Genomic DNA, 57212 nt, shown 5'->3' on the forward strand with positions numbered 1-57212 from the left:
GGAGCCGGGGTCTCGGCGGCCGGTGCGGCCGGAGCCTCGGCGGCGGCCGGAGCCGCGGCCGGGGCCGCGTCACCGGATCCGTCGTCGATGACGGCCAGCTCGGCGCCGACCTCGACGGTCTCGTCCTCGGCGACCTTGATGGAGGCCAGGATGCCGGAGACGGGCGACGGGATCTCGGTGTCGACCTTGTCGGTCGAGACCTCGAGCAGCGGCTCGTCGGCCTCGACGCGCTCGCCCTCGGCCTTCAGCCAGCGGGTGACAGTGCCCTCGGTGACGCTCTCACCGAGCGCCGGAAGGGTTACGGAAACCGACATGGTTTCAGTTGCTCCTAACGAAAGTGCGGAAGTGGTCGTCGCGCCCGCGAACGATCAGTCGTGTGCGTGAAGCGGCTTGCCGGCCAGGGCCAGGTGGGCCTCGCCGAGCGCTTCGTTCTGGGTCGGGTGGGCGTGGATGAGCTGCGCGACCTCGGCCGGCAGGGCTTCCCAGTTGTAGATCAGCTGGGCTTCGCCGACCTGCTCGCCCATCCGGTCACCGACCATGTGGACGCCGACCACGGCACCGTCCTTGACCTGGACGAGCTTGATCTCGCCCGCGGTCTTCAGGATCTTGCTCTTGCCGTTGCCCGCCAGGTTGTACTTCAGGGCCACGACCTTGTCCGCACCGTAGATCTCCTTGGCCTTGGCCTCGGTGATGCCGACGGACGCGACCTCGGGGTGGCAGTACGTCACGCGCGGGACGCCGTCGTAGTCGATCGGGACGGCCTTCAGGCCGGCCAGACGCTCCGCGACGAGGATGCCCTCCGCGAAGCCGACGTGCGCGAGCTGGAGGGTCGGGACGAGGTCACCGACGGCCGAGATGGTCGGCACGTTGGTCTGCATGTACTCGTCGACCAGGACGTAGCCGCGGTCCATCGCGACGCCCTGCTCCTCGTAGCCCAGGCCCTGCGAGACCGGACCGCGACCGATGGCGACCAGCAGCACCTCGGCCTCGAAGGTCTTGCCGTCGGCGAGCGTGACGCGCACGCCCGACTCCGTGTACTCGGCCTTCTCGAAGAAGGTGCCGAGGTTGAACTTGATGCCGCGCTTGCGGAACGCGCGCTCCAGGATCTTCGAGCTGTTCTCGTCCTCGACCGGGACGAGGTGCTTGAGGCCCTCGATGACGGTGACGTCGGTGCCGAAGGACTTCCACGCCGAGGCGAACTCGACGCCGATGACGCCGCCGCCCAGGATGATCGCGGACTCGGGCACGCGGTCCAGGACCAGCGCGTGGTCCGAGGAGATGATGCGGTTGCCGTCGATGTCGAGACCCGGCAGGGACTTCGGCACGGAGCCGGTCGCCAGGAGCACGTGGCGGCCCTGGATCCGCTGCCCGTTGACGTCGACGGAAGTCGGGGAGGAGAGGCGGCCCTCACCCTCGATGTAGGTCACCTTGCGGGAGGCGACCAGCCCCTGCAGGCCCTTGTACAGGCCGGAGATGACATCGTCCTTGTACTTGTGCACTCCGGCGATGTCGATGCCCTCGAAAGAGGCCTTGACACCGAACTGTCCGGCTTCGCGCGCCTGGTCCGCGATCTCACCGGCGTGCAGCAGAGCCTTCGTGGGGATGCAGCCGTTGTGCAGGCAGGTGCCACCGAGCTTGTTCTTCTCGATCAGCGCAACGTCGAGACCCAGCTGGGATGCGCGGAGAGCCGCGGCGTAACCGCCACTGCCACCGCCGAGGATCACTAGGTCGAAAACGGTGCTGGCGTCGTTCGCCACGTCACGTCCTCCATGCATGTGCGCCGGGCACCGGTCCTCTGTGACCGGGCGGCGGCTGGTAATCGGCCGCTTGTTTCTTCGGCCCTGTGGTGGGGGCCCTGTCCTGCCGAGAACCCATCTTCGCATTTGTCGGGGGAACGCGGGACGCCGGGCCCCCGGGGTGGACCGTCGTTCCGCCCGAAGTAACGGTTACCCATGCGTAGAAAGCTACTGATCCTCGACGTTTCTTCCAGAGCGAACGCGCCTCGGGACCCCGATCGGGGCCCCGAGGCGCGTTCGCTCGTGAAACGCGTTCCGGGGAGCGGACGTCAGCCCAGGTCGCCGGTGGCGGTGCGCTCGGCCAGCCGCACCAGGGTGCGCACGGCGGAGCCGGTGCCGCCCTTGGGGGTGTAGCCGTACGGGGCACCCTCGTGGAAGGCCGGGCCCGCGATGTCGAGGTGGGCCCAGGTGATGCCCTCGCCGACGAACTCCTGGAGGAAGAGACCGGCGACCAGGCCGCCGCCCATCCGGACACCCATGTTCGCGATGTCGGCGGTGGGGGAGTCCATGGTCTTGCGCAGGTCCTCGGGGAGCGGCATCGGCCAGGAGGCCTCGCCGACCTCTTCGGCGATCTCGTGGATCGAGGTGCGGAAGGCGTCGTCGTTCGCCATGATCCCGAAGGTCCGGTCGCCCAGGGCCAGCACCATGGCGCCGGTCAGGGTGGCGACGTCGACGATCGCGTCCGGGTTCTCCTCGGAGGCCTTGGTCAGCGCGTCGCCCAGGACCAGACGGCCCTCGGCGTCCGTGTTGAGGACCTCGACGGTCTTGCCGCTGTACATGCGCAGGACGTCACCGGGCTTGGTGGCGGAGCCGGACGGCATGTTCTCGGCGAGGGCGAGCCAGCCGGTCACGTTGACCTGGAGGCCCAGCTTCGCGGCCGCGACGACGGCGGCGAACACGGCGGCGGCCCCGGCCATGTCGCACTTCATCGTCTCGTTGTGGCCGGCCGGCTTCAGGGAGATGCCGCCCGAGTCGTAGGTGATGCCCTTGCCGACGTAGGCGAGGGTCTTCTCCGCCTTGGGGTGCGTGTAGGTCAGCTTGACCAGGCGCGGCGGGTTCTCGGAGCCCTTGCCGACGCCCATGATGCCGCCGTAGCCACCCTTGACGAGGGCCTTCTCGTCCAGGACCTGGACCTTGATGCCGTTCTCCTTCGCGGTCGCGGAGGCGACCGCGGCGAAGGCCTCGGGGGTGAGGTCGTTCGGCGGGGTGTTGATCAGGTCACGGGCGATGTTGACCTCGGCCGCCACGACGGAGGCGCGCTCGGCCGCGGCCTTGTGCTCCTTGTCGCGCGGCTTGGCGCCCAGCAGGGCCACCTCGGCGAGGGGCTGCTTGGGGCCGCCGTTCTTGGCGCCCTTCTTCTCGCCGCCCTGGTAGGCGGTGAAGGCGTACGCGCCCAGCAGCGCGCCCTCGGCGACGGCGGTGACGGCGGAGGCGTCGTCCAGGGGCAGGGCGAAGGCTGCCTTCTTGGTGCCGTGCAGCGCGCGGGCGGCGGCGCCGGCGGCGCGGCGCAGGGCCTCCTCGTCGAAGGACTCGTCCTGCTCGGGCACGGGGCCCAGGCCGACCGCCAGCACGACCGGGACCTTCAGGCCGGCCGGGGCGGGCAGCTTGGTGGTCTCGCCTTCGGCGCCCGAGGCACCGAGCGCGTCGAGCACGGCGGCGAGCTTTCCGTCGAACGCCTTGTCCACGGCCTCGGCGCCGGCGGCCACGACGGGGCCCTTGGGGCCCTTCGCCACGCCGACCACGAGGGCGTCGGCGCGCAGCGTCGCCGCGCCGGCAGTGCTGAGAGTCAGAGCAGTCACGGTGGTGAAGTCTCGCTTCCGTTTTATGTATGTGGTCGCTGCGGTCACGTCGGGGTCGCCGGCCGCTCCGCAGCGATCGTATTCCGGGCCCGACGGCCGCCGGAAATGAGCCTACGCGTAGGCACTCGTCCGTACGTCACTCGAAGGTTTGGCAAGTTGTTCGATCAAGACGGCATCAGGTTCACCCATCTGTGGCCTCTGTTCCAGGTTTGCCTTTTAGACCTGACGAGGTCCGAGAGACTCGACCCACTCTCGCAAGGGGACGCGGGGTTCCTTTGCATGATTTCCACAGAGCCTCCCCGGCCCGGCCGACCGCCACAAGGCCGTGTCGAGGGACGCCTGCGGGGGGAAGGCCGAAATGGTCAACAAGAACCGGATGAACAGGGTCGCCGCAGCGATGGCGGCAGCGGCCCTGATGTCCGTGGCAGTACCCGTCGCGACCGCCGAGGCGGCCGTGACACCGCGCGTCGACCTGAAGGTGCTGGTCGTCGACGACGGCGGCAGCTCGGTCGAGGCGATCACCGCGGAGCTCCGGGACACCGGAGTGCCGTACACCCGGGTCGACCTGGGCAGCGCGGGCCGCCCGGTCATCAACGCCGCGTTCCTCAGCGACACGGTGGACGGCCGGCCGCGGGCCAAGTACCAGGGGGTCGTGCTCCCGAACGAGAACCCGTTCGGAACCGGCTCGGCCGAGGCGGCCGCGCTCGCCTCGTACGAGACGACGTACGGGATCCGCCAGGTCGACGCCTACACCTGGGCCCACCCGGGCGTGGGCCTGGAGTACACCGACAACGGCGGCTACGGCGGCCGGCTCGACGGCACGCAGGCCGCCGTCACCGCGGCCGGCAAGGCGGGGCCCTTCGGCTACCTCGGCGGTCAGGTCGCCTTCGAGGACAACTCGCCGCTCATCCTGGAGAGCTACGGGTTCATGGGCAAGCCGATGGCCGGCTACACGAGCCTGCTCGACGCCCCCGTCCCCGGCGGCACCGGCCGGGCCTCGCTCGTCGGCGAGTACACCCACGACGGGCGCAGCGAGCTGGTCGTCACCTTCGGCTACAACCAGCACCAGCAGCAGTACCGGTTGCTGGCCCGGGGCATCGTCGAATGGCTGACGCAGGGGGTCCACCTCGGACAGAGCCGCAACTACTTCGCCGTCCACGTCGACGACGTGTTCGCGCCCGACGCCCGCTGGAACAAGGAGCTCAACTGCACGCCCGGCGACTACGCCTGCGCGGGCGGCGAGGGCCAGGAGAGCACGATCCGGATGACCGCCGCCGACGCGCAGTACGCGGCGCAGTGGCAGACGGCCAAGAGCTTCAAGCTGGACATGCTCTTCAACGCGGGCGCCGGCGAGGAGTGGAAGGCGGAGAACGGCGGCGTCGACGCGATGACCGCGCAGCTGGTCGCGGACCGGGCCAAGTACCGCTGGATGAACCACACCTACTCGCACCCGTTCCTCGGCTGCGTGCAGGACGTCACCACCGTGCCGTGGACCTGCACCAAGAACGCCCAGGGCGCCATCAACTGGATGAGCCGGGCCGAGATCTCCGCGCAGATCCGCGACAACAACAACTGGGCGGCGGCCAAGGGCATCACGACCGACCGCACCGAACTCGTCACCGGCGAGCACTCCGGCCTCAAGACCGCCCCGCAGCAGCCCCAGGACAATCCCAACCTGGCCGGCGCGCTCGCGGACAACGGCGTGAAGTGGGCCGGCAGCGACAACTCCCGCGAGCCGGCGCAGCGGGCGGTCGGCGCCGCCCTGACCGTCCCGCGGCACCCGATGAACGTGTACTACAACACGGGCACCAACGCGGAGATGGCCGACGAGTACAACTGGATCTACACCAGCCGGGCCCACGGCGGCAGCGGCGCCTGCGAGGACAACCCGGGCACCTCGACCTGTCTGCCCGCCCCGCTGAACGTCAACACCGGCTACCTGGACTACGTCGTCCCGCAGGAGGCCCGTACCGCGCTGCGGCACGTGCTGGCCAACGACCCGCGGCCGCACTACGTCCACCAGTCCAACCTGGCCGAGGACCGGACCCTCTACCCGGTGGTCAACCGGGTCCTGGACACCTACCGGGCGCTGTACGCGCCGAGCGCCCCGATCGTGAACCAGAGCATGAAGGACACCGGCGTCGAGCTCAGCCGCCGCGCGGCCTGGGACAAGGCCCTGGCCGAGAACAAGGTCACCGCGTACCGCATCGGCAAGGACGTCACCGTCAAGGCGCCCTCCGGCGTCGTCGCCCCGGTGACCGCTCCCAACGGAACGAAGAAGCAGCTCCTGCTCGGCACCGCGGACTTCGGCACCGCGTACGCCGGCACCCGTTCGACCTGGACGGCTCCCGAGCTGCTCCAGTCCGCGGTCACGCTCAAGCTCCTCTGACCGACGGGCCGTCCGTCCGGCCCGAGCAAGCCGCCAACCCGCAACACCCAGCGCCGGCGCACCGCGAACCTCGGGGCGCCGGCCCCTTTTCCGTCCTGGGGGGACACACCGCATGAGCCATGGGCGTCATGTCACCATGCTCACCGAAGGCACCTATCCACACGTTCACGGGGGCGTCAGCACCTGGTGCGACCAACTGGTCCGCGGCATGCCGGAGGTGGACTTCAACGTCATAGCCCTGACGGGCTCCGGACGCGAGCCGGTCACCTGGGAACTGCCGCGCAACGTCTACCGGCACACGGCCGTACCGCTGTGGGGCCCGGTCCCGCCCAGGACCCGACGCTCCACCCTGCGGGGCAGGGCCCACCGCCGTTTCACCGAGACGTACGAGAGCTTCCTGCTCTCCCTGATCGACCCCGCCCACGGCGGGTTCTCCGAGGCCCTGGGCGAGATGGCCGAACTGGCCCGGGCCGGACGGCTCGCGCCGGCCCTGCGCTCCGAATCGGTCCTGCGCCTGCTGATGAACGCGTGGACCCGGCCCGGACTCGTCACCGCCCAGGCCGAGCCCACCATCCACGACGCCCTCACCGCCACCGACCTGCTGGAACACGCGCTGCGCCCGCTGTCCGTGCGGATCCCGCCCGACAGCGTGGCGCACGCCGTCAGCAGCGGCCTCGCGACCCTCCCGGCCCTCGCCGCGAAACGCCTCGACAAGGTGCCGTTCCTGCTCACCGAGCACGGCATCTACCTGCGCGAGCGCTACCTCGGCTACCGCACCGCGGCGCAGCGTTGGCCCGTCAAGGCCCTCATGCTCGGCTTCTACCGAGAGCTGAACACCGAGGGCTACCGGCAGGCCGACCTCATCACCCCGTGCAACCAGTACAACCGCCGCTGGGAGGAACGCGGAGGCGCCGACTCGGAGCGGATCCGCACCGTCTACAACGGGGTCGACCCGCACGCCTTCCCCGAGGCCGGCCCCGAACCCGAGGTGCCCACCCTCAGCTGGTGCGGACGCATCGACCCGATCAAGGACCTCGAAACCCTCATCCGCGCCTACGCGTTCATGCGCGAGGAGATGCCCGCCCTGCGGCTGCGCCTCTTCGGCCCGGTGCCGGCCGGCTGCGAGGAGTACCGGATCCGCCTGGAGAAGCTGGGCGCGGAACTCGGCGTCGGCGACGGCATCACCTACGAGGGCCGCATCGAGCAGGTCGCCAAGGCCTACGCGGCGGGCAGCATCGTGATGCTGTCCAGCATCAGCGAGGGCTTCCCCTTCAGCATCATCGAGGCCATGTCCTGCGGCCGCACCACCGTCTCCACCGACGTCGGGGGAGTGCGCGAGGCCGTCGGCGACACCGGGCTGGTCGTCCCGCCCCGGGAACCGGAGACCATGGCCCGCGCCACCCTCGCGCTGCTGCGCGACGACGAACGGCGCCTCGAACTGGGTCGGATGTCGCGCAAGCGGGTCGTCGAGAAGTTCACCCTCCACCAGTCCGTGGACGGCTTCCGGCACATCTACCGGGAACTCGCCGGCCAGCCCGTCCTGCCCGTCCACGAGGGCGACACCTGGACGCAGCGGCTCGCCGACCCCTGGTACAAGGAACTCGCGGCCGACGGGAGCCTGTGGTGAGCGGATCCCTCTGGCTGAAGCCCCCCGGCCCCGAGGGGGCCCGGGAACCGGCGGGCCACGGCTCCACGGGCGGCCGCCGCGCGCAGCGGCCGCCCGGCTCCGCCGACGGCGGCCTGCCGGCGATCCCCCGGCCCCGACGGGAAGCGCCCGCCGCCGACCCGATGGACGAACTGGCCGAACGCCTCGACCCGTTCATCTCGGCGGCCGTCCACCCCGACGAGATCGCCGCCATCCTCGAATCCGACGGCATGACCGACGAGTACATCCGGCTCACCTACGGCCGGCACGACTCCTTCGGTCTCGCCGAGGAGCTGTACGCCCGCGTGCCGCGCTCCTTCCCGGAACCCGACCGCGTCACCGACCCCTGGAAGGTGTCCCTCACCGCCTGCCTGCTGCGCGGGGTGATCTTCGCGCTGCCCGGCCTGGCCTACCTGCTCGGGGCGCCCCTCCTCGACGGCCCCCAGGACCGGCTCGGCCTGCCCGCCGGCACCCTGACCCTGCTCGCCGGAGCCCTCATCGGCTGGGTCTGGGACCAGACCCTGTCCCACCGGGCCTACTCCTGGCTCGGCCTCGGCGACCGGGCCGCCGCCGGGCGCACCCTCCTCGTCGGAGCGCCCGCCGGGGCCCTGCTCGGCACCGCCGCCGCGCTCGCCGTGCCCGGCGGGCCGCCGTTCTCGTACGCCTTCGCCGCGGGCCAGGCCCTGTACGTCGGGGCCGCGACCGTCCTGCTGGTCCTCGGCCGGGAGCGGGTCCTGCTCGCCGCGCTCGGCCCGATGGCGGCCGGGGCGCTCCTCGCCCTCGTCGTCGACCTGCCGGTCCCGGTGCGGGTCACCCTGCTGGTGGTGTCCCTGCTGGCCGCCTGCACCCTCGCCGTACGGGAACTCCCGCTGGCCGACGGCCTGCGGGCCGCCGGCCGCCGCATCCGGGGCTGGACCGAACACCGACCGGGCGAACGCGGGCCCGTGCGCTGGCAGATGCTGCGCGGCGCCGAGGAGGAGTACACGCGGCGCGGGCCCCGCATCGGGGACTCCGTCCCGTACGGGGTCTTCGGCCTCGGCACCGGCCTGTTGGTGCTGTACGCGGCGCTCGGCGAGGTCCTCGCCGGGGGCCCCGCCGAGGCGGTCGCCGCGCCGTCCGCCGTCGCCCTCACCCTCAGCATGGGCCCCGCCGAATGGCTCCTGCACCGGTTCCGCAGCGGCAGCCTCGCGGGACTGCGCGCGGCCCGCTCGCCCCGCGCCTTCCGGCGCCGGATGCTGACCACGCTGGCCCGGTGCCTCGCCACCTACCTGGCGGTGCTGCTCGTCCTCGGCGTCACCGGGACCCTGCTGTGGCCCGACGCCCCCGGCCTCACCGGGCTCCGCGTCGCGACCCTGCTCCTCCTGGGCGCCGTGATGTGGACCGGGCTGCTCCTGCAGTCCTTCGGGGCGGTCCGCCCCGCCGCCGTGGTCTGCGCCTCGGCGGCCGTCGCCCAGAGCCTGGCCCTGCTGGCGGGCGCCGGACAGCCGAGGTTGGTCCAGGTCGTGGTCGCAGGGACCGCCGCCGCGGCCCTGGCCGTCCTCGTCTGCCTGCTCCTCGGCCGGGCGACGGCCCACCGGTGAGCGCCTCCCGCGATCCCTTCGACTTCGACGCGAAGGGCCGACCGTACGAGAAGAAGGACCCCATGCTCCTGGTGCCCCTGTACGAGCACCCCGCCGACCGTCCCGAGGCCTGGGAGCGGCTGATCCGCTCCGCGGGCCGGCTCCACTCGGTGGTGCTCAACCCCGACAGCGGTCCCGGCGCGGCCAGGGACGAGCGGTTCGCCGCCGTCGCCGAACGCCTCCGCGACGCCGGCGTGGCCGTCCTCGGGTACGCCGACACCGACTACGGTCGGCGCCCGCACGGGGCCGTCGTCCAGGACCTGCTCCGGCACCGGGACTGGTACGCCACCGACGGGGCCTTCCTCGACCAGGCCGCCGCCGGCCCGGAACTCCTGCCCCATTACACGCGGCTGGCCGTCGCCGCCCGGGCGGCCGGCGCCCGTACGCTCGTCCTGAACCACGGAGTCCACCCGCATCCCGGGTACGCCGGGCTCGCCGACCTGCTCGTCACCTTCGAGGGCCCCTGGGACGCCTACCGGGACGCGGCCACCGCCCCGCCCTGGACGGCGGACCACCCGGCGCAGCGCTTCTGCCACCTCGTGTACGCCGTCCCGCGGGACGCGCCCGCCGCCGAACTCGCGGAGCAGCGCCGTGCCGGGGTCCACTGCGCGGTCCCCGGCACGGGCGCGCACCCGTGGGGAACCCTCCCGTACGCCTTGGAGGCGGCCGGATGAAGCGTTTCGCCGCCCTCCTGGTCACGGCGCTGCTCCTGCTCACCGCCTGTACCTCCGGCCGCGACGACGAGGGCCCGGTTCCGGGTCCGGACCAGGCGCCGGGGGAGCGCTGGAAGCCGGTGCCGGGCATCGCCTGGCAGTGGCAGCTCAGCGGCGGGCTCGACACCTCCGTCGACGTGCCGGTCTACGACGTCGACGGGTTCACCACCACCAAGGAGCAGGTCGCCGGGCTCAAGAAGGACGGCCGCCGCACCATCTGCTACCTCTCCACCGGGGCCTGGGAGGACTTCCGGCCCGACGCGGGCGACTTCCCGAAGGCGCTGCTCGGCAAGGGCAACGGCTGGCAGGGCGAACGCTGGCTCGACATCCGCCGGCTCGACGCGCTCGAACCGCTCATGGCCGCCCGCTTCGACATGTGTCGGGACAAGGGCTTCGACGCCGTGGAGCCCGACAACATGGACGGCTACGACAACCCCTCCGGGTTCCCGCTCACGGCCGACGACCAGCTCGCCTACAACCGGCTGATCGCCCGCCTCGCGCACGACCGGGGACTGGCGGTCGGTCTGAAGAACGACCTCGACCAGATCCCGCAGCTGGTCGGCGAGTTCGACTTCGCGGTGAACGAGCAGTGCGCCGAATACCGCGAGTGCGAGCGGTTGACCCCCTTCATCGAGGCGGGCAAGGCCGTGTTCCACGTCGAGTACGAACTCCCCGCGGACCGCTTCTGCGAGCGCTCGCGGCAGCTGAAGCTCAGCTCCCTGGAGAAGAAGTACGAACTGGGAGCCTGGCGCAAGGCCTGCTAGGGCCTGCGGGGCCGGGGGTCGGGGGCCGAGCGGGACCGCTCAGGTCGGGAGGATCGCGTGGACGCGGTAGCCGCCGCTGAAGCGGGGGCCCGCGAAGCAGGAGCCGCCCAGGGCGACCGCCCGTTCGCGCATGCCGAGCAGGCCGTGCCCGCCGTGCGGATCGGAGGGTTCCGGCGACGGGTCCGCCCCGTCGCCCCCGTCGTCCAGCACGGTCACCTCCACCGAGGCGCCGACCCGCACCACGCTGACCTCGGCCCGGGTCCCCGGGCCGGCGTGCTTGCGGACGTTGGTCAGCGCCTCCTGGATCACCCGGTACGCCGCCAGGTCCACGGCAGAGGGCAGCGCGGCCCGCTCCCGCCCCAGTTCCACGAAGACCTCCACCGGCAGGCCGGCGTTGCGGAAGGTGTCCAACAGCTCGTCCAGCACGGCCAGTCCGGGCGCGGGCTCGGTCGGGGCCTCCGGGTCACCGGACTGCCGCAGCAGCCCGACCGTGGCCCGCAGCTCGTTCAGCGCGGAACGGCTGGCCTCCCGTACGTGGGCGAGGGCCTCCTTGGCCTGGTCGGGGCGCCGGTCCATGACGTGCGCCGCGACGCCCGCCTGCACGTTGACCAGGGCGATGTGGTGGGCCACCACGTCGTGGAGGTCCCGGGCGATGCGCAGCCGTTCCTCCGCGACCCGCCGCCGGGCTTCCTCCTCCCGGGTGCGTTCGGCCCGTTCGGCGCGCTCCCGTATCGCGTCGACGAAGGCCCGACGGCTGCGGACCGCGTCGCCGGCCGCAGCCGCCATCCCGGTCCAGGCGAAGACGCCGAGGTTCTCCTGCGCGTACCAGGGCAGCGGGCCTGCCAGCATGGCCAGGCCCGTCAGTCCGGCCATGGTGAGCAGGCCCACCCGCCAGGTCGTGGGCCGGTCGGTGAGCGCCGCCACCGTGTACAGGGCGATCACCGCGCACATCACGACGGGCGCCCGCGGCTCGCCGGTCGTCAGCTCCAGCAGCGACAGCCCGCAGGTGACGGCGAGCACGAGGCGGGGCCGCCTGCGCCGCTCCACCAGGGCCGCCGCGCCGAGCAGCATCAGCAGCAGCGAGAACGGTTCCGGGGCCCGGGTCCCGAAGGTGGGTCCGTGCGGTCCGTGGGGATCGGCGAACGACCCGACGACCATCGCCACGAACGCCCCGACCGCGAGACCGGCGTCGGTGGCCAGCGGATGGGCCCGCAGCCACTGCCGGGTGCGGGCGAACGGCTGCCCGGGGTCTGTGCTCACCCGCATAAGGTACGGGCTGTCGCCCGGCCCGCGTCGGTCAGGCGGTCCGCGGGGGAGGCGGCGGCGGGGGCCGCTGCCCGAGCGGGACGCGGGAGCGGGCGGGCCCCCACTTCGCCCGGACCGCGCACAGCGCCATGACGGCGGCGATGGCCGCCAGGTGCTCCTTGCCCGCCAGGTTGTTCTTGATGATCACCTCGGCGATCATCACGACGACCACCAGGGCGCCGGTGAGGTACGCCCGGTAGCGCCAGCACACGTAGATCGCGAGGCCCACCACGGCCGCGGAGGGCCCGGTGTCGTTGACGATCCGGTCGGACTCCGGCAGGCCGAGGGGGTGGTCGGCGCCCAGCGAGAGCCCGATCCGGGCGTACGTGGTCCCGGCGAGGGTGGCGACGTAGCCGATCAGCAGGGTCCGCCACCAGCCGATGCAGATCTCCGAGATCCCGAAGACCAGCAGGATCTGCGCGAGCGCCCCCCACACGGGCAGGTCCAGCGCCGGCACGAACAGCGAGAGCGGCGTGCGCAGGAGCGCCGGCCACAGGGGATCGGCCGCCTTGACGGAACCGAGGTCCTGGACCGGTTGGAAGCCCCAGGGGGTGTTCTGCACGATCTGGAAGACGGACGTCAGGCACACGGCGCCGATCGTCATCGGGACGGCCCGCCACCCGTCCCGTACGAGCGCGTCCCGGACGGTCCCGAACATGGGACCCCACTCGCGGTGGGCGAAGCGTCGCAGTGGGCCCGTCGTCCGCGCTGTCACCTAATCGTCTCCAGATGTCTGCGGTGCAGCCACTTCGGCAGGCCGGGCGCCTCCAGGAAGCCCTCGGCCCGGCCCGCCGCGATGCCGATCCGCAGCAGGTCGGAACTCTTCTCGAAGAGCATGAACCGCGGTTCCCAGATCGGCCGGTATTTGGCGTTGGCCCGGTAGAGGGACTCGATCTGCCACCAGCGGGAGAAGAAGCTCAGCAACGAGCGCCACATGCGCAGCACCGGACCCGCGCCGAGCCTGGACCCCCGCTCGAAGACGGAACGGAACATCGCGAAGTTCAGCGAGACCTGTGTGACCCCGATCTCCTTGGAGCGTTCCAGGAGTTCGATGACCATGAACTCCATCAGGCCGTTCTCGGAATCACGGTCACGGCGCATCAGATCGAGGGAGAGCCCCTTCGGGCCCCACGGCACGAAGGACAGCACGGCCCGCAGGTCGCCGTTCCCGTCCGTGCACTCCAGCATCACGCACTGGCCGTCGTCCGGGTCGCCCAGCCGGCCCAGTGCCATGGAGAAGCCGCGCTCGGTCGCGCCGTCGCGCCAGTCGTCGGCCCGCTCCAGCAGCACCGCCATCTCGGCGGCCGGGATGTCGGCGTGCCGGCGGATCCGGACGGTGTACCCGGCCCGCTTGACGCGGTTGTAGGCCTGGCGGACCGTGCGCATGGCCCGACCCTCCAGGGTGAACTCGGCGGTCTCGACGATGGCCTCGTCGCCCAGTTCCAGCGCGTCCAGGCCGTGCCGGGCGTAGATCTGCCCGGCCTCCTCGCTCGCGCCCATCACGGCCGGTACCCAGCCGTGCTCGCGGGCCTCCGCCAGCCACGGCTCGATCGCCCCGGGCCAGGCCTCGGGGTCACCGATGGGGTCGCCGGAGGCCAGCGAGACCCCTCCGACGACCCGGTAGGTGACGGCCGCCTTCCCGGTGGGGGACCAGATGACGGACTTCTCGCGGCGCAGCGCGAAGTAGCCGAGGGAGTCCCGGTCGCCCTGCTTGGCGAGCAGCGCCCTCAGCCGGCGCTCGTCCTCGGCGGTGAGCGGGTCGACGGCCCGGCGGGAGCGGAAGGCCGCGAACAGCACGGCGAGCAGCAGCAGCATCGACATCACGTTGATGAAGACGTCGACCCAGCCGGGCGTGGTGATGGCGTTGTAGGCCTTGTCGTCCGGCGCCAGCGTGATCAGCCGCATCACGCCGTACCGCCAGCGGGCCAGGAAGGTCGCGTCGGCCCGGTCGGCGTCGGTGTTGGTCGCGCCGACGAGCAGGGCGGCGATCAGCGAGGTGACGAGCAGGCCGACGGCGCCCACCGCGGTCGCCAGCCGGGGGTTGGAGCGGTCGCCCTTCGCGTAGAACTCGTGGCGGCCCAGCAGGAGGGCGCCGACGAAGGCCGCGGTGAGGGCGAGCGAGACCCAGTTCTGCGCGTGGTCGCGGAACTCCGGGTAGCAGAAGTCGAGTTCACCCCCCGAACAGGGGGCGAAGGCGGCGACGAGGAAGGCCAGCAGCAGCAGTCCGCCGACGACGAGGTTCAGGATCCAGGCGGCCCGCTTGCGGCGGCCCATCGTGACCGCGAGCAGCAGCGAGAAGAGCCCGGAGGCGAAACCCGCGGTGAGCAGGTACGGGGTGTAGAAGTCGGCGGTGTTGTGCCGACGCAGGTCCTGGCCCAGCGACAGCCACACCGCGCTGAGGAAGTTGATGAAGGTGACGGCCCGCAGGTACCAGACCGCGAAGCCCGCGGCGCGCCGCGAACGGGGCGTCCCCCTGCGGGTCTCCGGTTTCCCGGCGGGGTCGCCGCCGGAAATCCTTCTGCCGTCGGCACCCTTGCCGGCCGCCTGATCGAGGCTCCGGTCGGTCTCTGCGCTGGTCAAGCGGACCTCTCCCATGAAAAGCGATGATATGGGGCATCGCAGTCCACAGGCGCCGCGGGCGCCGCGGACAGGTCAGGTCCGCGGTGCCCGTCGCCTCAGTCCACCGGCGCTTCCACGGCCCGCTCCGGGAGGTCCGCCGCGAGCGCGGCTGCCGCCTGGACCAGGGGGAGCGCCAGCAATGCCCCGGTTCCTTCTCCCACTGTGACGCCGTGGTCGAGCACAGGGTTGAGTGCCATTCGATCGAGTGCCTTCGCCTGGCCCGGTTCGCCGCCGGCCTGACCCGCCAACCACCAGTCGGGAGCGCGGAACGCGGCCCGCTGGGCCACCAGTCCGCACGCCGCCGAAACGACCCCGTCGAGGATGACCGGCGTACGGCGCACCGCGCACTGGAGGAGGAAACCGGTGATCGCGGCGACGTCCGCACCGCCGACCGCCGCCAGCAGGGCCACCTGATCGCCGAGGACCGGACGGGCCCGGCGCAGCGCGTCACGGATCGCCGCGCACTTGCGCATCCAGGTCAGGTCGTCGATCGCGACCCCGCCGCGGCCGGTGACCACGGAGGCGTCGGTGCCGCAGAGCGCGGCGACGAGGGTGGCGGCCACCGTGGTGCCGCCCACGCTCAGGTCCCCGAGGACGACCAGGTCCGTACCGGAGTCGGCCTCCTCGTCGGCGATGCGGATGCCGAGCGCCAGGGCGGCCCGCGCCTCCTCGACCGTCAGGGCGTCCTCCCGGTCGATCCGCCCGCTGCCGCGCCGGACGCGGTGGCGCACCACGTCCTCGGGCAGCAGCTCCGGATCGCAGTCCAGGCCCGCGTCCACGATCCGTACGCCGGCACCGAAGCGGCCGGCCAGGATGGACACCGGGCTGTTCCCGTCGAGGACGGAGCGGACCAGTTCGTGGGCGGTGCCGGCGGCCCGGGCGGAGACGCCCTCGGCGGCGATCCCGTGGTCGGCGGCGAACAGCACGACGCGCGGCCGCTCCACGGGCCGGACCGGGACCCGGCCCTGCGCCGCGGCCAGCCACTCGGCGAGGTCGTCGAGCCGGCCCAGCGCGCCGGGCGGCACCGCCAGTCGCTCACGGCGCTCCTCGGCGTCACGCCGGACGCCCCCGTCGGGGCGCTCGATCAGATCGGAGAAGTCGTCGAGATTCAGCGTGGTCATCTGCCAGAGCGTACAGCCGGTGAGGCCCTGCCCAAGCCCCCTGCGCGCGGGGTCGGCGAGCCCGTCCGGGGCCGCTCCGGCCCGGTCCGAGACCGGGAGCGGCGCCCTACTCCTTGAGCACCGCCACCTGCCCCGCGACGACGAGCAGCACGTGCTCGCACTCCCCGGCCACCGCGTTGTTCAGCCGCCCCAACTCGTCCCGGAAACGGCGCCCCGACGCCGTCGCCGGCACCACCCCCGAACCCACCTCGTTGCTGACCAGCACCACCGGGCGGCGGGTCGCGCGGACGGCCACCACCAGATCGGCGACCCGCTCGCGCAGCCGCTTCTGCCCGTCGGTCGCCCACACCGCGTCGTCCCAGGCCCCGACCCGGTCCATGGCGTCGGTGAGCCACAGCGCCAGGCAGTCGATCAGCAGGGCGGGCCCGGCCGCCTCCAGCAGGGGGACGAGTTCGCAGGTCTCCGCCGTCCGCCAGCTCGCCGGCCGCCGCTCCCGGTGCAGACCGACCCGCTGGGCCCATTCCGAATCGCCGTCGCGGATACCGCCCGTGGCCACGTAGACCACCTCCGGATAGGCCGCCAGCCGCCGCTCCGCCTCGAAGGACTTGCCCGAGCGGGCCCCGCCCAGCACCAGGGTCCGGCGCGGCACGTCCGGTGCCTCGTGGTAGTCGCCGGCGACGACCGTGGTCCCGTCCGGCACCACCCGCGCACCCGCGGCCGCGCACCGGCGCTCCAGCTCCCGCCCCGGCGGGGTGTCGTGGTCCAGGTGCACGGCGATCACGTCCGTGGCCGGGCCGACCGCGCCGCTCGCCCGCAGCCGTGCCAGCGCCTCGGGCCGGCCCAACACGTCGGCCAGCACCATGTCGTACGCGCGCCGCGCCGTCGTCCCGTCGGTACCGGCCGGCGCCCCGCCCGGCGGCAGGTACAGCAGCCGGCTGCCGTCCGGTCCGGTGACGTCGTAGCCGGTGCCCGGCGCGTCCATCGGAACCGCCCGCACCCGGTGCCCGCTGATCACCGTGACCTCCCGCCCGTCCGGGACCCGCCCGGCGGTCGGCAGCCCCGGCGGGAGCTCGACGGGCGGCCCGTCGTGCGGATGGGTGAGCAGCACCTGCCGTACGCCGGCCAGCGAATGGCCCGCACGGGCCCCGGCCAGCACCGCCCCGGGGGTCAGGTCGAGCAGCAGCGCCCCGTCCACGAGGACGGCGGTCGCGGCGCGGGACCGGGTGCCCACGGAGACCGCGCAGGCGGCGCAGGGACAGCCGGGGCGGGGCAGTCCTTCGGGTGTACCGGTGCCGAGCAGAGTGAGTTCCACACGGAGATCCTCCCGCGTCGCCGGGACTGCTGCGCGCCCGGTTACTCTGCGGGCACACTCAACCTGGAAGAGTGGACGACCAACGGAGGCGGACATGGCGTGGACGTGGCGGTTCGAGACGGCCGAGGGCACCGAGACCACTCCGGCGGTGACACCGGAGGAGTTCACGACTCAGGGGGACGCGGAGTCCTGGATCGGTGAGTACTGGAAGGACCTGCTGGAAGGCGGTACCGAGCAGGTGAAGCTGTCCGACGACACCGGCACCGAGCTGTACACGATGAGCCTGCGCGCGGCTCTCGACGCCTGATCCGGCAGGAGGCGGTCCGCCCCCGGCCCGAGGGCCGGGGGCGGACGCTCCGTGGCCGCGTCAGCCGCGGACCCCGCAGAGGTGGAGCAGCGCGGCCACCGCGCGGTACGGGTCGGTCCGCCCGGCGCGTTCCTCGGCGGCCAGCAGCCGCTCCAGTTCCTCGTCGCGAGGCAGTTCGTTCCCGGCCTCGGTGCCGTCGGTGAAGACCCTTACCCCGTACCAGGTGTGCAGGGGCGCGCCGATCCCGGACAGGGTCGCCGTCAGGCCGGCAAGCCGGTCGGCCCGTACGTCCAGGCCGAGCCGGTTGGTGTAGTCGACGGTGTCGAAGGCGGCCAGCGCGGCCGTCCAGTCGCCGGACTGACCCGGGCGCATGGCGAGCGCGTCGCCGTTGCGCACGAGCAGGGACAGCAGACCGCCCGGGGCCAGCATGCGGGCGAGCCCCGCCAGCATGGCGTCCGGCTCGGCCACGTACATCAGCACGCCGTGGCAGAGCACCACGTCGAAGCTGCCCGGCCCGAAGTGGGCGCCGGTCTCACGGCCGTCGCCCTCCAGCAGCCGGACCCGGTCGCGGATCCCGGCGGGTTCCGCGGCCAGCGCCGCCCGCGCGACCTCCAACATCTCCGGGTCCTGTTCCAGACCGGTGACCTTGTGCCCGGCGCGGGCGAGGCGCAGCGCCTGGGTGCCCTGACCCATGCCGACGTCGAGGACGCGCAGCCGCTGCCCGACCGGGAAGCGGTGCGTGATCTGTTCCTCGACCTGTCGGCCGACGAGTTCCTGGCGGACGGCGTTGCGCAGGCCGCCGAGGCCCTCCAGCCAGAGCCGGGCGCCGCCGGCGAAGCCGCCGCCGGACGCCCCGGCCGGTCCGGGCGTCCCTCCGGTCAGGGCCGTTCCCCGCGCTTGACCTGGGGCTTCGGCAGGCGCAGTCGGCGCATCTGGAGGGTGCGCATCAGGCCGTACGCGACGGCGCCGCGGCGCGGCTCGTCCGGGAAGCGCTCGTTGAGCGCCTTGCGGAGCCGGAACACGAGGCCGACGGAGTCGACGATGATCAGGGCGATCACGCCGAGCCACAGCATCAGGGCGATGTTCTGGATCGACGGCACCCGGACCATGCTCAGCACCAGGATGATCACTGCCAGCGGCAGGAACATCTCGGCGACGGAGAAGCGGGAGTCCACGAAGTCGCGGACGTACCGGCGCACGGGGCCCTTGTCACGGGCGGGCAGGTAGCGCTCGTCGCCACTGGCCAGCGCCTCGCGCTGCTTGGCCATCTCTACGCGACGGCGCTCACGGGCTCGCTTGGCGTCCTCCTTGCGATTGCCGGTCGAGGCCACCACGGCCTTGCGCTGCGACTGGGCCACAGCACGCTTCGGCGTCGGGCGGCCCTTCGGGGCCTGCGGGTCACGGGGCTGCGAGAGGTCGGCGCTCACCTTGTCGGTGGCGGCGGCCTTCTCTTCCTTGGAGGAGCGGCTACCAAACACAAAACCCAAGCCTACGTGGTCGAAGGCACGCACCCCACCCCGGCGGGGAACGATCCGGCAACGGCGGGCGTCTTCCCAGTAGCGGTTCCCCGTGGGCACTCCCGGGTATCCCCGGAGCATCCGGGGTTCTCGGGGATCACCTACTCCTTACGCCTGACACGGTGCGGGCGTAGTCGTCCTGGAGGAGGAGCGCATCCGTACTCGATCAGTGCGGTAATAGAGGCAGGGCCCGTAGTGTGGTCCTGTCGGTGACCTTGAGCGAAGTCCGTCAGAAGGGGGCGCGCGAAGCCCATGAGCGGTGTCATGAAGCGTATGGGGATGATCTTCCGCGCGAAGGCGAACAAGGCCCTTGACCGGGCCGAGGACCCGCGCGAGACCCTTGACTACTCGTACCAGAAGCAGCTGGAACTGCTGCAGAAGGTGCGCCGCGGCGTCGCCGACGTGGCGACCTCCCGCAAGCGCCTGGAACTCCAGCTGAACCAGCTCCAGGGGCAGTCCGCCAAGCTGGAGGACCAGGGCCGCAAGGCCCTCGCCCTCGGCCGCGAGGACCTGGCCCGCGAGGCCCTGTCCCGCCGGGCCTCGCTCCAGCAGCAGGTCAGCGACCTGGAGGTGCAGCACCAGACCCTCCAGGGCGAGGAGGAGAAGCTGACCCTCGCCGCACAGCGCCTCCAGGCCAAGGTGGACGCCTTCCGCACCAAGAAGGAGACCATCAAGGCCACGTACACCGCGGCCCAGGCGCAGACCCGGATCGCCGAGTCCTTCTCCGGCATCTCGGAGGAGATGAGCGACGTCGGCCTGGCGATCCAGCGGGCCGAGGACAAGACCGCCCAGCTCCAGGCCCGGGCCGGGGCGATCGACGAGCTGCTGGCCTCCGGCGCGCTGGACGACCGCAGCGGCCTCGGCTCCAAGGACGACATCCAGGCCGAACTGGACCGCCTCGCCGGCGGTAGCGACGTCGAGCTGGAACTGCAGCGGATGAAGGCCGAGCTGGCGGGCGGCCCGTCGGCCCAGCAGCCGGCCATCGAGGGCGGCGCCCCCGGCGAAGGCCGGCCGTCGCAGACCAAGCACCGGTTCGACAAGCAGTAGGACGGGGCCCGTCATGATTGTCCGCATCATGGGGGAAGGTCAGGTGGAGATGGCAGACAGCCACTTCACCGAGCTCAACAAGCTGGACGACGAACTGCTCGCCGAGATGGAGCGCGGTGACGAGGAGGGGTTCCGGCGCACGCTGGGCGCCCTGCTCGAAGCCGTGCGGCGGCTCGGCGAGCCGCTCCCGGACGACGCGCTGGAGCCGTCCGAGCTGATCCTGCCCGGACCGGGCGCCACGCTCGACGATGTCAAGGCCATGCTGAGGGACGACGGCCTGATCCCGGGCTGACCGCGCGCCCGACCGGCTCGGATCGTACGTGAGCGGGAAACCGACACGTGGAGGGCCCGCCCCCCGTCCCGGGGGGCGGGCCCTCCACGTACGCGCGCCCGCTCGGTGCGCCCCCGGTCACTCGGGTCGCTCCGGTTTCTCCAGGACCGTCCGGTCCGGGTCCGGGGTTCCGCCGATGAAGTTCTCGAACCGGCGGCGCGGGTGCGCCCAGCGCCGGTCGTGGTGGAAGGCGCGCAGCCCGGCCCTGGCCCGGGCGCGCGGTCGGTTCACGTAGAACCTCTTGGCGTACGGGGAACCGGGCCGGGCCAGCCGTACCGCGCCGATCAGCGCGACGAAGGGGACCACCAGGCCGAAGATCGCGGTGCGGGCCTTGCCCTTCCACAGGGCGATCAGGGTGAGGAAGAAGTTCGTGGCGGTGTTCATGACCACCAGGCCGCGGTTCTGCCGCTCGTCCGGGGTCAGTTCGTTGACCCCGAACGGCAGGAAGCCGCCCAGCACCAGAGCCACCAGCGCCGCCGTGACCACCACGACCTCGACGCTCTTGCGGCCCTGCTCGCTCCAGTACACGTCGTCGAGGTGCAGGATCAGCGCGAACTCGTCCAGGACCAGGCCCGCGCCGAGCCCGAAGAGCACCGCGGACAGGGCCGCCCCGAAGCCGTACCGGCCGCTGCCGACCGCACCGAACCCCCCGACGATCACAAGGATCACGCCCGGGACCACGTGGTGGACGTGGACGCCGCCCGGAGTGATGTTCTTGAAGGGCCCCCTGCCCGCGCGGATCAGCCGCGTGATCACCCGGGTGACGAGGAACGAGGTCACGAAGGACAGCAGGGCGAGCAGCAGCGGGAGCTTCCCCGGTTCGACGATGTTGCGGTACCACCAGTGACCCATCGCACCAGCTCTCTGTGTGGCGGCTCCCGATTTGGCACGTAATACGCAATTTACCGCCCGCTCCGAGCGGGTAGCGTTCCCGCCGATGAAAGATTCGTTCGACGATCCGCCCCCCGTGCCGCCCTCCGAGCGTGCCTCGCTGCCCGACGGGCTCCGCTTCGCGTTCGGCACGCTGACCGTGCTGCCCGCGCGCATCACCCGCTGGGACCGGCCGGCCGCCCGTACCGGCATGGCCTGCGCCCCCGTCGCCGGCCTCGCCGTCGGACTGCTCGCCGCCGTGCCCGGCGTCCTCCTGTTGCTCCTCGGCGGCGGCCCGCTGCTCGCCGCCGCGGTCACCGTCGCCGTACCGGCCGCGCTGACCCGGGGGCTGCACCTCGACGGCCTCGCCGACACGGCCGACGGACTGGGCAGCGCCAAGCCCGCCGACGCCGCCCTGCGGATCATGAAGCAGTCCGACATCGGCCCCTTCGGGGTCATCGCCCTGCTGATCGTCCTCCTCGTGCAGACGGCCGCCCTGGCCGACGTGTACGCCGACAGCTGGGTGCGGGGCGCGCTCGCCGTCGTGGCCGCCGCCGTCGTGGCCCGGCTCGCGATGACCCTGGCCTCCCGAGAAGGGGTCCCCGCCGCCCGGCCCGAGGGACTCGGCGCGGCCGTCGCGGGCGTCGTCCCGAACCGCGCGGCCGTGGCGGTGACCGGCCTGGTCACGGCCGCCGCCGCGCTGGCCGCCCTCCCGCTCGGCCTGCCCACGGCCCTCCAGTACGCGGCGTCGGTCCTGGCGGCCCTGGTCGCCGCCGAGATGCTGCTGCGCCGCTGCGTCCGCCGCTTCGGCGGCGTCACCGGCGACGTCTTCGGGGCCCTCTGCGAGGTCGCCGCGACCACCGCCCTGGTGCTCCTCGCCCTCGGCTGAGGCCGGCCGCCGCACCCGTCCCGCCGGTCACGCTGCGCCGCCGCGTACTCTCGGGGCGTGGACGAGACCGTGGACCAGACCCAGGACGGCGGACCCATCCGGGTGCTGCTCGCCGACGACCAGGCGCTGCTGCGCAGCGCGTTCAAGGTGCTCGTCGACTCCGAGCCCGACATGCTCGTCGTCGGGGAGGCCTCCGACGGAGCCCAGGCGTACGCCCTCGCCGGCGAACGGCGGGCCGACGTCGTCCTGATGGACATCCGGATGCCCGGCACCGACGGCCTCGCCGCCACCCGCATGATCAGCGCGGACCCGGAACTCGCGGGGGTCCGCGTCGTCATGCTGACCACCTTCGAGGTCGACGAGTACGTCGCCGCCGCCCTGCGCGCCGGCGCCTCAGGTTTCCTCGGCAAGGGCGCCGAGCCCGACGAGCTCCTCAACGCCATCCGCGTCGCCGCCGCCGGCGAGGCCCTGCTGTCCCCGGCCGCCACCAAGGGGCTGATCGCGAGCTTCCTCGCCCAGGGCGGCCACGCCGACGCGCCCGCCGCCGGCTCCGCGCACGCCGAACGGCTCGCCACCCTGACCGGCCGCGAGCGCGAGGTCCTCGTCCACGTTGCCGCGGGCCTGTCCAACGACGGCATCGCCGCCCGCCTGGAGGTCAGCCCGCTGACCGTCAAGACCCACGTCAACCGGGCCATGGCCAAGCTCGGCGCCCGGGACCGGGCACAACTGGTGGTCGTGGCCTACGAATCGGGCCTGGTGCGGCCGCGCGCCGAATGATCCGCGGGGTCGCGCAGTAGGACGGAGTACTGCAAGCGCGGTATGCCGCGCATAAGGACGGGACCTGGGGGCGACGCAGCCGGGTGCCGGCGTGCGGAAGTCTGGGGGTCGCCTCGCGTGTGCCCGACGGCATGCCCTCGTATACGTCACTGCAGAGAGATCCCATCCATGTCCTGGCTGTCCCGATTCAGCCTTGCCCAGAGAGCGCTGGTCGGCCTCGTGTCGATCGTCGCGCTCCTCTTCGGCGCCATAGCCATTCCTCAGCTCAAGCAGCAGCTGCTGCCCTCCATCGAACTGCCCATGGTCTCCGTGCTCGCGCCGTACCAGGGCGCCTCGCCGGACGTCGTCGAGAAGCAGGTCGTCGAGCCGATCGAGGCCACCCTCAAGGGCGTCGACGGCATCACCGGCATCACCTCCACCGCGAGCGAGGGCAACGCCCTCATCCGCGCCACCTTCGACTACGGCGACAGCGGCACCAAGCAGCTCGTCGCCGACGTCCAGCAGGCCGTCAACCGGGCCCGCGTCCGGCTGCCCGCCGACGTGGACCCGCAGGTCGTGGCCGGTTCCACCGACGACATCCCGACCGTGATCCTCGCCGTCACCTCCGACAAGGACCAGCAGGCCCTCGCCGACCAGCTGGAGCGCTCCGTCGTCCCCGTCCTGGAGGACATCGACGGCGTCGGCCAGGTCAGCATCGACGGCGTCCGGGACCTCCAGGTCACCGTCACCCCCGACGACGCCAAGCTCGCGGCCGCCGGCCTGGACGGCGCCTCCCTCGCCAAGGGCCTCCAGGCGGGCGGCGCCGCCGTCCCCGCCGGCTCCTTCGACGAGGAGGGCAAGAACCGCACCGTCCGCGTCGGCGCCGGCTACACCTCGCTCGCCCAGGTCGAGGACCTGCGGCTGAGCCCCGCCGCCGGCAAGCCCGCCGTCCGCCTCGGTGACGTCGCCACCGTGAAGCAGGAGCCGGCCGCGGCCGACTCCATCACCCGCACCAACGGCAAGCCCAGCCTCGCCGTCGTCATGACGATGGACAAGGACGGCAGCGCCGTCGCCATCTCGGACGCCGTCAAGGACAAGCTGCCCGAGCTGCGTTCCACCCTCGGCTCCGGCGCCGACCTGACCGTGGTCAGTGACCAGGGTCCGGCCGTCGCCAAGTCGATCTCCAGCCTCACCACCGAGGGCCTGCTCGGCCTGGTCTTCGCGGTGATCGTGATCCTGGTCTTCCTGGCGTCGCTGCGCTCGACCCTGGTCACCGCGGTCTCCATCCCGCTGTCCGTGGTCCTCGCCCTGATCGTGCTGTGGACCCGCGACCTGTCGCTGAACATGCTCACGCTCGGCGCGCTCACCATCGCCATCGGCCGGGTCGTCGACGACTCGATCGTGGTCCTGGAGAACATCAAGCGCCACCTCGGCTACGGCGAGGAGCGCGAGGCGGCGATCATCACCGCGGTCAAGGAGGTGGCCGGCGCGGTCACCTCCTCCACGCTCACCACCGTCGCCGTCTTCCTGCCCATCGGCCTGACCGGCGGCATGATCGGCGAACTCTTCGGTTCGTTCTCCCTGACCGTCACCGCGGCCCTGCTGGCCTCGCTGCTCGTGTCGCTGACGGTCGTCCCGGTGCTGTCGTACTGGTTCCTGAGCGCGCCGAAGGGCGTGGTCGCCGGAGACGCGGAGAGCGCCGCCAAGGCCCGCCGCGAAGCCGAGGAGAAGGAGGCGAACAGTCGCCTCCAGCGCTTCTACGTACGAGTCCTGGGCTTCGCCACCCGCCGCCGCCTGACCAGTGTGGCCCTCGCCGTGGTCGTCCTGATCGGCACGTTCGGGATGACCCCGCTGCTGAAGACCAACTTCTTCGACCAGGGCGAGCAGGACGTCCTGACGGTCAAGCAGGAACTGGCCCCCGGCACCTCCCTGTCCGCCGCCGACGAAGCCGGCCGCAAGGTCGAGAAGGTGCTCGGCTCCGTCGAGGGGATCAAGAGTTACCAGGTCACCGTCGGTTCCTCCGGCTTCATGGCCGCCTTCGGCGGCGGTACGGGCTCCAACCAGGCCTCGTACCAGGTGATGCTGAAGGACTCCGGTGACGCGGAGGCCGTCAAGAAGCGCATCGAGGGCGGGCTCGCGAAGCTCGACGGCATCGGCAGCACCCGCATCGCCGCCGGCGACGGCTTCGGCAGCCAGAACCTCAGCGTGGTCGTCAAGGCCGGCGACGCCGCCACCCTCGCGAAGGCCGCCGAGCAGGTCCGCACCGAGGTCGCGGCCCTCAAGGACGTCGAGGACGTCCAGAGCGACCTGGCCCAGTCGGTGCCGCGCATCTCCGTCACCGCCACGCCCAAGGCCGCCGACGCGGGCCTGGACCAGGCGATGCTCGGCGCGGTCGTCGCGCAGGCCGTCCGGGGCAACCCGGCGGGCAAGGCCGTACTGGACGACACCGAGCGGGACATCGTCATCCGCTCCGCCCGCCCGGCCACCACCCTGGCCGAGCTCCAGGCCCTCCGGGTCGGTCCGGTCAAGCTCGGTGACATCGCCGAGGTCAAGGTCGTCCCCGGCCCGGTCGCGATGACCCGGATCGACGGCGCCCGCGCCGCCACCATCACCGCCCGGCCCGTCGGCGAGAACACCGGAGCCGTCAGCTCCACCCTCCAGACGAAGATCAAGGCCTTGGACCTGCCCGCCGGGGCCTCGGCCTCCATCGGCGGCGTCTCCGAGGACCAGGACGAGGCCTTCGGATCGCTCGGCCTGGCCATGCTCGCGGCCATCGCGATCGTCTTCATGCTGCTGGTCGCGACCTTCCGCTCGCTGGTCCAGCCGCTGATCCTGCTGGTCTCCATCCCCTTCGCGGCCACCGGCGCGCTCGGCCTGCTGATCCTCACCGGCACCCCCATGGGCGTCCCGGCGATGATCGGCATGCTGATGCTCATCGGCATCGTGGTGACCAACGCGATCGTCCTGATCGACCTGGTCAACCAGTACCGCGCCCAGGGCCTCGGCGTCGTCGAGGCGGTCGTCGAGGGCGGCCGGCACCGGCTCCGCCCGATCCTGATGACCGCCCTGGCGACGATCTTCGCGCTGCTCCCGATGGCGCTCGGCGTCACCGGCGAGGGCGGCTTCATCTCGCAGCCGCTCGCGGTGGTGGTCATCGGCGGTCTGGTCAGCTCCACCCTGCTGACGCTGCTGCTGGTGCCGACCCTCTACACGATGGTCGAGCTCCGCAAGGAGCGCCGCCGCGCGAAGAAGGCGGCCCGCCGCACGCCCGTCCCGGCGCAGCCGGACACGCAGGAGCCGGTCAAGGTCTGACCCGGCAGGCTCCCGGGGGCCCCGGACACCGCACACCGCGGCGTCCGGGGCCTCACTCGTACCAGTGGAAACAGCCACCCCCGCGGCGCCCCGGAACGTCCGAGCGGAACTCGTACCAACCGTTGTTGGCCGTCAACACCGTGACGTCCTGGGGGCTCAGTACGAGGCAGAAGGGCCGCTCGATGGGGGCGCGCGTACTCGCCCGGTGGACGGTCAGGGTTCCGTCGAAGTGGCCCGGTGCGAGTTTCCAGGTGTGGGTGGTGAACTGCATGACGGGCTGCTTGGGCTCGGTTTGCGCGACGATGAACGGGGCGGGGTCCGCGACGAACTCGTAGTGCATGCTGGTCTTGTCCAGGACCTTGGCGGTGCGGTTGATCCACCAGCTGACGTTCTGCTTCCAGTAGAACTCCGGCTCCGTACCCGCCGCCCGCGGCCGCAGACGAAGCCGGACGGTGGTGACCATCTCCACGTCCTCGGTGTCGAACCGGGTGGCCACCGTCGGTTGGACGAACACGGACACGGATTCTCCCCAGCGTTCCATCTTCAGGGACAGCGGAAGGCTGACGATGGTCTGCGGGTCCTCCTGCAGCTGCGAGAAGTTGTAGCCCGAGAAGACCAGCGCGACCACCGAGGCGATGCTCGCGACCCAGGTGTGCCCCGTGCGGAGCTGCTGCCTCACGAGATCGCCCATGGCCCCCAGCCTGAGCCCGGCCGGCTGCCGCCGCCCGCCCGCCTGGGCCGCATGGAGGAGGTCGAACGCCGCAAGGGGCGCCCCGAGGGGGCGCCCCTTGCGTACGTCGTGCCGGCGGCCGGGCCGTTACGGCAGGGCCAGCATCCGCTCCAGGGCGAGCTTGGCGAAGCTCTCCGTCTCCTTGTCGACCCGGATCTGGTTGACGAGGTTGCCCTCGGCCAGGGACTCCAGGGTCCACACCAGGTGGGGGAGGTCGATGCGGTTCATCGTCGAGCAGAAGCAGACCGTCTTGTCGAGGAAGACGACCTCCTTGTCCTCCGCGGCGAAACGGTTCGCCAGGCGCCGGACCAGGTTCAGCTCGGTACCGATGGCCCACTTGGAACCGGCCGGGGCCGCCTCCAGCGCCTTGATGATGTACTCGGTCGACCCGACGTAGTCCGCGGCCGCCACGACCTCGTGCTTGCACTCGGGGTGCACCAGGACGTTCACGCCGGGGATGCGGGCGCGCACGTCGTTGACGGAGTCCACCGAGAACCGGCCGTGGACCGAGCAGTGACCGCGCCACAGGATCATCTTGGCGTCGCGCAACTGCTCGACGGTCAGGCCGCCGTTCGGCTTGTGCGGGTTGTAGAGCACGCAGTCGTCGAGGGACATGCCCATGTCGCGGACGGCGGTGTTGCGGCCCAGGTGCTGGTCCGGCAGGAAGAGGATCTTCTCACCCTGCTCGAACGCCCAGTCCAGGGCCTTCTTCGCGTTGGACGACGTACAGATCGTGCCGCCGTGCTTGCCGGTGAACGCCTTGATGTCGGCGGAGGAGTTCATGTACGAGACGGGGACGGTGACGTCGGCGATGCCCGCGTCCGTCAGGACGTCCCAGCACTCCGCGACCTGCTCGGCGGTGGCCATGTCGGCCATCGAACAGCCCGCCGCGAGGTCCGGCAGGACGACCTTCTGGTCGTCGGAGGTCAGGATGTCCGCCGACTCCGCCATGAAGTGGACGCCGCAGAAGACGATGTACTCGGCCTCCGGCTTGGCGGCGGCGTCCTTGGCCAGCTTGAAGGAGTCACCGGTGACGTCGGCGAACTCGATGACCTCGTCCCGCTGGTAGTGGTGGCCGAGGATGAACACCTTGTCCCCGAGCTTCTCCTTGGCCGCGCGGGCGCGCGCCACGAGGTTCGGGTCCGACGGGGACGGCAGGTCGCCGGGGCACTCCACCCCGCGCTCGCTCTTGGGGTCGGCCTCGCGGCCGAGCAGCAGCAGGGCAAGGGGCGTCGGCTGGACGTCCAAGGGCTGGGCGGTGGTCACGACACGCACCCTTTCTGTTCTGCGACTGGGAACTTCGTTGCGACTTCTCGTCTATTTGACGTTATCTATCATAACCGCTTCACGTCACTTTGACGATGCCGATAGTGTCGATGTGACGCATTCGCCCGGGCCGGCCGGCCCCGCCGCCGGTTCCGTTCGCCGGGTCCGCCCACCCGCCCGCGTGGGTGTGCGAGCATGAATGTCTGAAACAAGAAGCAGGACCCGGAATGAATCCGCGGTCCCGCTGGTTGCCACCGACGGCAAGAGTCCGACGTTTCCCCAGCCTCCGGCGGGGAGCCGCCCACTTCGGGAGTGAATGCAGATGTCCGTACAGGACGACAAGACCACTGTGAGCGACGGCATCCTCCTGTCCGACGCCGCCGCCGAAAAGGTCAGGACCCTGCTGGAGCAGGAAGGCCGCGAGGACCTGGCGCTGCGCGTCGCCGTCCAGCCCGGTGGCTGCTCCGGCCTGCGCTACCAGCTCTTCTTCGACGAGCGCTCCCTCGACGGTGACGTCGTCAAGGACTTCGACGGGGTCAAGGTCGTCACCGACCGGATGAGCTCCCCGTACCTGCACGGCGCCTCGATCGACTTCGTCGACACCATCGAGAAGCAGGGCTTCACCATCGACAACCCGAACGCCACCGGCTCCTGCGCCTGCGGCGACTCGTTCAGCTAGTCCGGCCGCGCCGGCGGCACGTCCGCCGGCACAGCCGACGAGGGCCCGGGCCCCGGTCGAATCCGACCGGGGCCCGGGCCCTCGTGCGTTGCGTGCTTCCGAGCCGCTACTGGCGGGGGAGCGGCTTGCCCGTCGTCGCGTCGACCACCTTGCGGTCCCCGAGCGGCTGCTTGAGCGTCACCGTCTCGGACATCTCCTGCGCGATCATGATGCAGGCCCCGCCCGGCTTGTTCGGGGTGTCGGTGATCTTCACCAGCACCGAGGTGCCTTCCTCCCGCGCCTCCACGGCGTAGGTGCTGCACGCCCCGCCCCAGAAGTTCACCGTCAGCTTCCGGTCGGCCTCGGCGTACGAGAACCCGGGCACGGTACGTCCCTGCGGCGGCACCGGAGTCCCGCCGCCCTCGGCTGCCGCCGGCTCCACCACGGTGTGGCCCGCCCCGCCGGACCTGCCCGCCACCTCGAACAGCCAGGCCGGCACCAGGCCCCGACCGCCGTCGACCGTCCCCGGCGCCAGACCGAGCACGGCTCCCCGTACGGACTCGGTCCGCGGCGGCTTCATCGGACGCGGCTCCGGGTTGCACGGAACGGTGTCCGTGGCCCCCACGGGCGTGTCCGGGGTCAGCGGCACCGAGGTCGCGCAGCCGCTCGGGTTCGGGGCGGTCCCGTCGCCGGTGTTGCGGGCGTTGAGGCGGGCCAGCGCCTCGACCGCGCCGACCACGGGCTGCTCCCCGGACCGGACCGGGGCCTTCAGCTCGCCGCTGCCCGCCACCACCCGGGAGTCCGCCCCCACGCTCACCTTGCTGGACCAGCCCTGGGTCGCCAGCCCGCCCACCACCGGGTCGGCGCTCACCACCCGGACCGAGCCCTGGACGAGCCGGGCGTCCACCTTGGCGTCGCCCTGGCCCACTGCCGCGAGCACCGGAGCCGCCGCCCCCTTGGCGGCCTCCTCGGAGACCGGCTTGCCCGCGGCGTCGCCCGGCGCGACGGGGGAGTCCGCGCCGCCCTGCGGCAGGGTCGCCGGGCCGCAGGTGTCCTTGCCGCGCACGCAGTCGTCGCCCGCGCCGTTGCCCGTGCCGTCACCCTTGCCGGGGACGCCCTGGAAGCGGGAGAAGCTCCAGGTGCCCGGCGCCTTGCGGGTCACCGTCAGCCGGGGGCCCGTGCCGTCGGCCGTCTCGCCCGCGTGCCAGACATCGCCGTCGAGCCGGGGAGCGCCCTCGATCCCGAGGGCCTTCGCGAGCCGGGTCACCTCCTCGGAGGTGACCTCGCCGGACGCCGCGAACGAGGGCGCCGACCCCGGGGCCTCCGGCAGCGGCACGTCGGCCGTGTACGTCACACCGGCGCCGGAGGGGTCCGGCTCCCCGGGGGCGATGCCGGGTCCCGTGGGCGTCGCCGCCTCGCGGGGCGCGGAGGCCGCGCTGTCACCCGTACGGCTGCCACCCGTACCGCCCCCGTGGGCCGTCGAGGCCCAGTAGGCCGTGCCGCCGCCCGCCAGCAGGACGGCGGCCGCGATCGAGCCGATGGCCCAGGAGGGCCGCCGTCGTGTGGCGCTTGATGTGTCGGGTTGTTCGCTGGTCACCGATTCGCTCCTTCGCCTGTCCCGCGGTACGTGATGCGGGTGTGACGTGGCGGTGGCGCAACCGGTTCCCCCGAGATCTTCCCGGTGCCGGGACTCAGTCCCCGTACGCCGCCGTGGAGGCGATCAGGCGGGCCGAGTCCGCCGGAACGCTGATGCCGTGGATCTCGGAAGGCGCCACCCGGACCGGCCGGGGCCCCTCCGGGACCGCCCAGTGCGGAGCCATCCGGGCGCAGTCGCCCAGCAGCCGTGCGAAGCCGGGCCGCGCGTCGGCGGCGTACTCGACGTGCCCGAAGCCATCGGTGTAGGTCATGGGGGCACGTTAAGCACGCCACGGCGAGCGAAGGAAGTCCTACTACGGGGTAGTTTCAGCCGGTCGGCCGCAGGGCCGCGACCGGGTAGTTTTGACTGTCCCCTTGCCGTCCTCCGCAGGAGCGTCCACGCCGTGCGCATCGCAGTCACCGGCTCCATCGCCACCGACCACCTCATGACCTTCCCGGGCCGTTTCGCGGACCAGCTGGTCGCCGACCAGCTCCACACGGTCTCCCTCTCCTTCCTCGTCGACAACCTCGACGTCCGGAGAGGCGGAGTCGGCCCGAACATCTGCTTCGGCATGGGTCAGCTCGGCACCCGCCCGATCCTCGTCGGCGCGGCCGGCTCCGACTTCGACGAGTACCGCGCCTGGCTGGAGCGGCACGGCGTCGACACCGATTCCGTGCGCATCTCCGAGGTGCTGCACACCGCCCGCTTCGTCTGCACCACCGACGCCGACCACAACCAGATCGGCTCCTTCTACACGGGCGCCATGAGCGAGGCCCGCCAGATCGAGCTGAAGGCCGTCGCCGACCGCGTGGGCGGCCTCGACCTCGTCCTCATCGGCGCCGACGACCCCGAGGCGATGCTCCGCCACACGGAGGAGTGCCGCACCCGCGGGATCCCCTTCGCCGCGGACTTCTCGCAGCAGATCGCCCGGATGGACGGCGAGAACATCCGCACCCTGATGGAGGGCGCGACGTACCTCTTCTCGAACGAGTACGAGAAGGGCCTCATCGAGTCGAAGTCGGGCTGGACCGACGAGGAGATCCTCGCCAAGGTCGGCACCCGCGTCACCACCCTCGGCGCGCAGGGCGTGCGCATCGACCGCGTCGGCGAGGAGCCGATCGTCGTCGGCTGCCCCGAGGAGACGGCCAAGGTCGACCCGACCGGCGTCGGCGACGCCTTCCGCGCGGGCTTCCTGACCGGCCTGGGCTGGGGCGTCGGCCTGGAGCGGGCCGCGCAGGTCGGCTGCATGCTGGCCACCCTCGTCATCGAGACCCTCGGCACCCAGGAGTACACCCTGGCGCGGGCGCACTTCATGGAGCGGTTCACCAAGGCGTACGGCGACGCCGCGGCCTCCGAGGTCCGCGCCCACCTCGCGTCCTGACGCGCCGCACCGTCGGGTGACGCACCGCACCACCCGGTGACGGACCCGGCCCGCCCACCCGGCGGGCCTGGTCCGTCCCGTTCCGGCTCAGACCAGACGCCGGACCGTGTACGCCACGCCCGCCGGCCGGTCCGCCTCGCCCAGGTACGCGTGGCCCCGCATCACGCACCAGGCGGGAATGTCCAGGCGCGCGACCTCGTCGTCGGACAGGACGGTCACCGTCCCCCCGACCTGCACGGTGCCGATGGCCCGGGCCAGCTCGATCACCGGCTGCGGGCAGCGCAGCCCGAGGGCGTCCAGCTCCAGGGAGTCCGCGACGGGCGCCACCGCCGGCACCTCCGACACGCCGAGCTTCTCCCGTACGCCCGCCACCGCGCCCGGCAGCACGTCCAGGAAGCCGTTGACCTGATCGGCGGTGGTGCCCGGCGGCAGGGACACCCGTACGTTCCCCTCCGACAGCACCCCCATCGCCCGCAGCACGTGACTCGGGGTCAGCGTGGAACTCGTGCAGGAGGAGCCGGACGACACCGAGAAGCCGGCCCGGTCCAGCTCGTGCAGCAGGGTCTCGCCGTCGACGTACAGGCAGGAGAAGGTGACCAGGTGCGGCAGCCGCCGCTCGGCGTCGCCCACCACCTCCACGTCCGGGACCAACCGGGCCACCCGCCGCCGGATCCGGTCCACCAGGATCCGCAGCCGGGCCCCCTCCGCCTCGGCCTCCGCGCGCACGGCCCGCAGCGAGGCCGCCGCCGCGACGACCGCGGGCAGGTTCACGAAGCCGGGCGAGCGGCCCGACTCCCTTTCGTCGGCGGGGCCTTGGGGAGAGAACCGGACCCCCTTGCGGACGGCCAGCAACCCGACCCCGGGCGGCCCGCCCCACTTGTGCGCGCTCGCGGTGAGGAGCGACCACGCCCCCTCGACGGGGCCCCAGCCCAGCGACTGCGCCGCGTCCACCAGTAGCGGAACGCCGGCCGCCGCGCACGCCTCGGCCGTCTCCGCCACCGGCTGGACCGTGCCCACCTCGTGGTTGGCCGACTGGAGGCAGGCCAGCGCGGTGTCCGGGGCGAGGACGGCCGCGTACGCGGTGGGCCCCACCGCGCCGAGCCGGTCCACCGGAACCTCCGTCACCGTGCCCCCGGCCGCGGCGTGGGCGTCCGCCGCGTGCAGTACAGAACTGTGTTCGACCGCCGAGACGACCAGATGACCGCCGACCCGCCGGCGGCCCGCGAGGGCGCCCGCGATGCCCGTGTGAACCGCGTGCGTTCCCGAAGGAGTGAACGCGAGCTCGTCGGGACGACAGCCCACGGCCTCGGCCGCCGCCTCGCGCGCCGCGTCCAGCAACAGCCGCGCGCGCCGGCCCTCCCGGTACAGCCGGGCCGGGTCCGCCCAGCCCTCGTCCAGGGCGGCCTGCAGGGCCTGTCGGGCCACGGGGTGCAACGGGGCGGCGGACGCGGTGTCGAAGTACGGCATCGGGCCACGCTAACCCCCGCCCCTCGACCGCCCGGGTCAGGGGCCGTCAGATGTCTTCCGGAGCGCGCCATTCAGGGCCGGATGGCCCGTCCCCCGTACGGCGGATCCACCCCTTCGGGGTCAGTAACGGCGCGTTGGGCACCCTCCCCGCGCGACCCCAAATAGCGTCCAGTAGGGTTTGGTCCGCATAAACATCCAAACCCCTGCCTGCGTCAGGGCCGGCGACCGACCCGAACACGGCCGCGGCCGGCCGCGCGGGCCGAGACTCTCGGGAAGGCGCTACGTGAGTCCCTACGGCTCCGACCGCTCGCCGCGGCGCCCGATGCGGCGGAAGCTGCTGCAGGCGCTGACTGCGGGCGTGGTCCTGGCGACCGCCACTGGTTGCTCGTACACCTGGAAAGACTTCCCCCGCCTCGGAATGCCCACCCCGGTCACGGAGGAGGCGCCTCGCATCCTCTCCCTGTGGCAGGGATCCTGGGCGGCCGCTCTCATCACGGGCATCCTGGTGTGGGGCCTGATCATGTGGAGCGTCATCTTCCACCGGCGTAGCCGGACGAAGATCGAGGTCCCCGCGCAGACCCGGTACAACATGCCCATCGAGGCGCTGTACACCGTGGTCCCGCTCATCATCGTCTCGGTGCTCTTCTACTTCACCGCGCGTGACGAGTCGAAGCTGCTCTCCCTCTCCGCCAAGCCGGCGCACACGATCAACGTGGTCGGCTTCCAGTGGAGCTGGGGCTTCAACTACATCGAGAACGTCGACGGCGACGCGGCCACCCCCCGTTCGAGGGAGCTGCCGAAGCGGTCCGGCGAGGCCGAGAACGCCGCGCCGAGGACGACCACGGTCCCCAAGGAGCTCGACTCCATCCCGGACCGTTTCACCAAGGACTTCCCGGCGGGCGCCGAAGGCGTCTACCAGAAGGGCGTCCCCAGCGACCGGAACCCGCAGACCGGGAACCCGGGGCCGACCCTCGTCCTTCCCAAGGGCGAGAAGGTCCGCTTCATCCTGTCGTCGAACGACGTCATCCACTCGTTCTGGGTGGTGCCCTTCCTGTTCAAGCAGGACGTCATCCCCGGTCACACCAACGTCTTCGAGGTGACTCCGACGCAGGAGGGCACCTTCATGGGCAAGTGTGCCGAGCTGTGCGGTGTCGACCACTCCCGGATGCTCTTCAACGTCAAGGTCGTCTCCCCCGAGAAGTACCGGGAGTACCTGAAGGAGCTTGCCGAGAAGGGTCAGACCGGCTTCCTGCCGGCCGGCATCAAGCAGACCGACCCGGCCCGGAATGCGGAGATCAACAAACTGTGAGCATCCTCAACGAATCTCAGGGTGCCGCCGCAGCCGACTCGTACGAGAACGAGCTGCCGGTACGGCGCAAGCAGCCGGGCAATGTCGTCGTGAAGTGGCTCACCACCACCGACCACAAGACCATCGGCACGATGTACCTGGTCACGTCGTTCGTGTTCTTCATCATCGGCGGGATCATGGCGCTCTTCATGCGCGCCGAGCTGGCCCGACCGGGCACGCAGATCATGTCGAACGAGCAGTTCAACCAGGCGTTCACCATGCATGGCACGATCATGCTGCTGATGTTCGCCACCCCGCTCTTCGCGGGCTTCGCCAACTGGATCATGCCGCTGCAGATCGGCGCGCCCGACGTGGCGTTCCCGCGGCTGAACATGTTCGCGTACTGGCTGTACCTCTTCGGCTCGACCATCGCGGTGGCCGGCTTCGTCACCCCCTCGGGTGCCGCCGACTTCGGCTGGTTCGCCTACTCCCCGCTGTCGGACGCGGTCCGCTCGCCGGGCATCGGCGCCGACATGTGGATCATGGGTCTGGCCTTCTCCGGCTTCGGCACGATCCTCGGTTCGGTCAACTTCATCACCACGATCATCTGCATGCGCGCGCCCGGCATGACGATGTTCCGCATGCCGATCTTCACCTGGAACGTGCTGCTGACCGGTGTCCTGGTCCTGCTCGCCTTCCCGGTGCTGGCCGCCGCGCTCTTCGCGTTGGAGGCGGACCGTAAATTCGGTGCGCACGTATTCGACGCGGCCAATGGCGGCGCATTGCTGTGGCAACACCTCTTCTGGTTCTTCGGACACCCAGAGGTGTACATCATCGCGCTGCCATTCTTCGGAATCATTTCCGAGGTCATTCCGGTCTTCTCGCGCAAGCCGATGTTCGGTTACATCGGTCTGATCGCCGCGACGATCGCGATCGCCGGCCTTTCGGTGACCGTGTGGGCGCACCACATGTACGTCACCGGCGGTGTGCTGCTGCCGTTCTTCTCCTTCATGACGTTCCTCATCGCGGTACCGACCGGTGTGAAGTTCTTCAACTGGATCGGCACGATGTGGAAGGGCTCGTTGTCCTTCGAGACCCCGATGCTCTGGGCCGTCGGCTTCCTGATCACCTTCACCTTCGGTGGTCTGACCGGCGTCATCCTGGCCTCGCCCCCGATGGACTTCCACGTCTCCGACTCGTACTTCGTCGTCGCGCACTTCCACTACGTCATCTTCGGCACCGTGGTCTTCGCGATGTTCTCCGGATTCCACTTCTGGTGGCCGAAGTTCACGGGCAAGATGCTGGACGAGCGCCTCGGCAAGATCACCTTCTGGACGCTGTTCATCGGCTTCCACGGCACCTTCCTGGTGCAGCACTGGCTGGGCGCCGAGGGCATGGCGCGCCGTTACGCGGACTACCTGGACGCCGACGGATTCACCGCGCTGAACACGATCTCCACGATCAGCTCGTTCCTGCTCGGCCTGTCGATGCTGCCCTTCATGTACAACGTCTGGAAGACGGCGAAGTACGGGAAGAAGATCGAGGTCGACGACCCGTGGGGCTACGGCCGTTCGCTGGAGTGGGCGACCTCCTGCCCGCCGCCGCGGCACAACTTCCTCACCCTTCCGCGGATCCGTTCCGAATCCCCGGCGTTCGACCTGCACCACCCGGAGATCGCGGCCCTCGACCACCTTGAGGACCACGGCGCCGGCACCAAGGCCGTCACCGGTGGCAAGGAGGCCGGCAAGTGAAGATCCAGGGCAAGATGTTCCTCTGGCTCTCCTTCTTCATCCTGATCATGGCCGTCGTGTACGGCGTGTGGTCGAAGGAGCCCGTCGGTACCACCGCGCTCTTCCTGGCCTTCGGCCTGAGCGTCATGATCGGCTACTACCTGGCCTTCACGGCCAAGCGCGTGGACGAGATGGCCCAGGACAACCTGGAGGCCGACGTCGCCGACGAGGCGGGCGAGCTGGGGTTCTTCGCCCCGCACAGCTGGCAGCCGCTCTCGCTGGCCATCGGTGGCGCCTTCGCCTTCATGGGCGTCATCTTCGGCTGGTGGCTCATGTACTTCTCGGCCCCGATCATCCTGATCGGCCTGTGGGGCTGGGTGTACGAGTACTACCGCGGTGAGAACCAGAACCAGTAGGACCCGCGATACCCCGCGGCCGAGCCGCACCACTTGGGGCCCGGACACCTCTTCGGAGGAGTCCGGGCCCCTCGTTTGCAGTCATCCCGCGCGCCGTAATTGTCATATCTTCATAGCGTTGGCTCCATGAAGCACTCACCGCGTCTTTGGACGGTACTCAGCTGCTCCCTGCTGGTCGCGTCCCTCGGGGCCGGAGCCACCGCATGCGGGTCCGGCGAGAAGAACCCGCTGTCAGTCCGCCCGTACGACGCGGGCGAGCACGTCGCCTTCAACCTGGCACCCGGCGGTCGCCCCGCCGACCCCGACAAGCCCCTCGAGGTCACCCTCAAGGGCAACGAGTCCCGGATCACCGACGTGACGGTCGTGGACACCCACGGACGGCGCCTCGCGGGCGAACTCTCCGCCAAGGGCGACCGTTGGCACAGCACCGGCCCGATGGCCGCGGGCGTCCACTACGCGGTCACCGTGGCCACGGAGAACGAACGCGGCGCGCCGGGGCAGCGCACGCTGGCCTTCGACACCACACCGGCCGACACGGTCCTCAAGGTGGAATTCGGCCCGGACGAGGGCAAGTACGGCGTCGGACAGCCCATCACGGCCGAACTCAACGAACCCGTCAAGGACAAGGCGGCCCGCGCCGTCGTGGAACGGGCCCTGGTCGTCGACGCGGCGGACGGCGTCGAGGGCGCCTGGCACTGGATCGACGACAAGAACCTCCACTACCGGCCCAAGGACTACTGGCCGGCCAACACCAGCGTCACCGTACGGAGCAACCTGGAGGGCGTCAGGGTCTCCGACGAACTCCACGGCGCCGCCTCCAAGCCGCTCAAGATCGACTTCGGCGACCGGGTGGAGGTCACCACCGACGCCTCCTCGCACTACATGACGTTCCGCCGGAACGGAGAAGTGGTCACCACCCTTCCGGTGACCACCGGCAAGCCCGGCTTCTCCACCCGCAACGGCATCAAGGTGGTGCTCGGCAAGCAGTACTACGTCCAGATGCGCGGCGACACCGTCGGCATCGGCGGCAGCGAGTACTACAACCTGCCCGTCTACTGGGCGACCCGTGTCACCTGGAGTGGTGAATACGTGCACGCCGCGCCGTGGTCCATCTCCTCGCACGGCGTCGCCAACGTCAGCCACGGCTGCACCGGCATGAGCACCGGCAACGCCGCCTGGTTCTACGAGAACATCACCGAGGGCGACATCGTCAAGGTGATCAACAGCATCGGCGACGACATGGACATCTTCGGCAACGGCTTCGGCGACTGGAACATGGACTGGAAGGACTGGAGGGAGGGCAGTGCCCTCCTCAAGGGCACCCAGGAAGGCCGCAGTCCCATCGACCAGGCCCGCCTGCGCCCCACCGTCTAGGAAGGCGACCCGGAAGCCCCACGAGCGCCCCTGAGGGGCCCGTGGGGCTTCCGGGTCGTTCTACGCGTCCAGGGACAGCCGGGGCCGCAGGAGGCCGGCCAGGACCTCGGGGAAGTCGACGGGGTCCACCGGAAGGGTGACGGCGGCGTCCGCGCGGCTCCAGGTGGCCAGCCAGGCGTCCTGCGGACGCCCCATCAGCAACAGCACCGGGGGACACCGGAAGATCTCGTCCTTGATCTGCCGGCACACGCCCATGCCCCCGGCCGGAACCGCCTCGCCGTCCAACACGCAGACGTCGATGCCGCCCTCGTCCAGTGCCGTCAGGACCGCCGGAAGCGTCGCGCACTCCAGGAACTCCACCGGCGGCAGGTCCGCCGCCGGCCTGCGACCGGCCGCGAGCCGCACCTGCTCCCGGGTGCCCGCGTCGTCGCTGTAGACCAGAACCCGCGCAGTCGCCCGCATTTCGTTCCTCCACGTGTCCGTGAATCACGCTGATGATGCGCGGGATGCTACTCCGTCCGACCCGCTGTCAACATCGGTTCGCACAGCCCCGCCCGAGACGCCGGAAGGACGATCTGATGGGCCGTTCGGGCCTTGCACACCCCCCTGACACTCCGAACGGCACCCCCCGGGGTGAGGGCGGGATAAGCGACCGACATAATGTCGGTCGTGGCGACAGCAACGACAGTAGATACCGGGCACGCGCACCCGACGGTCAACCGGCCGAACCTCGTCAGCGTCGGAACCATCATCTGGTTGAGTTCCGAGCTGATGTTCTTCGCGGCCCTCTTCGCGATGTACTTCACCCTGCGATCCGTGACGGGTGCCGAGTACTGGACAGAGCAGGCTTCGGCCTTGAATCTGCCCTTCTCGGCGACGAACACAACGATCCTGGTGCTCTCCTCGCTCACCTGCCAGCTCGGCGTATTCGCCGCCGAGCGCGGTGACGTGAAGAAGCTCCGGTCGTGGTTCATCATCACGTTCGTCATGGGTGCGATCTTCATTGGCGGCCAGGTGTTCGAGTACACCGAGCTGGTCAAGCACGAGGGGATGTCCCTCTCGTCCGGACCGTACGGCTCGGTCTTCTACCTGACCACCGGCTTCCACGGTCTGCACGTGACGGGCGGTCTCATCGCCTTCCTGCTGGTCCTCGGCCGGACGTACGCGGCCAAGAGGTTCACCCACGAACAGGCCACGTCGGCCATCGTCGTGTCCTACTACTGGCACTTCGTCGATGTCGTCTGGATCGGCCTCTTCGCGACGATCTACCTGATCAAGTAGCGAACACGTCGCCGGGCCCGGCTCGGCACTCCATCCAGAAACACCGACGCAGAAGATCCTGACACCGGGGTAATCCGTGAAAAAGCTCTCCGCACGACGACGCCATCCGCTGGCGGCGGTCGTCGTTCTACTCTTCGCGCTGGCGGTCACTGGGGGGCTGTACGCCGCCTTCGCGCCCGCGGGCAAGGCGCAGGCCGACGAAACCGCCCAGTCCCTCGCCATCGAGGAGGGCAAGAAGCTCTATGCCGTGGGCTGCGCAAGCTGCCACGGTGCCGGCGGTCAGGGTTCCTCTGACGGCCCCAGCCTGGTGGGCGTCGGCTCGGCGGCCGTCGACTTCCAGGTGAGCACGGGCCGCATGCCCGCCCAGCAGCCCGGCGCCCAGGTGCCGAAGAAGCCGAACATCTACTCGCAGGCCCAGATCGACCAGCTCGCGGCGTTCATCGCTTCGCTCGGCGCCGGCCCGATCACGCCGACCGAGAAGCAGTACGACCCGGCCGGGGCCAACATCGCCAAGGGTGGTGAGCTGTTCCGCAACAACTGCGCGCAGTGCCACAACTTCACCGGCGAGGGCGGCGCCCTGACGAACGGCAAGTACGCCCCGAACCTTGAGGACGTCTCGCCGAAGCACATCTACGAGGCCATGCTCACCGGCCCGCAGAACATGCCCTCCTTCCCGGACAGCACGATGCCGGAGCAGGGAAAGAAGGACATCATCGCGTACCTCCAGAACGTCAACGGCGAGAAGTCGACGAGCCCCGGTGGTCTGAAGCTCGGTGGCCTCGGCCCCGTCTCCGAGGGTCTGTTCGGCTGGATCTTCGGTCTGGGTGCGCTGATCGCTGTCGCCGTCTGGGTCGCGGCCCACACCGCTAAGGCCAAGAAGTCATGAGTAGCCAAGACATTCCCGAAGAGAAGCACCTGCCGAGCGAGCAGGGCGACGCACACCACGGTGGCGTGGCGGTCGCGGACGACCCGTTCGCCGACCCGGGCCTGCCGGTCCACAAGCCCCGTATCCAGGACATCGACGAGCGGGCGGCGAAGCGCTCCGAGCGCACCGTCGCGATGCTGTTCACGCTGTCGATGCTGGCCACGGTCGCCTTCATCGCCTCGTACGTGATCTTCCCGGTCGACAAGATCGTCTACATCTTCCCCATCGGGAAGGTGAGCGCGCTGAACTTCGCGCTCGGTCTCACCCTGGGTACGGCGCTCTTCTGCATCGGCGCGGGCGCGGTCCACTGGGCCCGCACCCTGATGTCCGACGTCGAGGTCGCCGCCGAGCGTCACGAGATCGCCGCTCCGCCGGAGGTCAAGGCGCAGGTGATGCAGGACTTCGCCGACGGTGCGAACGAGTCCGGCATCGGCCGTCGGCCCCTGATCCGCAACACCCTGCTCGGCGCGATGGCCCTGGTGCCGCTCTCCGGCGTGATGCTGCTGCGCGACCTGGGCCCGCTGCCCGAGGACAAGCTCCGCAAGACCATCTGGGCCAAGGGCAAGCTGCTCATCAACCAGAACACGATGGAGCCGCTGCGTCCCGAGGACGTCGTGGTCGGCTCGCTGACCTTCGCCAAGCCCGAGGGCCTGGAGGAGGACGCGCACGACTACATGTCCCAGATCGCCAAGGCAGCCCTGATGATCGTCCGCATCCAGCCGGAGGACATCAAGGACAAGAAGGAACTGGAGTGGTCCCACGACGGCATCGTGGCCTTCTCCAAGATCTGTACCCACGTCGGCTGCCCGATCAGCCTGTACGAGCAGCAGACGCACCACGTGCTCTGCCCGTGCCACCAGTCCACTTTCGACCTCTCCGACGGCGCCCGTGTCATCTTCGGCCCGGCCGGTCACGCGCTTCCGCAGCTGCGGATCGGCGTGAATGACGAGGGCTTCCTCGAAGCGCACGGCGACTTCGAAGAGCCCGTCGGTCCTGCATTCTGGGAGCGCGGATGAGCACTGCCACAGACAACAAGACGGGGCGCAAAGCGCCTGCCGGCGAGCGCGTAGCGGACTGGGCGGACGGCCGCCTGGGCATCTACGGTCTCGCCAAGGCCAACATGCGCAAGATCTTCCCGGACCACTGGTCCTTCATGCTGGGTGAGATCTGCCTCTACAGCTTCATCATCATCATCCTCACGGGTGTGTACCTGACGCTGTTCTTCCACCCGAGCATGAACGAGGTCGTGTACCACGGCTCGTACGTGCCGATGCAGGGTGTCCGGATGTCCGAGGCGTTCGCCTCGACCCTGGACATCAGCTTCGACGTCCGCGGCGGTCTGCTCATCAGGCAGATCCACCACTGGGCGGCACTGATCTTCGTCGCGGCGATGATGGTGCACATGATGCGCGTCTTCTTCACCGGCGCGTTCCGCAAGCCGCGTGAGATCAACTGGATCTTCGGCTTCCTGCTGCTGGTCCTCGGCATGTTCACCGGTTTCACCGGTTACTCGCTGCCGGACGACCTGCTCTCGGGCACCGGTGTCCGCTTCATGCAGGGCGCGATCCTGTCCGTGCCGGTCGTCGGCACGTACCTGTCGATGTTCCTGTTCGGCGGGGAGTTCCCCGGCCACGACTTCGTGGCCCGGTTCTACTCGATCCACATCCTGCTGTTGCCCGGCATCATGATGGGCCTGCTCGTCGCCCACCTGATCCTGGTCTTCTACCACAAGCACACCCAGTTCGCGGGCCCCGGCAAGACGAACAACAACGTCGTCGGCATGCCGCTGCTGCCCGTCTACATGGCGAAGGCCGGAGGCTTCTTCTTCCTGGTCTTCGGCATCATCGCGGCCATCGCGGGCATCGCGTCGATCAACCCCATCTGGGCGCTCGGTCCGTACGTCCCGGACCACGTGTCCACGGGCGCGCAGCCCGACTGGTACATGGGCTTCTCCGAGGGTCTCATCCGTGCGATGCCCGGCTGGGAGATCAACCTCTGGGGCCACACGCTCGTCCTGGGCGTGTTCGTCCCGCTGGTGATCTTCCCGCTGGTGCTGGCCACGATCGCGGTGTACCCGTTCGTCGAGTCCTGGGTCACCGGCGACAAGCGCGAGCACCACATCCTGGACCGCCCGCGCAACGTCCCGACCCGTACCGCCTTCGGTGTGGCCTGGCTGACCTGGTACGTCATCCTGCTGATCGCCGGTGGAAACGACATGTTCGCGCAGTACTTCCACCTGTCGATCAACTCGATCACCTGGTTCGCCCGGATCGGCTTCTTCGTCGGCCCGGTCATCGCCTTCGTCATCACCAAGCGGATCTGCCTCGGCCTCCAGCGCCGGGACCGGGACAAGGTGCTGCACGGTCGCGAGACCGGCATCATCAAGCGCCTGCCGCACGGTGAGTTCGTCGAGATCCACGAGCCGCTCTCGCAGGGCCAGCTCCACACGCTCACCTCGTACAACACGTACGAGCCGGTCGAGATCGGCCCGACGGTCGACGAGAACGGCGTCGAGCGCAAGGTGAAGGCCACCGAGAAGCTGCGCGCGAAGCTCAGCAAGGGCTACTACGCCGAGGGCAACCAGATCCCGAAGCCCACGGTGGAGGAGTACAAGGAGATCCAGAGCGGCCACGGCCACCACTGATCCCCGGCACGACCGTTCGAGGGATTGATTTCGGTCAATCCTGGTGTCGCCACGGCGAGAGCCCCGTCCAGTGTCTGGACGGGGCTCTTTGCCGTCTCCGTGGCTGGATAGGCTGGTCCCCTTCCCATTCGACGTGGCAACCTCACCAGGCAGCAGGAGCGGACCATGAACGTTGTGACCCCGGCAGGCGGCGACAGCGTGGCGGCCCGTGGCTGGCCGGGCATCCTCGACGCCCTGCTGACCGGCCGGAACCTCGGTGCGGACGACACCGCCTGGGCGATGGAGCAGATCATGCGGGGCGAGGCCACCGACGCGCAGATCGCCGGCTTCGTGGTCGCGCTGCGGGCCAAGGGGGAGACCGTCGCGGAGATCAACGGCATGGTGCGGGCCATGTACGAACACGCCAACCTGATCGAGGTCCCGGGCCGGACGGTGGACATCGTCGGCACCGGCGGCGACGGCGCCAAGACGGTCAACATCTCGACCATGTCGGCGATCGTGGTGGCCGGCACGGGCGCGAAGGTCGTCAAGCACGGGAACCGGGCGGCGTCCTCCGCGAGCGGCTCCTCCGACGTGCTGGAGAAGCTCGGCGTCAACCTCAACCTCACCCCGGCCCGGGTGGCGGAGGTCGTCGAGGAAGCCGGGATCACCCTCTGCTTCGCGGTGAAGTTCCACCCGGCGCTGCGGCACGTGGCGGCCGCCCGCAAGGAGTTGGGCATCCGGACGACCTTCAACTTCCTAGGCCCCCTCACCAACCCGGCCAAGGTGCGGGCCCAGGCGACGGGCGTGGCCGATCCCCGGGTGGCCCCCATCATGGCGGGGGTGCTGGCCGAACGGGGCTCCTCCGCGCTCGTGTTCCGCGGTGACGACGGTCTCGACGAGTTGACCACCACCGCCACCTCGCGGGTGTGGTGGGTCCGGGACGGCTCGGTCACCGAGACCCCCTTCGACCCGCGCGACATCGGCATCCCGCTCGTCGACGTGTCGGAGCTGCGCGGCGAGGACGCCTCGTACAACGCCGATGTCGCCCGCCGGCTGTTGGCGGGCGAGACCGGCCCCGTCCGGGACGCCGTACTGCTGAACTCGGCCGCGGCCCTGGTGGCGCTGGATCCGGGGACGGGCACCCTGGAGGAGCAGCTCGCGGCGGGCATGACCCGGGCGGCCGAGTCCATCGACTCGGGATCCGCTCGCGCCGCGCTGGAGCGCTGGGTGAGGGCGAGCAACGCCTGAGGCACGGTTTCGGCCAAGACCCCGGTCCGCATCGTGGACCGGGGTCTTGCGCACGGGAGATCGTGTGGCAGGATTCTGGGCAGGTCACGAGTGACAGCGTTTAGGCCCCGGCTTGCTGTCCGGCAACCCTCCTTCCGTGGCGGGGTGCCCCGGGTGATGACCAGGCCGTAGGCAGCGAGGTCTACGGCAAGCGCGGATCCCTCGACACCAGGGGTCCTGGTCTCTCGAGGAGCGTTTTCCGTGAGCAAGCGAATGCGATAGGGCGACTCCGCCCCCACTTCACCCCTCGGACCAGGGTCGCTTCTGTGTACCCCGTGTCACTTCCGAGGGCTTTCCCGTACCCCCGACGGCCGCAGCGCCGTACCCGCGTACGGGCACACCGAAGCCATTCCGCCCTGCCTGCCGGGAGATACCGCCATGTCCGCATCCCTGAACGCCGCCGCCACCACCGCCACCGCCGTGTGCGCCGACGGGCCCGCCGCCTGCGGCGAGCCGCTCGCCGTGCTCGGCCGCGACGTCACCGTCCCGCTCGTCACCGGCGGCGAGGTCACCTACGCCGCCCTGGACTACGCGGCCAGCGCCCCCGCGCTCCAGCGGGTCTGGGACGACGTCGCCGCCTACGCCCCCTACTACGGCAGCGTCCACCGCGGGGCCGGCTACCTCTCCCAGCTGTCCACCGACCTCTTCGAGCAGAGCCGCGTCACCGTGGCCGAGTTCCTCGACTGCCGGCCCTCCGACCAGGTGGTCTTCACCCGGTCCACCACCGACTCCCTCAACCTGCTCGCCGCCGTCCTGCCGGCCGACTGCCAGGTCTTCGTCTTCGAGACCGAGCACCACGCCTCGCTGCTGCCCTGGACGAACGCCCGCGTCACCTACCTCAACGCCCCCCGCACCCCCGGCGAGGCCGTCGCCACCCTGGAGCGGGCGCTCGCCGACCGCACTGCATCGATTGAAGAGGGCTACGGCCCGGCCCTGGTCTGCGTCACCGGCGCCTCCAACGTCACCGGCGAGCTGTGGCCGGTCAAGGAACTCGCCGCCGCCGCGCACGCCCACGGCGCGCGGATCGTGCTGGACGCCGCCCAGTTGGCCCCGCACCACCCCGTCTCCGTACGGGACCTCGACGTGGACTGGGTCGCCTTCTCCGGCCACAAGCTGTACGCCCCCTTCGGCTCGGGCGTCCTCGCCGGCCGCGCGGACTGGCTCCAGGAGGCCGACCCGTACCTCGCCGGCGGCGGCGCCTCCCGCAAGGTGGCCCGTCGCGAGGACGGCGGCGTCGACGTCGAGTGGCACACCACCGCCGCCCGCCACGAGGCCGGCTCCCCGAACGTCATCGGCGTCTACTCCATCGCCTCCGCCTGCAAGGCCCTGAAGGAGGCCGGGTTCGAGAACCTGGTCGCCCGCGAGAACCACCTGATCGCGAAGGTCCGCGAGGGCCTCGCCGAGGTCCCGGCCGTCCGCGTCCTGTCCCTGTTCGGGGACGACGCCCCGCGCGTCGGCGTCATCTCGTTCGTGGTCGACGGATGGAACAGCTCCCACTTCGCCGCGGCCCTGTCCGCCGAGTACGGCATCGGCGTCCGCGACGGCCTCTTCTGCGCCCACCCGCTGGTCCGGACCCTGCTCGGCAGCGAGCCGCAGGAGCCGGGCGAGTGCGGGGCGCCGGAGGCCGCGCCGGGGGAGCGCTCGCTGAACGCCATCCGCGTCAGCTTCGGCGCGGGCACCCCCGACGAGCACGTCGAGCGCTTCGTCCGCGCGGTGAAGGAACTCGTCGCGGACGGCGCCAAGTGGCAGTACCGCACCGAAGAGGGCCGTTGCGTCCCGGCCGTCTGACCTCGTTCGGGTCATGACGTACGGGGAACCGCCACCCGTGCTCCGCGCGGCCGTCGACAAGCCGCTGCCCGAGGACCCCGAGGGCGAGGCCGCCGGGGCGCGGGCGTACGTCGCGCACATCGCCGCGGATCTCGGCGGCTACCTGTTCCGGCCGGGGCGCGCGGCGCTGCCCGGGGAGGCGCTGCCGGAGCTGGGCGGATGACGTACTGGGACCCGACGCGGGCCCTCGCCGCCGTGAAGCCCGATCCCGTGTTCCCCGAAGGCCCCTGGGGCGGACGGTGGGAGGACCGCGACCGGCTCAACGTGCCGGGCCCGTTCTGGACGGGGATGACCGACACCTGCCTGACGGGACGGCTGCACGCGCCGGACCTCGTCCTGTACGACGACGACGGCTGCGAGTTCGTCTTCCGTCAACCCCGCACCCCGGCGGAGGTGGGCGACCTCTACGCGGCGGCCTGCGAGGAGACCCTGACGGGCTACGGCCACGACGGGGACCTGCACTGGACCCCGGACCTGGTTCGGGAGTGGTGGCGCGAGCGCGCCGGAGTGCGGGAGTGGGCCATGGGCCTGGGATGGGGGCCCTGGGTGACCGATCCGCAGGAGTGGCGCAACGACGCCGCCGCCGGGGCGCGGGCATACGTCGCGCACATCGACGGGGACCTCGGCGCCCACCTGCGCGGGTACCTGTTCCGGCTCCAGGAGGGGCGCCCCGCCCGGGTGGGCGAGGCGTTGCCCGGGCTCTGAACGCTACGCGTCGAGGCCGATCGCGAACGCGGCCTCCAGGTCGTGCTGGGAGTACGTGCGGAACGCGACGTGCGTGTCCGTGGCCTCGACGCCGGGGATCTTGCTGATGCTGCCCGGGATGATGTCCGCGAGGTTCTCGTGACGGGCGACGCGGACCAGCGCGATCAGGTCGTACGTCCCGGTGACGGAGTAGACCTCGCTGACGCTGTCCAGCTGGGCGATGGACTCGGCGATCTCGGGGATGCGGTCCACGCTGGTCTTGATGAGCACGATCGCGGTGATCACGGTTGGCTGTCTCCCTCGCCGGCAGTCACTGGTCGCCTCACTGTAGTCGTACGCCGATACCGGGCCCACGCGTACAGGAAGCCGAGGGAGAAGCCCACCACGTGGGCCAGGTAGGCGACCCCCGGGCCGCTCTCCGCGCGCTGCGCCGCCAGCCATTGCAGGCCGAACCAGAAGAGCAGCACGATCCACGCGGGGAAGCGCAGCGGCAGGAACAGCAGGAACGGGAACAGACTGGTCACCCGGGCGTGCGGGAACAGGCAGAGGAAGGCGCCGAGCACCGCCGAGATCGCGCCGGACGCGCCGACCAGGGTCTGGTCCGAGGAGGCGTTGGCGGCCGCGTACGCGGCCAGCGCGAGGTATCCCGTGCAGACGTAGAACAAGAGGAAGGGGGCCCGGCCCATCCGTTCCTCCGTCATCGCCCCGAAGACGTACAGGAAGAGCATGTTCCCGAGCAGGTGAAGCCAACTGCCGTGGACGAAGAGCGCCGTCAGCGGGGTGAGCAGCGGTCGGCCGGCTCCCGAGAACAACTCGTCCGGGACCACGCCCCAGTGCCGGAAGTACGCGGTGCCCGTCTCCGTCAGCCGGTCGCCCGTCCCGTAGGAGGGGTTGAGGCCCGACGCCGGGCCGAGGACGAACGCCACGCAGCAGCCGGCGATCAGCGCGTACGTGATCACCGGGCCCCGGGCGGCCTCGCGGACGGTCCGCCACCTTACGATCATGCGACAGAGCATGACGCAGGTGGACCCCCTCGGGGGTGGTGCCAGGCCGTAGGGTTACGTGCGCGGTCCGCGGACCGCCGCGGAAGGCTTTAATTGAATGAGCTACGAAGGAGAGAGCGGCCTGATGACGGTTCCCCTGCCGACCGACACCACCCGGTGGCGCTGCACCCTGTGCGGCAACCTCACGCGGTTCGACGTCACCCGATCGTCGAAGGTCGTGGAATACGTCCACCTGGACCTCGCCGGGGAGCCCAAGGTCGAGGAGCGCGAGGTGGTCAGTGAGACCATCGAGTCGGTCCGCTGCCGCTGGTGCAACGCTGTGGACCAGATCGAGCTCGTGGACAGGCCGGGCACCGACTCCTGACGGAGCCGGGCCCACAGTAGATCACGGTAGGGGTGACGGATTGTGGAGCCAGCAAGCGGCGCTGAGCCGGCCGACGAGGCCGGCGACGCCGCCGAGGTGCTCGACCGCCCGCTGCCCGAAGGCGTGCGGCGCCGGGTCGTGGCGCTCGTCTCGGACGCCTTCGGTGGCCTGACGGTCGCCGACCTCCCGGCGCAGCTGCGCCAGTACGCGCGGTTCACCCCGACCCGGCGCGCCAAGTTCGCGGGCAACGCCATGGCCGCCGCCGTCGAGACGGACGCCGTCTTCCGCGGCCGGGTCGCGGAGAAGCTGCGCGAGGCGCAGCCGGAGCTGACCGGCGCCCTGGAGTCGGGTGCGCCGCCCGCCGCGGCCGACCCGCTGGACGTGGCGGCAGCCGCGTACGTGCTGCGCCCGGCCGGCTGGGTCAAGCTGGTGGCCTCCGCGGGCGAGGAGGCGCAGCGCGCCGACGCCGAGCGGGTGGGCGACGAGACGCGGCGCGAACTGGAGCGGCTGCGCGAGGAGCTGGCCCAGGTGCGGGAGCTGCAGCGTTCGGGCGGCGAGCAGGTGCGCGCCGACCTCGAAGCGTCCCGCAAGGAAGCCGAATCGCTTCAGCGCAAGCTGCGCAGCGCCCTGAGCGACGTCAAGCGGGGCGAGGCGGCCCTGCGCAAGGTGGGTGCCGAGATCGACGGCATCCGCGGGGAGGCCGCCGCGCAGGTGGCCGCCGCCGAGAGCGAGTCCCGGCGGCTCAAGTCCCGCCTCGCGGAGGTGGAGTCGGCGCTGGAGACCTCGCGCCGGGCCAGCCGGGAGGGGCGCAGCATCGAGGACATGCGGCTGCGGTTGCTGCTGGACACCGTCCTGGACGCGGCGGCCGGGCTGCGGCGCGAGCTGGCGCTGCCGCCGGTCAACACCCGTCCCGCGGACACCGTGGACGCGGTGGAGCCGGGTCGGATGACGCCGAAGGACATCGCCGCGCGGGCCCTGTCGGAGACCGATCCGGCGTTGCTGGACCAGTTGTTGGCGCTGCCCCAGGCGCATCTGGTGGTCGACGGCTACAACGTGACGAAGACCGGCTACCCGACGATGCCGTTGGAGAAGCAGCGGCTGCGCCTGCTGGGCGGGCTGTCGATGCTGGCCGCGCAGACCGGCGCCGAGATGACCTGCGTCTTCGACGGGGCGGAGCTGGCGGCGCCGGTGCTGCTCGCGCCGCCGCGCGGGGTGCGGGTGCTGTTCTCCAAGGCCGGTGTGACGGCGGACGAGCTGATCCGCCAGCTGGTGCGGGCCGAGCCGCCGGGCCGTCCGGTGGTCGTGGTCTCCACCGACCGCGAGGTGGCCGACGGGGTCGCGAAGGCGGGAGCCCGGCCCGTGACGTCCGCGCTGCTCCTGAAGCGGCTTTCGCGCGTTTCGTAACCGCCGGGCGCAATGCCGGGATTGACGGTGTCCGGAGGGGACGTACCGTCAGTCCGCCGGCACGCAGCGTGCGCCGTTGGTAAAGAAGCGGGCAGGACGGCGGATTTTTCCGTACGGGTATTTGAAGTGATCAAGCGCGTGTCACTAGGGTCTGCTCAAACCTTCGTGCGGTAGTTCACTCATTCGAGTGGCGACGGGGTTGCTGCCGGGCGTGCGTTCCCCCTCGGCGGTCCGAGGAAGAAGGAGCTCGTCTCCGTGGCGTCCCACCGTCGACCCAAGCACCCGGCCCGCGCGCGCGTGACCGTGCTCACCGCCACCGCCGCGGCGGCCGTCGCGCTCTCCTCGCACTCGGCCGTGGCAGCCCCGGACAAACCGAACAAGGACGAGGTCAAGACCAAGGTCGACACCCTCTACGAGGAGGCCGAGCAGGCCACCGAGAAGTTCAACGGGGCCAAGGAGCGCCAGGAGAAGCTGGAGAAGGAGATCGCCCAGCTCCAGGACCAGGTCGCCCGCGGCCAGGACGAGCTCAACACCCTGCGCAACACGCTCGGTTCGATGGCCACCGCCCAATACCGCGGCGGCGGATTCGACCAGTCCGTGGAACTCTTCCTCTCCGCCGACCCCGAGAGCTACCTCGACAAGGCCGCCACCCTCCAGCAGTTGAGCGGCAAGCAGGTCGACGCCATCGGGAAGATCCAGGCCAAGCAGCGCACCCTCGCACAGCAGCGCCAGGAGGCCTCGGGCAAGCTCGCCGACCTCGACGCCACCCGCAAGGAGCTCGGCGAGAAGAAGAAGGCCTCCCAGGACAAGCTCGCCGAGGCCCAGGCCCTCCTCAACACGCTGACCGCGCAGGAGCGCAGGCAGCTGAAGGACGAGGAGGCGAAGGCGGGCGAGGCCGCCCGCGGCGAGGGCGAACGCGCCCCCGCCGCGCCGCCCGCCAACGCGTCCGGCCGGGCCGGCGCCGCGCTCGCCGCCGCCAAGACCAAGCTGGGCAGCGCCTACATATCCGGCGCCGAGGGCCCCAGCGCCTTCGACTGCTCCGGGCTGGTGCAGTGGGCGTACAAGCAGGCCGGGGTCTCCGTGACCCGCACCACCTACACTCAGGCGAACGAGGGCACGCGCATCAGCCGCAGCCAGCTCCAGCCCGGTGACCTGGTCTTCTTCTACGGCGACCTGCACCACGTCGGCCTGTACGCGGGCAACAACACGACCCTGCACGCCTCCAACCCGCGCGGCGGCGTCAAGTACGAGTCGATCGACAACATGCCGTTCCAGTTCGGCGTCCGCATCTGACCCGACCCGCTCCCGCCGGGACGCGCCCGCGCACCGCCCATCCGGGCGAATTCACGCGCCCCGCCGCGACCGCACGCCCCGCCCATGACCTGCGTCTGAGGCGGGGCGCCGTCGTATGTGCCCGCCGCCGGTCGTTGGTCGGGGCGTGGTCGCGCCGCTACTGTCTGCCAGCGCGGAACCCGGCACACGACCGTCCACGGGGGGCGGACCCGGGCCCCGCGCAGCGGAAGGGAGCGGTTCCACGTGGCGTCCCATCGCCGGCCCGGGCTCACCAGCCTCGACCGGAACACCAAGGTCACCGTTTTCACCGCCGCGGCGGCCACCGCCGCCGTAGCCATGACGGGCGCACCCGCCGGTGCGGCCCCCGGCCTCCCGCAGGAGCCCCCCTCGGGCACCCGGGCCCAGGTCGACCGGCTCTTCGAGGAGGCCGAGCAGGCGACCGAGCACTTCAACGAGGCCGGTGAGAAGGCCGACCGGGTCCGGGCCGACATCGGTCGGGCCCAGGACGCGGTGGCCCGCGCCCAGGACCGGATCAACACCATGCGCGGGGTCCTCGGCACCTTCGCCGGAGCCCAGTACCGCTCAGGCGGCCTCGACCCCACCGTCGAGCTGATGCTCTCCGACGACCCGGACGACTACCTGGAAAAGGCCGCCGTCCTGAACCGGCTCAGCGGCCGCCAGGCCCGCCAACTGGGCGAACTCCGCGAGGAGCAGCGCCGCCTCGGCCAGCAGCGCCAGGAGGCCTCCCACAAGCTGGCCGAGCTCGACGCCCTGCGCGCGGACGTGGCCCGGCACAAGCGCTCCGTCACCGCGAAGCTCGCCGCCGCCCGCAGGCTGCTCAACGAGATGCCCACCGCGGAACGCGCCGATTTCGAGCGGTCCTCGCGCTCCGGAGGCCGCCCCGGCGCGCTGCCCGAGCCGGCCGCCCCCGGCCACGCCTCGGGCCGGGCCATGACCGCCGTGATGGCCGCCCGCGCCGCTGTCGGCCGCCCGTACGTGTGGGGCTCCACCGGCCCCTCCGGCTTCGACTGCTCCGGGCTCATGGTGTGGTCGTACCGGCAGGCGGGCGTCTCCCTGCCGCGCACCTCCCAGGCCCAGCGCGGCGCGGGCCGGCAGGTCCCGCTCTCGCAGGCCCAGCCCGGGGACCTGGTGACGTACCGCTCGGACGCCAGCCACGTCGGGATGTACGTCGGCAACGGACAGGTCGTCCACGCCCCGTACCCGGGGGCCCGGGTGCGCTACGACCCGGTCGGGATGATGCCGGTGTCCTCGGTCACCCGGCCGTAGGCCGTCTCCGGCGACGGCCGGGCCCCGCACCGGCCGGCGCGCTGCGTACGATCGGCCGGTGACCCCCTCGCTCCGCTTCGTCGTCCGCCTCCTGCTGCCGTGCCTGCTCGCGGTGGCCGGGTGCACGGCGCCCGCCCCGGCCGGCGTCGACGGGCGGGACGTGCGGCGGGCCGTCGCCGACTGGTCCGCCGCCCCGCCCGCACGGCTCGCCGGGATCCCGCTGGAGGGCTGGGCGTACGAGGTCACCTCGATCCGGCGGGACGGCGCCCGGGCCACCGCGCTCGCCCGGCTGCGCTACGGCCTCACCGGCCACGACGGCGCCCCCACCGAGGCGGACCGCGAGGTCCGGCTCACCCGGGGCCCGGCCGGCTGGCGGGTCGACGGCGACGGGCCCGCGCCCGGGGCGCTGCCGCAGCTGTGGGACCAGGGCGAACCGCTGGTGGCGCGGGGCGCGCACACGCTGGTCCTCGGGGTCGGGCAGAGCCCGCGGACCCTGTCGGACATCGCCGCGGAGGCCGACCGGGCCGTGCCCGCCGTGAGCTCCGCCTGGCCGGGGAAGTGGGCCGGGCGGGTGGTGGTGCTGGTCCCCGGCACCCTGGACGCCATGGCCGCCCTGCTGGGCCGGCCGGCCGACGCCTACCGGGGCCTGGGAGCCGTCACCACGGGCCGTACCGGGACCGGCCCGGCCCCCGCCGACCGGGTCGTCGTCAACCCGGAGGGGTACGCGCAACTGTCCGAGCGGGGGCGGCGGATCCTGCTGACCCACGAGACCACCCACGTCGCGACCCGCGCCGCGACCACCGCCAGGACCCCGCTGTGGCTGTCCGAGGGCTTCGCCGACTGGGTGGCGTACCGCGACACCGGGCTGAGCCCCGCCGAGGCCGCGCCCGCCCTCGGTCGGGCCGTGCGGAGCGGCGAGGTCCCCGCCGAGCTCCCCCCGGACGAGGCCTTCTCCTTCGGCGGCGACCCGGAAGCACAGGCCAGGGCGTACGAGGGGGCCTGGCTGGCCTGCCGACTCGTCGCGGACAAGTGGGGCGGGGCCGCGCTGACCGCGCTGTACGAACGGGCCGGGCGCGAACCGCTCCCGACCGCGACGGCCGAGACCGTCGGGGGAGACCCGGCCGGCCTGACCACCGCCTGGCAGGCGGCGCTGCGCACGGAACTCGGCCGGGACGCGGCCGCCGGCGGCGGGCCGGGCGCGGCGGACCCGCCCCGGACGAGTCCGGTACTTTGACCGGTGATGCACAAGACGCTGATCGTGACCAACGACTTCCCGCCGCGCCCGGGCGGCATCCAGGCCTTCCTGCACAACATGGCGCTGCGCCTGGATCCCGACCGGATCGTCGTCTACGCCTCCACCTGGAAGCACGGCGAGGAGGGCCGCGAGGCCACCGCCGCCTTCGACGCGGAACAGCCGTTCCAAGTGGTGCGCGACCGTACGACGATGCTGCTGCCGACCCCGCGGGTGACCCGGCGGGCGGTCGGCCTGCTGCGCGAACACGGCTGCGAGTCGGTGTGGTTCGGGGCGGCCGCCCCGCTGGGCCTGATGGGCCCGGCACTCAGGCGGGCGGGCGCCCGCCGGCTGGTCGCCACCACGCACGGGCACGAGGCCGGCTGGGCCCAACTGCCCGCGGCCCGGCAACTGCTGCGCCGCATCGGTGAGGGCACGGACACCCTGACCTACCTGGGGGAGTACACGCGCTCGCGGATCGCCTCGGCGGTGACCGACCGGGCGGCGGTGCGGATGGTGCAACTCCCACCGGGGGTGGACGAGAAGACCTTCCACCCCGGATCCGGCGGCGCCGCGGTACGGGCCCGGCTGGGACTGACGGACCGCCCCGTGGTGGTGTGCGTCTCCCGGCTGGTCCCGCGCAAGGGGCAGGACACCCTGATCGAGGCGATGCCGCGGATCCTGGCCTCGGTGCCGGACGCGGTGCTGCTCGTCGTGGGCGGCGGCCCGTACGAGGCGGACCTGCGCAAGCTCGCGGAGTCCACCGGGGTGGCCCGTTCCGTGGTCTTCACCGGTGCCGTGCCGTGGGCCGAACTCCCGGCCCACTACGGCGCGGGCGACGTGTTCGCGATGCCGTGCCGGACCCGGCGGGGCGGCCTCGACGTCGAAGGGCTCGGCATCGTCTACCTGGAGGCCTCGGCGACGGGTCTGCCGGTGGTGGCGGGTGACTCCGGCGGAGCCCCGGACGCCGTACTGGACGGGGAGACGGGCTGGGTCGTCCGCGGCGGCTCCCCCGAGGAGGCGGCCGACCGGATCACGGCCCTGCTCCAGGACCCGGAACTGCGCCGCTCCATGGGCGAGCGGGGCCGGGCCTGGGTCGAGGAGAAGTGGCGCTGGGACCTGCTGGCGGAGCGGTTGCGCGAGCTGCTGTGACCGCTGCGGGCGGGTCCCCTTTCCGTGCGGAGGGGGATTATCGCCCGTGAGGGGCCCGTCGCGGGCGGAGTCCGGCGAATCGGGCGGGCACCACCGGGGTCCGCATACGGTCGAGCCATGTCCGACTGTCACTCAGAAGCGTGTCAGCGCGGGTTATGGCCGGTTGGGCGGAATCCGCTCATGATGCGGCCATGACACCCAACCTGACGCGTCGTCATGTCCTGGGGCTCGGCGCCCTCCAGGCCGCCGCGGCGCTCGGCCTCACCCGCATCGGTCCGGCCGCCGCCGCGGGCGCCGAGCCGCCACCCGCCCGGTACGCCCCCGCCATCGTCGTCGGATCCGGCTACGGATCCGCCGTCGCGGCCCTCCGGCTCGGGCAGGCCGGCGTCCGCACCGTCGTCCTGGAAATGGGGCGGCTGTGGGACACCCCCGGGCCCGACGGCAAGGTCTTCCCCGCCACCTCGACGCCCGACCACCGCTCCATGTGGTTCCGCACCCGCACCGAGGCCCCGCTCGCCCAGTTCCTCTGGCTCGACGTGGTCAACCGCGACATCAGCCCCTACCCGGGCGTCCTGGACCGGGTGAACTACGGCGACATGTCCGTGTACGTGGGACGCGGCGTCGGCGGCGGTTCCCTGGTCAACGGCGGCATGGCGCCGACCCCGCGCCGCTCGTACTTCTCCGAGGTGCTGCCCCAGGTCGACGCCGACGAGATGTACGGCACCTACTACCCGCGCGCCCGAGCCATGCTCGGCGTCAACGACATCGACCCGGCCTGGTTCGAGTCCACCGAGTGGTACCGATTCGCCCGGACCTCACGGAAACACGCCCACAACACCGGCCTGAAGACCGTGTTCGTGCCCAACGTCTACGACTTCGACCACATGAAGCGCGAGGCCGCGGGCACCGCCCCCCGCTCCGCGCTCGCGGGCGAGGTCATCTACGGCAACAACCACGGCAAGAAGAGCGTCGACAAGACCTACCTCGCCGCCGCCCTCGGCACCGGCAACGTCACCATCGAGACCATGCAGCGCGTCGTCGGGGTCCGAACCGACCCGGCGGGCGGATACGTCCTCACCGTCCGGACCAGCGACCTCAGCGGCCGCGTCACGCAGGTCCGCGAACTGGGCTGTCGCCAACTCTTCCTCGGCGCCGGCAGCCTCGGCACGACCGAGATCCTGCTGCGCGCCCGCGAAACCGGCACCCTGCCCGCCCTGAACGACCAGGTCGGGCTCGGTTGGGGCCCCAACGGCAACGTCATGACCGCCCGCGCCAACCACATCTGGGACACGGTCGGCGCCAACCAGGCCACCATGCCCGCCCTCGGCATCGACGACTGGGACAACGCGGCCAACCCGGTCTTCGCCGAGATCGCCCCGCTGCCCATGGGCTTCGAGCACTGGATCTCGATGTACCTGGCCATCACGAAGAACCCGGAACGCGGGCACTTCACCTACGACGCCGCCACCGACTCCGCGCGGCTCCAGTGGCGCCGGGAACAGGGCGACCCGTCCCTGAACGCGGCCAAGAACCTCTTCGACCGCATCAACCGCAGGAACCTCACCGTGTACCGGCACGACCTCTTCGGCGGCAACCGGGCCTTCGCCGGAGACTTCACCTACCACCCGCTCGGCGGCTGCGTGCTCGGCCGCGCGACGGACACGTACGGCCGCGCCAAGGGCTACCAGGGCCTCTACGTGGTCGACGGGTCCCTCGTCCCGGGCTCGCTCGGGGTGAACCCGTTCGTGACGATCACGGCCCTCGCGGAGCGGAACATGGCGCGGATCCTCACCGAGGACCCGCGCTGGGCCGCCGCCCCTTCCGGACCCGTCAGGCCCGGTACAGGTTCTCGATCTCGTCCGCGAAGTCCTTCGCCACCACGTTCCGCTTGAGCTTCAGCGACGGCGTGATGTGGCCCGACTCCTCCGTGAACTGGGAGGGAAGAATGCGGAATTTCCGCACCGATTCCGCCTTGGAAACCGCGGCGTTGCCGTCGTCCACCGCCTGCTGGACGGCGGCGATCAGGTCCGCGTCCTCGCGCAGCTCCGCCGCCGTCACGCCCGCGGGCTTGCCGTTCTCCGCGGCCCAGCGGCCGAGGAACTCCTCGTCGATGGTGACCAGCGCGGCCACGAACGGCCGCGCGTCGCCGACCACCATGCACTCCGCGACCAGCGCGTGGGCGCGGATCCGGTCCTCGATCACCGCGGGCGCCACGTTCTTGCCGCCGGCCGTGACGATGAGTTCCTTCTTGCGTCCGGTGATCGCGAGGTAGCCGTCCTCGTCGAGGGTGCCGACGTCGCCGGTGTGGAACCAGCCGTCGGTGAGCGCCTCGGCGGTCGCCGCCTCGTTCTTCCAGTACCCGGTGAAGACGTGCTCGCCGTGCAGCAGCACCTCGCCGTCGTCCGCGATGCGCACCACGGAGCCCGGCAGCGGCTGGCCGACCGTACCGATCTTCTGCTTGTCCCACGGGTTGAAGGTGGTGGCCGCGCAGGACTCGGTCAGGCCGTAGCCCTCCAGCACCGTGAAACCGATGCCGCGGAAGAAGTGCCCGAGCCGCTCGCCCAACGGGGCGCCGCCGGAGATCGCGTACTCGCCGCGTCCGCCGAGCACCGCGTGCAGCTTGCTGTAGACGAGCTTGGAGAAGAGCTTGTGCTTGAGCTTCAGCCCGAAGGACGGCCCGCGCGGGGTGTCCAGCGCCCGGCTGTACGCGATCGCCGTCTCGGCGGCCGCGTCGAAGATCTTGCCCTTGCCGTCGGCCTGTGCCTTGGC

Annotated in this window: 52 protein-coding genes and 1 riboswitch (1 of these 53 running past the window's edge); of the genes, 32 read left to right on the forward strand and 20 right to left on the reverse strand. The window is 71.4% G+C overall.

Going from position 1 to position 57212, the window contains the following annotated elements; translation table 11 throughout:
* The 3 genes from NOD94_RS05595 to NOD94_RS05605 all read right to left on the reverse strand — a co-directional run.
* The coding region (locus NOD94_RS05595) for a biotin/lipoyl-containing protein (RefSeq protein WP_348652317.1) at positions 1-314 on the reverse strand (314 nt) is incomplete at its 3' end.
* Between the two features lie 54 nt (positions 315-368).
* Positions 369-1757, reverse strand: coding sequence for a dihydrolipoyl dehydrogenase (gene lpdA / locus NOD94_RS05600; protein WP_281204577.1), 1389 nt, complete (start codon positions 1755-1757; stop codon positions 369-371).
* Between the two features lie 308 nt (positions 1758-2065).
* Positions 2066-3595 (reverse strand): leucyl aminopeptidase, encoded by a 1530-nt coding sequence (locus NOD94_RS05605; RefSeq protein ID WP_281204578.1) that lies wholly within the window; start codon positions 3593-3595, stop codon positions 2066-2068.
* Positions 3596-3953: 358 nt separating this feature from the next.
* Here NOD94_RS05605 and NOD94_RS05610 point away from each other — a divergent pair, with 358 nt between their 5' ends.
* The 5 genes from NOD94_RS05610 (at position 3954) to NOD94_RS05630 (ending at position 10725) form a co-directional block, all read left to right on the forward strand.
* A complete protein-coding gene (locus NOD94_RS05610; RefSeq protein WP_281204579.1) occupies positions 3954-5984 on the forward strand; it encodes a hypothetical protein in 2031 nt (676 codons plus the stop codon).
* A 112-nt stretch (positions 5985-6096) separates the two neighbouring features.
* Positions 6097-7611 (forward strand): GT4 family glycosyltransferase PelF, encoded by a 1515-nt coding sequence (gene pelF, locus NOD94_RS05615; protein ID WP_281204580.1) that lies wholly within the window; start codon positions 6097-6099, stop codon positions 7609-7611.
* Entirely contained in the window at positions 7608-9209 is a 1602-nt protein-coding gene (locus NOD94_RS05620; RefSeq protein WP_281204581.1) for a hypothetical protein, read from the forward strand. Before pelF ends, NOD94_RS05620 begins: the two co-directional genes overlap by 4 nt.
* A 62-nt stretch (positions 9210-9271) precedes the next feature.
* Positions 9272-9922, forward strand: coding sequence for a spherulation-specific family 4 protein (locus NOD94_RS05625; RefSeq protein ID WP_281204661.1), 651 nt, complete (start codon positions 9272-9274; stop codon positions 9920-9922).
* Entirely contained in the window at positions 9919-10725 is an 807-nt protein-coding gene (locus tag NOD94_RS05630; protein ID WP_281204582.1) for an endo alpha-1,4 polygalactosaminidase, read from the forward strand. Before NOD94_RS05625 ends, NOD94_RS05630 begins: the two co-directional genes overlap by 4 nt.
* Positions 10726-10764: 39 nt before the next feature.
* On the opposite strand, the gene NOD94_RS05635 is transcribed toward NOD94_RS05630, so the two are convergent.
* From NOD94_RS05635 to NOD94_RS05655, 5 genes are all read right to left on the reverse strand, one after another.
* Complete coding sequence (locus tag NOD94_RS05635) at positions 10765-11991, reverse strand: sensor histidine kinase (protein ID WP_281204583.1); 1227 nt, start codon at positions 11989-11991, stop codon at positions 10765-10767.
* 31 nt (positions 11992-12022) lie between these two features.
* Entirely contained in the window at positions 12023-12688 is a 666-nt protein-coding gene (locus NOD94_RS05640) for a hypothetical protein (RefSeq protein WP_281204662.1), read from the reverse strand.
* 53 nt (positions 12689-12741) lie between these two features.
* Complete coding sequence (locus tag NOD94_RS05645; protein ID WP_281204584.1) at positions 12742-14625, reverse strand: phosphatidylglycerol lysyltransferase domain-containing protein; 1884 nt, start codon at positions 14623-14625, stop codon at positions 12742-12744.
* Between the two features lie 80 nt (positions 14626-14705).
* Positions 14706-15770, reverse strand: a complete 1065-nt coding sequence (gene cobT / locus NOD94_RS05650) for a nicotinate-nucleotide--dimethylbenzimidazole phosphoribosyltransferase (RefSeq protein ID WP_281204585.1) — start codon at positions 15768-15770, stop codon at positions 14706-14708.
* Between the two features lie 106 nt (positions 15771-15876).
* A complete protein-coding gene (locus tag NOD94_RS05655) occupies positions 15877-17082 on the reverse strand; it encodes a bifunctional adenosylcobinamide kinase/adenosylcobinamide-phosphate guanylyltransferase (RefSeq protein WP_281204586.1) in 1206 nt (401 codons plus the stop codon).
* Between the two features lie 94 nt (positions 17083-17176).
* On the opposite strand from NOD94_RS05655, the gene NOD94_RS05660 reads away from it, so the two are divergent.
* Entirely contained in the window at positions 17177-17389 is a 213-nt protein-coding gene (locus tag NOD94_RS05660) for a hypothetical protein (RefSeq protein WP_281204588.1), read from the forward strand.
* A gap of 60 nt (positions 17390-17449) precedes the next feature.
* Here the strand turns inward: NOD94_RS05660 and NOD94_RS05665 are convergent, their stop codons facing one another.
* Positions 17450-18202 (reverse strand): class I SAM-dependent methyltransferase, encoded by a 753-nt coding sequence (locus tag NOD94_RS05665; RefSeq protein ID WP_281204663.1) that lies wholly within the window; start codon positions 18200-18202, stop codon positions 17450-17452.
* Between the two features lie 65 nt (positions 18203-18267).
* The gene (locus NOD94_RS05670) at positions 18268-18876 is read right to left on the reverse strand and encodes a DUF3043 domain-containing protein (protein WP_281204589.1); all 609 of its coding nucleotides are present in this window, start codon (positions 18874-18876) and stop codon (positions 18268-18270) included.
* Between the two features lie 282 nt (positions 18877-19158).
* Between NOD94_RS05670 and NOD94_RS05675 the strand changes: the two genes are divergently transcribed.
* Together NOD94_RS05675 and NOD94_RS05680 are read left to right on the forward strand one after the other, a co-directional pair.
* Entirely contained in the window at positions 19159-19953 is a 795-nt protein-coding gene (locus NOD94_RS05675) for a PspA/IM30 family protein (protein ID WP_281204590.1), read from the forward strand.
* Positions 19954-19966: 13 nt separating this feature from the next.
* Positions 19967-20245, forward strand: coding sequence for a hypothetical protein (locus NOD94_RS05680; protein WP_281204591.1), 279 nt, complete (start codon positions 19967-19969; stop codon positions 20243-20245).
* Positions 20246-20362: 117 nt separating this feature from the next.
* On the opposite strand, the gene NOD94_RS05685 is transcribed toward NOD94_RS05680, so the two are convergent.
* Positions 20363-21136 (reverse strand): hypothetical protein, encoded by a 774-nt coding sequence (locus NOD94_RS05685; RefSeq protein ID WP_281204592.1) that lies wholly within the window; start codon positions 21134-21136, stop codon positions 20363-20365.
* Positions 21137-21221: 85 nt separating this feature from the next.
* Between NOD94_RS05685 and NOD94_RS05690 the strand changes: the two genes are divergently transcribed.
* From NOD94_RS05690 to NOD94_RS05700, 3 genes are all read left to right on the forward strand, one after another.
* Positions 21222-22043, forward strand: coding sequence for an adenosylcobinamide-GDP ribazoletransferase (locus tag NOD94_RS05690; protein ID WP_281204593.1), 822 nt, complete (start codon positions 21222-21224; stop codon positions 22041-22043).
* A 57-nt stretch (positions 22044-22100) separates the two neighbouring features.
* Positions 22101-22820 carry a response regulator transcription factor gene (locus NOD94_RS05695; RefSeq protein ID WP_281204594.1) on the forward strand — a complete coding sequence of 240 codons (720 nt, stop codon included), beginning with the start codon at positions 22101-22103 and terminating at the stop codon, positions 22818-22820.
* Between the two features lie 168 nt (positions 22821-22988).
* Complete coding sequence (locus NOD94_RS05700; protein WP_281204595.1) at positions 22989-26111, forward strand: efflux RND transporter permease subunit; 3123 nt, start codon at positions 22989-22991, stop codon at positions 26109-26111.
* A 52-nt stretch (positions 26112-26163) separates the two neighbouring features.
* Here the strand turns inward: NOD94_RS05700 and NOD94_RS05705 are convergent, their stop codons facing one another.
* Both NOD94_RS05705 and nadA read right to left on the reverse strand, forming a co-directional pair.
* Positions 26164-26802, reverse strand: a complete 639-nt coding sequence (locus NOD94_RS05705) for a hypothetical protein (protein ID WP_281204596.1) — start codon at positions 26800-26802, stop codon at positions 26164-26166.
* A 126-nt stretch (positions 26803-26928) separates the two neighbouring features.
* Positions 26929-28116, reverse strand: coding sequence for a quinolinate synthase NadA (gene nadA, locus NOD94_RS05710; protein WP_281204597.1), 1188 nt, complete (start codon positions 28114-28116; stop codon positions 26929-26931).
* 313 nt (positions 28117-28429) lie between these two features.
* Between nadA and erpA the strand changes: the two genes are divergently transcribed.
* Positions 28430-28786 (forward strand): iron-sulfur cluster insertion protein ErpA, encoded by a 357-nt coding sequence (erpA, locus tag NOD94_RS05715; RefSeq protein WP_008738845.1) that lies wholly within the window; start codon positions 28430-28432, stop codon positions 28784-28786.
* A 106-nt stretch (positions 28787-28892) separates the two neighbouring features.
* Here erpA and NOD94_RS05720 read toward each other — a convergent pair whose 3' ends face one another.
* Positions 28893-30362: a hypothetical protein gene (locus tag NOD94_RS05720; protein WP_281204598.1), complete on the reverse strand. Its 1470-nt coding sequence runs from the start codon at positions 30360-30362 to the stop codon at positions 28893-28895.
* Positions 30363-30456: 94 nt separating this feature from the next.
* Entirely contained in the window at positions 30457-30672 is a 216-nt protein-coding gene (locus NOD94_RS05725) for a hypothetical protein (protein WP_281204599.1), read from the reverse strand.
* A gap of 132 nt (positions 30673-30804) precedes the next feature.
* Between NOD94_RS05725 and NOD94_RS05730 the strand changes: the two genes are divergently transcribed.
* Positions 30805-31782 (forward strand): carbohydrate kinase family protein, encoded by a 978-nt coding sequence (locus NOD94_RS05730; protein WP_281204600.1) that lies wholly within the window; start codon positions 30805-30807, stop codon positions 31780-31782.
* Positions 31783-31869: 87 nt separating this feature from the next.
* Here the strand turns inward: NOD94_RS05730 and NOD94_RS05735 are convergent, their stop codons facing one another.
* Positions 31870-33249: a cysteine desulfurase/sulfurtransferase TusA family protein gene (locus NOD94_RS05735; RefSeq protein WP_281204601.1), complete on the reverse strand. Its 1380-nt coding sequence runs from the start codon at positions 33247-33249 to the stop codon at positions 31870-31872.
* A 283-nt stretch (positions 33250-33532) separates the two neighbouring features.
* Here NOD94_RS05735 and coxB point away from each other — a divergent pair, with 283 nt between their 5' ends.
* From coxB to NOD94_RS05755, 4 genes are all read left to right on the forward strand, one after another.
* Positions 33533-34558 (forward strand): cytochrome c oxidase subunit II, encoded by a 1026-nt coding sequence (gene coxB / locus NOD94_RS05740; protein ID WP_281204602.1) that lies wholly within the window; start codon positions 33533-33535, stop codon positions 34556-34558.
* Positions 34555-36288, forward strand: a complete 1734-nt coding sequence (ctaD, locus tag NOD94_RS05745) for a cytochrome c oxidase subunit I (RefSeq protein WP_281204603.1) — start codon at positions 34555-34557, stop codon at positions 36286-36288. The genes coxB and ctaD overlap by 4 nt, the downstream gene beginning before the upstream one ends.
* Positions 36285-36683: a cytochrome c oxidase subunit 4 gene (locus NOD94_RS05750; RefSeq protein ID WP_215140600.1), complete on the forward strand. Its 399-nt coding sequence runs from the start codon at positions 36285-36287 to the stop codon at positions 36681-36683. The genes ctaD and NOD94_RS05750 overlap by 4 nt, the downstream gene beginning before the upstream one ends.
* Positions 36684-36809: 126 nt before the next feature.
* Positions 36810-38057 carry an Ig-like domain-containing protein gene (locus tag NOD94_RS05755; protein ID WP_281204604.1) on the forward strand — a complete coding sequence of 416 codons (1248 nt, stop codon included), beginning with the start codon at positions 36810-36812 and terminating at the stop codon, positions 38055-38057.
* 60 nt (positions 38058-38117) lie between these two features.
* Here NOD94_RS05755 and NOD94_RS05760 read toward each other — a convergent pair whose 3' ends face one another.
* Complete coding sequence (locus NOD94_RS05760; RefSeq protein WP_281204605.1) at positions 38118-38519, reverse strand: hypothetical protein; 402 nt, start codon at positions 38517-38519, stop codon at positions 38118-38120.
* A 198-nt stretch (positions 38520-38717) separates the two neighbouring features.
* On the opposite strand from NOD94_RS05760, the gene NOD94_RS05765 reads away from it, so the two are divergent.
* From NOD94_RS05765 to NOD94_RS05800, 8 genes are all read left to right on the forward strand, one after another.
* Positions 38718-39338: a heme-copper oxidase subunit III gene (locus tag NOD94_RS05765; RefSeq protein ID WP_281204606.1), complete on the forward strand. Its 621-nt coding sequence runs from the start codon at positions 38718-38720 to the stop codon at positions 39336-39338.
* A gap of 76 nt (positions 39339-39414) precedes the next feature.
* Complete coding sequence (locus NOD94_RS05770) at positions 39415-40224, forward strand: c-type cytochrome (protein WP_281204607.1); 810 nt, start codon at positions 39415-39417, stop codon at positions 40222-40224.
* Positions 40221-41279, forward strand: coding sequence for a Rieske 2Fe-2S domain-containing protein (locus NOD94_RS05775; RefSeq protein WP_281204608.1), 1059 nt, complete (start codon positions 40221-40223; stop codon positions 41277-41279). Before NOD94_RS05770 ends, NOD94_RS05775 begins: the two co-directional genes overlap by 4 nt.
* Complete coding sequence (locus NOD94_RS05780; RefSeq protein WP_281204609.1) at positions 41276-42907, forward strand: cytochrome bc complex cytochrome b subunit; 1632 nt, start codon at positions 41276-41278, stop codon at positions 42905-42907. The genes NOD94_RS05775 and NOD94_RS05780 overlap by 4 nt, the downstream gene beginning before the upstream one ends.
* Before the next feature lie 165 nt (positions 42908-43072).
* A complete protein-coding gene (trpD, locus tag NOD94_RS05785) occupies positions 43073-44137 on the forward strand; it encodes an anthranilate phosphoribosyltransferase (protein ID WP_281204610.1) in 1065 nt (354 codons plus the stop codon).
* A gap of 82 nt (positions 44138-44219) precedes the next feature.
* Positions 44220-44336: riboswitch (SAM riboswitch) on the forward strand.
* 218 nt (positions 44337-44554) lie between these two features.
* Complete coding sequence (locus tag NOD94_RS05790) at positions 44555-45964, forward strand: aminotransferase class V-fold PLP-dependent enzyme (RefSeq protein ID WP_281204611.1); 1410 nt, start codon at positions 44555-44557, stop codon at positions 45962-45964.
* A gap of 13 nt (positions 45965-45977) precedes the next feature.
* Positions 45978-46166, forward strand: a complete 189-nt coding sequence (locus NOD94_RS05795; RefSeq protein WP_281204612.1) for a hypothetical protein — start codon at positions 45978-45980, stop codon at positions 46164-46166.
* Positions 46163-46708 (forward strand): ferredoxin, encoded by a 546-nt coding sequence (locus NOD94_RS05800; protein WP_281204613.1) that lies wholly within the window; start codon positions 46163-46165, stop codon positions 46706-46708. The genes NOD94_RS05795 and NOD94_RS05800 overlap by 4 nt, the downstream gene beginning before the upstream one ends.
* 3 nt (positions 46709-46711) lie before the next feature.
* On the opposite strand, the gene NOD94_RS05805 is transcribed toward NOD94_RS05800, so the two are convergent.
* Positions 46712-46993 carry an Lrp/AsnC ligand binding domain-containing protein gene (locus tag NOD94_RS05805; RefSeq protein WP_281204614.1) on the reverse strand — a complete coding sequence of 94 codons (282 nt, stop codon included), beginning with the start codon at positions 46991-46993 and terminating at the stop codon, positions 46712-46714.
* The gene (locus tag NOD94_RS05810; RefSeq protein ID WP_281204615.1) at positions 46990-47724 is read right to left on the reverse strand and encodes a rhomboid family intramembrane serine protease; all 735 of its coding nucleotides are present in this window, start codon (positions 47722-47724) and stop codon (positions 46990-46992) included. The genes NOD94_RS05805 and NOD94_RS05810 overlap by 4 nt, the downstream gene beginning before the upstream one ends.
* Positions 47725-47836: 112 nt before the next feature.
* Between NOD94_RS05810 and NOD94_RS05815 the strand changes: the two genes are divergently transcribed.
* The 7 genes from NOD94_RS05815 (at position 47837) to NOD94_RS05845 (ending at position 56335) form a co-directional block, all read left to right on the forward strand.
* Positions 47837-48076 carry a hypothetical protein gene (locus tag NOD94_RS05815; RefSeq protein WP_007263676.1) on the forward strand — a complete coding sequence of 80 codons (240 nt, stop codon included), beginning with the start codon at positions 47837-47839 and terminating at the stop codon, positions 48074-48076.
* 39 nt (positions 48077-48115) lie between these two features.
* Complete coding sequence (locus NOD94_RS05820; RefSeq protein WP_281204664.1) at positions 48116-49480, forward strand: NYN domain-containing protein; 1365 nt, start codon at positions 48116-48118, stop codon at positions 49478-49480.
* Between the two features lie 255 nt (positions 49481-49735).
* Entirely contained in the window at positions 49736-50773 is a 1038-nt protein-coding gene (locus NOD94_RS05825; protein ID WP_281204616.1) for a C40 family peptidase, read from the forward strand.
* Positions 50774-51016: 243 nt separating this feature from the next.
* A complete protein-coding gene (locus NOD94_RS05830) occupies positions 51017-52060 on the forward strand; it encodes a C40 family peptidase (RefSeq protein WP_281204617.1) in 1044 nt (347 codons plus the stop codon).
* Between the two features lie 58 nt (positions 52061-52118).
* Positions 52119-53294, forward strand: coding sequence for a hypothetical protein (locus NOD94_RS05835; RefSeq protein WP_281204618.1), 1176 nt, complete (start codon positions 52119-52121; stop codon positions 53292-53294).
* Between the two features lie 6 nt (positions 53295-53300).
* Positions 53301-54443, forward strand: coding sequence for a glycosyltransferase family 4 protein (locus tag NOD94_RS05840; protein ID WP_281204619.1), 1143 nt, complete (start codon positions 53301-53303; stop codon positions 54441-54443).
* Between the two features lie 191 nt (positions 54444-54634).
* The gene (locus NOD94_RS05845) at positions 54635-56335 is read left to right on the forward strand and encodes a GMC oxidoreductase (RefSeq protein ID WP_281204620.1); all 1701 of its coding nucleotides are present in this window, start codon (positions 54635-54637) and stop codon (positions 56333-56335) included.
* On the opposite strand, the gene NOD94_RS05850 is transcribed toward NOD94_RS05845, so the two are convergent.
* A protein-coding gene (locus NOD94_RS05850) for an AMP-dependent synthetase/ligase (RefSeq protein ID WP_281204621.1) crosses the window boundary here: on the reverse strand, positions 56274-57212 show its 3' portion. The gene runs 858 nt beyond the window's last position; 939 of the gene's 1797 nt are visible here — the last part of the coding sequence; the start codon falls outside the window, past its right edge; its stop codon occupies positions 56274-56276. The two genes, NOD94_RS05845 and NOD94_RS05850, sit on opposite strands and share 62 nt — an antisense overlap.

Origin of the sequence: Streptomyces sp. Isolate_45 (assembly GCF_024721315.2) — a bacterium.
Classification (GTDB): Bacteria; Actinomycetota; Actinomycetes; order Streptomycetales; family Streptomycetaceae; genus Streptomyces.

What these genes read in the sequence shown, in the direction of transcription:
- NOD94_RS05815 (WP_007263676.1), top strand. Translation starts at nt 47,837, where the DNA reads ATGACGGTTCCCCTGCCGACCGACACCACCCGGTGGCGCTGCACCCTG.
- NOD94_RS05800 (WP_281204613.1), top strand. Translation starts at nt 46,163, where the DNA reads ATGACGTACTGGGACCCGACGCGGGCCCTCGCCGCCGTGAAGCCCGAT.
- NOD94_RS05765 (WP_281204606.1), top strand. Translation starts at nt 38,718, where the DNA reads ATGTCGGTCGTGGCGACAGCAACGACAGTAGATACCGGGCACGCGCAC.
- NOD94_RS05755 (WP_281204604.1), top strand. Translation starts at nt 36,810, where the DNA reads ATGAAGCACTCACCGCGTCTTTGGACGGTACTCAGCTGCTCCCTGCTG.
- NOD94_RS05735 (WP_281204601.1), bottom strand. Translation starts at nt 33,249, where the DNA reads ATGCCGTACTTCGACACCGCGTCCGCCGCCCCGTTGCACCCCGTGGCC.
- NOD94_RS05685 (WP_281204592.1), bottom strand. Translation starts at nt 21,136, where the DNA reads ATGGGTCACTGGTGGTACCGCAACATCGTCGAACCGGGGAAGCTCCCG.
- erpA (WP_008738845.1), top strand. Translation starts at nt 28,430, where the DNA reads ATGTCCGTACAGGACGACAAGACCACTGTGAGCGACGGCATCCTCCTG.
- NOD94_RS05775 (WP_281204608.1), top strand. Translation starts at nt 40,221, where the DNA reads ATGAGTAGCCAAGACATTCCCGAAGAGAAGCACCTGCCGAGCGAGCAG.
- NOD94_RS05795 (WP_281204612.1), top strand. Translation starts at nt 45,978, where the DNA reads ATGACGTACGGGGAACCGCCACCCGTGCTCCGCGCGGCCGTCGACAAG.
- NOD94_RS05810 (WP_281204615.1), bottom strand. Translation starts at nt 47,724, where the DNA reads ATGCTCTGTCGCATGATCGTAAGGTGGCGGACCGTCCGCGAGGCCGCC.
- NOD94_RS05840 (WP_281204619.1), top strand. Translation starts at nt 53,301, where the DNA reads ATGCACAAGACGCTGATCGTGACCAACGACTTCCCGCCGCGCCCGGGC.
- NOD94_RS05845 (WP_281204620.1), top strand. Translation starts at nt 54,635, where the DNA reads ATGACACCCAACCTGACGCGTCGTCATGTCCTGGGGCTCGGCGCCCTC.
- cobT (WP_281204585.1), bottom strand. Translation starts at nt 15,770, where the DNA reads ATGACCACGCTGAATCTCGACGACTTCTCCGATCTGATCGAGCGCCCC.
- NOD94_RS05725 (WP_281204599.1), bottom strand. Translation starts at nt 30,672, where the DNA reads ATGACCTACACCGATGGCTTCGGGCACGTCGAGTACGCCGCCGACGCG.
- NOD94_RS05640 (WP_281204662.1), bottom strand. Translation starts at nt 12,688, where the DNA reads ATGTTCGGGACCGTCCGGGACGCGCTCGTACGGGACGGGTGGCGGGCC.
- NOD94_RS05635 (WP_281204583.1), bottom strand. Translation starts at nt 11,991, where the DNA reads ATGCGGGTGAGCACAGACCCCGGGCAGCCGTTCGCCCGCACCCGGCAG.
- NOD94_RS05790 (WP_281204611.1), top strand. Translation starts at nt 44,555, where the DNA reads ATGTCCGCATCCCTGAACGCCGCCGCCACCACCGCCACCGCCGTGTGC.
- pelF (WP_281204580.1), top strand. Translation starts at nt 6,097, where the DNA reads ATGAGCCATGGGCGTCATGTCACCATGCTCACCGAAGGCACCTATCCA.
- NOD94_RS05760 (WP_281204605.1), bottom strand. Translation starts at nt 38,519, where the DNA reads ATGCGGGCGACTGCGCGGGTTCTGGTCTACAGCGACGACGCGGGCACC.
- NOD94_RS05630 (WP_281204582.1), top strand. Translation starts at nt 9,919, where the DNA reads ATGAAGCGTTTCGCCGCCCTCCTGGTCACGGCGCTGCTCCTGCTCACC.
- NOD94_RS05660 (WP_281204588.1), top strand. Translation starts at nt 17,177, where the DNA reads ATGGCGTGGACGTGGCGGTTCGAGACGGCCGAGGGCACCGAGACCACT.
- NOD94_RS05780 (WP_281204609.1), top strand. Translation starts at nt 41,276, where the DNA reads ATGAGCACTGCCACAGACAACAAGACGGGGCGCAAAGCGCCTGCCGGC.
- NOD94_RS05690 (WP_281204593.1), top strand. Translation starts at nt 21,222, where the DNA reads ATGAAAGATTCGTTCGACGATCCGCCCCCCGTGCCGCCCTCCGAGCGT.
- NOD94_RS05610 (WP_281204579.1), top strand. Translation starts at nt 3,954, where the DNA reads ATGGTCAACAAGAACCGGATGAACAGGGTCGCCGCAGCGATGGCGGCA.
- trpD (WP_281204610.1), top strand. Translation starts at nt 43,073, where the DNA reads ATGAACGTTGTGACCCCGGCAGGCGGCGACAGCGTGGCGGCCCGTGGC.
- NOD94_RS05680 (WP_281204591.1), top strand. Translation starts at nt 19,967, where the DNA reads ATGATTGTCCGCATCATGGGGGAAGGTCAGGTGGAGATGGCAGACAGC.
- NOD94_RS05645 (WP_281204584.1), bottom strand. Translation starts at nt 14,625, where the DNA reads ATGGGAGAGGTCCGCTTGACCAGCGCAGAGACCGACCGGAGCCTCGAT.
- NOD94_RS05700 (WP_281204595.1), top strand. Translation starts at nt 22,989, where the DNA reads ATGTCCTGGCTGTCCCGATTCAGCCTTGCCCAGAGAGCGCTGGTCGGC.
- NOD94_RS05625 (WP_281204661.1), top strand. Translation starts at nt 9,272, where the DNA reads ATGCTCCTGGTGCCCCTGTACGAGCACCCCGCCGACCGTCCCGAGGCC.
- NOD94_RS05705 (WP_281204596.1), bottom strand. Translation starts at nt 26,802, where the DNA reads ATGGGCGATCTCGTGAGGCAGCAGCTCCGCACGGGGCACACCTGGGTC.
- NOD94_RS05675 (WP_281204590.1), top strand. Translation starts at nt 19,159, where the DNA reads ATGAGCGGTGTCATGAAGCGTATGGGGATGATCTTCCGCGCGAAGGCG.